Source organism: uncultured Streptococcus sp. (genome assembly GCF_901875575.1).
In the GTDB taxonomy this organism is placed as follows: domain Bacteria; phylum Bacillota; class Bacilli; order Lactobacillales; family Streptococcaceae; genus Streptococcus.
On sequence record NZ_CABFMF010000055.1, the window covers coordinates 1 to 57671 of the forward strand.

The following is a 57671-nucleotide window of genomic DNA, read 5'->3' on the forward strand; positions in this document are numbered from 1 at the left end:
GTGTTTCCATTCTTACCTGGAATCTCTACCTTGGTTCCTGGTGGGTATGTTGACCCATCTGGTTTCTTAGGTGTTACCGTTACATCTCCTGTGTTTGGATCTTGTTCCAGCTCAACTGTTGGTGTCTTACGCGCTGGCGTTGTTACAACTGATACTTCTTCAGTTGGTTTGCCTGGCTCTGTAATCTTAGCTACCCCTGGTACTTTACCATCTGGCAATTCACTATTTGGTACTTTACCTTTGCCATCTTCTCCAATGATTACAGTGATGGTGTTTCCATTCTTACCTGGAATCTCTACCTTGGTTCCTGGTGGGTATGTTGACCCATCTGGTTTCTTAGGTGTTACGGTTACATCTCCAGTCTTAGGATCTTGTTCCAATTCAACTGTTGGAGTCTTACGGGCTGGCGTTGTTACCACTGGTACTTCTTCAGTTGGTTTGCCTGGTTCTGTAATCTTAGCTACTCCCGGTACTTTACCATCTGGTAAGTCATTGTTTGGTACTTTACCTTTGCCGTCTTCTCCAATGATTACAGTGATGGTATTTCCATTCTTACCTGGAATTTCTACCTTGGTTCCTGGTGGGTATGTTGACCCATCTGGTTTCTTAGGTGTTACTGTTACATCTCCTGTGTTTGGATCTTGTTCTAACTCAACTGTTGGTGTCTTACGCGCTGGCGTTGTCACATCAACTGGTTTAGATGGTCTCTTATTCGGTTCTGTTACTGTTCCTTTTCCTGGTAAATCACCTTTTGGAAGTCTTTCGTTTGGTACTTCACCTGATCCATTATCTCCGATAGTAACCTCAATTGGAGTATTATGATCACCTGGGATAACGACCTTCGTTCCTGGTGGATATGTTGTTCCATCTGGTTTCTTAGGTGTTACTACAGCGTCGCCATTTGGTTTTCTTGTAATTTCAATTTCACCTGGTTGTTCTGTTCGAGGTGCATTTGGATCTAATTTCTTAGGTGTTTTCACGTTTACTTCAACAGAAGGTTTTCCTGGTTCTGTAATCTTACCTGTTCCTGGAATATCAGCATCTGGTAATTCATTATTTGGTACTTTACCTTTACCGTCTTCTCCAATTGTTACGACGATTGGTGTGCCATTCTTACCTGGAATTTCTACTGTAGTTCCTGGTGGGTATGTTGACCCATCTGGTTTCTTAGGTGTTACTGTTACATCACCTGAATCTGGATCTTGCTCCAATACTACTGTTGGTGTCTTACGCGCTGGCGTTGTTACCACTGGTACTTCTACAGGATCTTTTCCTGGTTCTGTAATCTTAGCATTCCCTGGTACTTCACGGTCTGGTAAATCTTTATTCGGTACTTTTCCTTTGCCGTCTTGTCCGATTATTACGACAATTGGTGTGCCATTCTTACCTGGAATTTCTACCTTAGTGCCTGGTGGGTATGTTGACCCATCTGGTTTCTTAGGTGTTACGGTTACATCACCTGAATCTGGATCTTGTTGTAACTCAACTGTTGGTGTTTTACGTGAAGGTGTTGTTACATTGACATTTTCATCAGGTTTTCCTGATTCTATAATTTTACCTGTTCCTGGAACATCTCCTTCTGGCAAGTCTTTATTTGGTACTTTACCTTTTCCGTCTTGTCCAATTATTACAACAATTGGGGTTCCATTTTTACCTGGAATTTCTACCTTAGTTCCTGGTGGGTATGTTGACCCATCTGGTTTCTTAGGTGTTACTGTTACATCCCCTGTGTTTGGATCTTGTTCTAATTCCACTGTTGGTGTCTTACGCGCTGGCGTTGTTACATCAACTGGTTTAGATGGTCTCTTATTCGGTTCTGTTACGATACCTTTTCCTGGTAAATCTCCTTTTGGAAGTTTATCATTTGGTACTTCACCTGATCCATTATCTCCGATAATCACTTCAATTGGAGTATTATGATCACCTGGGATAACGACCTTCGTTCCTGGTGGATATGTTGTTCCATCTGGTTTCTTAGGTGTTACTACAGCATCTCCATTTGGTTTTCTTGTAATTTCAATTTCACCTGGTTGTTCTGTTTGAGGTGCATTTGGATCTAATTTCTTCGGTGTTTTCACTTCTAATTCAATAGAAGGTTTACCTGGTGGTGTGATCTTACCTGTTCCTGGAATTTCTCCATCTGGTAAGTCTTTATTTGGAATCACTACTGTTCCATCTGGTCCTGTTGTTACTACAATTGGTACTCCATTCTTACCTGGAATTTCTACTGTTGTTCCTGGTGGATATGTTGTTCCATCTGGTTTCTTAGGTGTTACTGTTACGTCACCTGTATTTGGATCTTGATCTAATACTAAGGCTGGTATTAAACGAGCTGGTGTTTCCACAGTAACTTTTTCTGGTGTTTTTCCTGTACCAGGCTCAGTGATTGTTCCTGGACCTGAAATATTACCATCTGGTAAGTCTTTATTTGGTACTTTTCCTTTACCGTTTTGTCCAATTATTACAACAATTGGGGTTCCATTTTTACCTGGAATTTCTACCTTAGTTCCTGGTGGGTATGTTGACCCATCTGGTTTCTTAGGTGTTACGGTTACTTCTCCTGTATCTGGATCTTGTTGTAACTCTACTGTTGGTGTCTTACGGGCTGGCGTTTCCACATTCACATTTTCAACAGGTTTATTCGGTTCTTTTATCTTTGCAGTACCTGGAGTATTTCCGTCTGGTAATTCACTATTTGGAACTGTTCCCTTACCATTTTGTCCAATTTCTACTCTAATTGGGTTGCCATCTTTACCTGGAATTTCCACTGTAGTTCCTGGTGGATATGTTGTTCCATCTGGCTTCTTAGGTGTTACTGTTACATCACCAGTATTTGGATTTTGTTCCAACTCTACTGTTGGTGTCTTACGTGCTGGTGTTGTCACATTTACAGGTTGCGATGGTTTCTTATTCGGTTCTGTTACTGTTCCAGTTCCCGGTTTAGCATCTTTTGGTAAGCTATCATTTGGAACTGTTCCTGAACCATCATTTCCAATCGTTACTTCAATAGTTGTTCCATCTTCTCCTGGAATTTCTACCTTAGTTCCTGTCGGATATGTTCCTCCACCTGGTTTCTTAGGTGTTACAATAGCATCTCCATTTTCCTTACGAGTAATTGCAATCTCCGTTGGAGCGTCTGTTTCTGGTAAAGTTGGATCAATTCGTTTCGGTGTTTCCACTTTAACATCTTCAGGATCTTTACCTTTTTCTATAATTTTACCTGTTCCTGATGTTTTATCTTCCGGTAAATCATTGTTTGAAACTTTTCCTTTACCGCCTTCTTCTATTGTTACAACAATAGGTGTTCCATTCTTACCTGGAATTTCCACAGTTGTTCCCGGTGGATATGTTGTTCCATCTGGTTTCTTAGGTGTTACAGTTACATCTCCTGTTTTTGGATCTTGTTCTAACTCTATAGTCGATGGTTTACGAGCAGGTGTTGTTACATTTACTGGTTTAGATGGTTCTTTATTTGGTTCTTTTACGATTCCTGTTCCTGGTTTATCAGTTTTTGGAAGTTTATCATTTGGAACTGTTCCTGAACCATCATTTCCAATTGTAACTTCAATTGGAGTATTGTCATTTCCTGGAATCGTTACAGTTGTTCCTGGTGGATAAGTCCCTCCACCCGGTTTTGTTGGTGTTACGATTGCATCACCATTTTCTTTACGAGTAATTCCTATAGTTGGAGTTTGAGTCGTAGGAGATTTCGGATCTGTTCCGTTTCTCTTCTCTTCATCATCTGGAATTCCATCGTTATCATCGTCTGTATCTTCTTTATCTGGAATTCCATCTCCATCAGTATCTCTCAGAATCGTTACCGGAACTTCTACCTTAATTTCCTCAGTTTCTTTTCCAGTTTTTCCATCTTTTTCTTTTGTAACTTTAACAGGAATCTTAATTTGACGTTCTTCTTCATCTTTGTCCCAATTATCTACTGTTGGAGTTCCTGTTAACTCACCATTGCCGTTAACTGATAATCCATTTACTGGTGGATTTTCTGTTGTAATGGTAGCACCTGGTTTATTTGTTGTTACAACTGTTACCGGTGGAACTTCAGCTTTTTCTCTCACAGGAGCTGGTGGTGTCACTGTTCCTGTTAGCTTATCTGCTACTTTTGGATTTTTATCTTGATCATCTGGAATACCATCATTATCATCGTCTAAATCATCCTTATCTGGTGTTCCATCTCCATCTGTATCTCTTAATACATTGACTACAACATCTTTTTCAACCGGTGTATCACCTTCATGTGTTACTGTTACTTTTATCGTTACATTACGATTTTCTTCGATTTCTCCCCAGTCTTTAATATCTGGTGTTCCAGTAACTTTACCTTCAGGAGTTACAGTTAATCCATTCTTAGGAGTTGGAGTAATTGTACTATTGTCTTTGTTAGGTGTTACCACTTTATCACTTGTATATGCTTTATTTTCAATCGCATCTACCGGTGTTCCTACTTCAACTGTTAATGGTTTTCCAGCAGTTTCTGTAGATGATTGACTTGTTAAGTCTGTTGTTTTACTTGTCACTTGCGCTGTAACTGGTGAACCATCTTTTACCTTATCAGCAGGAATAGTCACTTTACCATTTGCATCAACAGTAATTTTCGGATCAGAACTTGTCCAAGTTCCATCTCCAGCTTTTGTTACTGTTACTGTTTGTGGCGTGTTATCTTCACCTGTATATGTGATCGTTGTAGTTCCTTCTCCAGTTAATATCGGTGTAATTTCTACAGTTCCGTTTTCTTTTGGTGTAACTGTTGGAGCTTGTGGTTTCACTTTAACAATTACATCAGTTGTTTCTGTTGAACCATCTTCATAAGTAATTGTCACTGGAATTGTATGTTTACTATCCGGAGTTACATTTGGTAATGGTGATGTTTTTTCCACTACACTTGTAATCTTCGCTGCTGTGAAATCTTTCGTTTCAGTTCCATCTACTACTCCAGTAACCCCTGTTTTTCCTGATAAATCAGAATTTGTTAATGGTGAATCTACTTCTTTAATAACATCAACAGTTGTTACTTTATGAGGTGTTGGTGTATATGTTGCATCATCAGAATCTACAGCTGAACCACCTGTACCTTTTGATGCTTTGGCAGTAACACTAGTTCCTACCAATTCTTTAGGAATTTCTAATGAACCATTACGGAATACGACACCTTCTTTCGGTGTTTCAAGTTGCCAATCGTTTCCATTTTTCACTAATGTTACAGTTCCATCTGTTAATGGAATTGTTACTTTATCTCCACCGTTATTTGTTGATGGTGTTACTTTAACATTTCCATTTTGCCATTGTGAAATCGTTGGAGCTGCTGGTTTTTCTTCTTTTACAACTACATGTACAGTTACTTGGTTTCCTGCTTTTCCTTGGCTATCAACTGGTTGAAGCGTTACAGTATATACACCTGCTGTTGGATTTTCTGGTAAACCAGTAATATTAACAGTACCCGTTCCGAAAGGTTTATCCGTAGTACGATCATCTTCAGTATCAGTTACAGTTACTAAGCCTTTTAATAAATCTTCTGTAAGTGTTGTTCCTGCAGTAAAGACTTTAGGATTTTCTTGTGTTCCTACTGTTGCATCTTTCAACGTTACTACTGGAGCATCATTAGTTACTGTAATTACTTTCCAATTACCTGCTGGGGTTGCAGTTTGTCCAGCTTCAGGTTTGTAATCTACTCGTAATCCTAATCCGCTAGTATAGTTATCTGTATTATCTCCAGAAGCAACCTCTTCTTTGATAAGAAGTTTCTTATTATTGTCTGTTTCTTTTAAGGTAATACTTACTTTATTTTCAGCTTTATTTGTATCATTCACACTATTTGTAATAGCTTGTACGAAGTTATTTACATTTGTAACTCCAGCTGGTGCCGTAGAAGGATCTACTTGCCAATTTCCACCATTTTCATCACGAACAAGGACAATACTGTTTGGCGTATTATCAGTGTCAGTGCTGTTATGGAATCGTAACTCGATTCGTTTTGCATCATGTGGCACTGTTACATCGATATGCTTGCTACCAGCAATCGTAGCAGAAGGTGAGTAATCTCCCATTGTAACTACTTTAGGATCACTCGTTTTAGAAACATCTGTATCTCCAACTTTATTCACTACTGTAATCGCTGATGGTTGTGTAGTTTCTCCGTTTTTATTTTCACTTTGACGAAGTTTCACATTATCTGGTAATGTCGCTGTCCAAGTATCTCCATTAATAGTTACTTGTCCATTTTTGCTTGATAATACTGTATTGTCTTTATCATTTAAGTGTACTTCTACAACTCTATCATCTGATGTGAATCCACCTAATGTACCACTGATTGTACGTGTTGTTGATGATACTGCATCCTGATTAAACGTTGGTTTTGGAGGTGCTACATGGAATGTAACCTCTTTTTCAATGCTAGCAGGTGTATAAATTTTAACAGTTTTACCATCGATACTCTTTGTATAGAATCCTGCACCAGATGAGAATTTCACTAATGCTTTGTAATCCGTTACTACACCTGGTTTATTAAACTCAGTAGTAGTTGTTATTTCAGCATTATTCGTACTCCATTTGAAGTTCATTCCCGCTGGATAATATTTATCATCACCATTATTATTTTGACCATCGACTACTTTCACATAATTATGAGAGTCTTTACCATTACCTGAATTTGCTGCATCAACTAGTTTAGTTCCTAACTCAACTGTTTCTGGACTATTTCTAACTTCAACATCTACTACTTTATATTTGAACTTGTATGTTCCAGTATTATTTGTAGAATCTGTAACTTCTACAGTTCCTTCATGTTCTCCTAAAGTAGAAGTATCTGTTGTAATATGGTTAACTCCAGTCACTTGAACTGTTGATCCACTAGTCCAATTCCCTGTTTGTTCAAACGTGCTTCCATTTGGAAGTCCTGTTACTTTTAGTTTTGTGATGTTGTTTCTGTCATCTCTTACATTGAATGTTGGGTTGAATGTTGAACCTTTGAACACCACGAAGTTTGCAGTAGTATTCACATCATTCGTTAACAACATACCATCCATTGTAGCTGAAGGAACATTTGCATCAGCTTTTACAACAGGGATTTGGATTTCATCTCTTGAATGGTCTGGATATTCGATAGTTGCACCCACATAGTGAGAACCATCTGCATTTTGCTTAATAGCTCCTTCTTCCTTCATAGAAATCTTCAATCCACTAGTTGTATTATCAATCTTTACAGATCCACGTGTAGACGTGAATGTTAGATTTGATTTCATTGAATCAAAATCTGACTGACTAATCTTCGCATTTGTAGCCGCAACATCCACATTCACTGGTTGAGCTGAAATTTGTGGTTCATATTTTGTTGCTTGAGTTAGAACTTTGAATTTAACTCTAGTAGGATTCGTTCCATCTGATATATTTCTTAGCTCATTTGTAGAAGCATCTTTTGCAATTACATAACGTGTATAATCGTCACTATCATTCCATGGTGTTGTTCCTGTTTTATACTCATTTACTTTCCCTGTAATATTGACATCTCTTGGTGCTTCTACTTCAGTATTATCTCTACGAATTAATTCATTATAAGATAATCCTGGGAATCCTAAACCATTACTTATGTCCCCATTTTTTTCCATCATTCTAGATTCTAATAGCTTACGAGAATTATCCGTCACTCTACCAATTGTTAGATTTGTATCCTCTGTTGGCGTTACATAAACTACTTGGTTACCATCAGCATCAACTATTTTTTCTTTTCCATCTGGATCAAATGTAAATACTGGTGGTTCTTTATCCCCGGCTTTAGAATTCCCTGTTGTTGGATCACTTTCTACACTGTCTGTTGTCACAGATTTAGCTGTTATTTCAGTTGCATCCTTAATAGCACGGTCTTTAATCGTTACAACACCCGTATCTGGATTAATCGTTACACCATCTTGAGGAGTATTTGGCGATAGCGACCATATATTGCCATTTTTTGTAGCTGTTATTCTAAAAGTAGAATTATTTGGATGAACATAAGTAAAGTCTAATCTATTAACATTTTCTTCATTTACCGGCGTTACTGTTACATCCCCTTTTTCTAAAGGCGTAATTGTTGGAGCTGTTGGTTTAACACGAAATACTTGATCTTTCACAATGGTAGCAGGTGTGTAAACTTTAACTTCCTTACCATCGATTGTTTTTGTATAGAAACCAGCTCCAGATTTAAATTTCACTTCTGGTTTATACTCAGAAACGATTCCTGGTCTGCTCAATCTAGTTTCATTAGCAACCTCTGCAGTTCCCTTCTTCCATTTAAACGACATACCGTCTGGATAGTATTTATCATCCCCATCATTATTTGTTCCATCTACTACTTTTACATAATTATGAGAATCTCCTAATTGTGTATTTAATGGAACAGTTTTTGGTGTTTCTCTAATTGCAACATCTACAACTTTATATTTAAATTTATAAGTTTTCTCATTGTTTAGTGCATCTTTTACAACAATACTTGCTTCATGTTCTCCTAATGTAGCAGTATTTGTTGCTGTAATAGTATCTCCTGTTACTTGAACATCTGCACCAGTTTTAGCCCAGTTTCCTGTTGCTGAGAAATCATTTCCACTTGGTAAGCCTGATACACTTACGCTTTTCACGCTATTTTTATCATCACTAACTCTTAGGGTTGGGTTGAATGTCGATCCTTTAAATACTACAAATGAGTAATCTGTAGCCGTTTCTGATAATTCTTTACCATTTATTGTTACTCTTGGTGCTGTTGTATCAGACTTCGTAACCGGAATTCTAATATCTTCTGTTGAATGGTCTGGATATTCAATTCTAGCATTTACATAGTATGAACCATTTGCTGGATCTTTCTGAATTGCACCATTGTCTTTCATCGTGATATTTAAACCAGTAGTTCTATTGTTAGCACCATTACTGATTTTTACATCACCACGATTTGAAGTGAAGGTGATATTTGATTTAATAGCATCAAATTCTGCTTGAGTAACCGTTGCCCCTGGTGCAGTAATATCCTTATCAATTACTTGATTTCCAATATGTGGATCATATTTCGTTGCTTGAGTTAAAACTTTAAAGGTAACAGCTATAGGATGTTCGCGCGTATTAGATATTGAATTGTTTGAAGCATCTGTTGCATTCACATTACGAGTATATAGTTCATCATCAACCCATCGTGTTGTACCAGTTTTATACTCACTTACTTTCCCTGTTACTATGATATCTCTTGGTGCGGCTATTTCGACATTATTAGCACGAAGTACTCCATTATGTGTTAACCCTGGTAAACCTAAGCCACTAGCGTTACCATCTGTTCCTTTAAATATAGCTTCCACTAATTTATTTGAATTATCCGTTACAGCCCCAATATTAAGATTTGTATCTTCCGTTGGAGTTACATAAACAACTTGTTTTCCAGTAGCATCCACTATTTTTTCTTTTCCATTAGGAGTAAACGTAAATACTGGTGGTATTTTATCACCAACATTTGAATTAGCTCTTGCAGGATCACTTTCTACGTTGTCAGTTGTTTTAGATATTGCTGTAACTGGATCAGAATCTTTGATAGCTCTATCTTTGATTGTTACTTTACCTGTAGTTTGATCAATCGTCACACCATCAGCAGGAGCATTTGTTAATGTCCATCCATTTCCAGTCTTAGTAGCTGTAACAGTTTTTGGTGTGTTATTCGGATCATTATAAGTAAAATTAAATGTATTAACATTTTCTTCAGTCACTGGCGTTACTGTAACATCCCCATTTGTTTCTGGCGTTACCGTTGGCGCAGTAGGTTTAATTTGAACTTCAATATTTTTCGTTAAATACGCTCTATTTGTAATTTCAGAAACATTATCACCTGTAACTCCAGTACGAGGAACTGTTTGAATTCCATTCGTTCCTGCATAATTCTCAGGGAAGTAAGCTGCTGCTTTTACAACATGTTTACCTGGCGTATTAAAAGTAACATTATTCTTAACAGTATTATCTGGTTGAATAAATCTAAATTTCATTCCTCCTGGGAAGAAACTGTCATTGTGAGTTGTTCCATCAGTAGTTCTTAAATACTCATTAGCATCATTTAGTGAAGTACCTTTATTTCCTTTGATAACTAAAGTACCATCTTGTCTAACTTCGCCTTTACCATCTTCAAACTCTAAATCAACGACTTCGGTTCTAAATTTCACCGTAGACATATTACCTTTATCAACATTACCACTTTGGTCATCTGACACTTTAAAAGTAGCCGTATGTTTTCCTAATGGTGCATCAGCAGCAACTTTTCCAGTAACAGTTGTTGTTCCAGGATTATTTTCTACTGCTCCTGTTTTTGTAAGAGTTGTTCCATTGTTAAAATTAACACCTTTAGGTAATCCACTTTCATATTTTAAGTTTACTTTTCCTTTAGGATCATTATCAAACATTGATAATGGAACATTTAAAGTTGCCCCTCTATAAATACGAGTAACTGGAGATGTTGACTCATTGTTTGTTAATATAGTTGATTTGTTTCCGTCTGTCGGATTTGTCATTTTAACCGTTGGTGGCATATCGTCACGTCTAGTTACAGTAAATGTAAATCTCACTGGTGTCGCACTATGATTAGCATCATCCGTAGCATTAAAAGTGATTGTATTGATCTTACCAACATCTTCTGCCGTTGTTGTAATCGTAATAGTCCTTATTTTTTCAGTATCAGTATTTCTTACGTTAGTTGCACTAGCTTTTGAATTAACCAATCTACTACCATATTTTGTCATAAAATCTGAAGTATCAAGATTAACAATTTTATTATCTCTTGCTGTTACTGTAAAGGTTACATTTTGTCCTTCAACTACTGTTTGATTAGTAGGTGTAATAGCTAATGTTGGAGCTTCTGTATCTGGTGCTTCTGTTGGTGTAACTCCATCACTTCGTTCAGAAGTTACAACTCCATTATTATTTACTGTTGTAATGGCTGTAATCGGTGTTCCAGGTAATGCACCCGCAACTGTAATTGTTGCTGTAGTTCCATTTGTTGTTCCTGTTCCGATAACATTGTTATTTCCATCATATAAAGTAACTGTAGATCCTGTTTTAACCCCTGTACCAACATTTACTGTAATTCGTTGATTTGTTAATCCTTTTTTATGTTGCACATCACTTGCTGTGATTACAGGTTTTTTAGGGTTAACCGTAAAGTAAACTTTTCCATCTGATCCTGAATTTGCGTCTTCTGAAGTTGAATTATCTTGATATCTTGCAATTGCAGTATAAGTAAACTTCCCAGCATTTGCTGTACTTGGAGCAGTCTTATCTTTCCAACTCCAGCTCATTCCAGCAGGGAAATCTCCACTACCCTTACGCGTAATATAGTTATCCGCTACAGGATTCCCTGTGTTTGGAATGGCATCTCCTACAACTTTTGTATGAGTGCTACCTTGGATAGGATATAGTTTTGCTTGTTTTTCTCTTAAGGTTGGTTGTACTGGTTGGTCTGGATAATCTGTATATATCGGTTCATTTGCATCTCGTCCTGAAATGAATGTATATGCTTGGTTTGTAGTTGCTCCATATGTACCCGCAACTGCTAATGCAAATGCATCTCTTACCTGGTCATCTGTCACTCCAGCTTTCAACTTAGCTTTCACTTGCATATGTACTGCAGCTGTTTTATCCTCTGTTTTAACCCCAAAACCATAAGAGTATTGATTATATTTACTTTCCGTTCTTGTTACCGCATGGATTAAAAGCGGATCATTACTATTTCCTTTAAATGTATCACGCATATCTTGGTTATAACTATTTCCGTGTCTGATATCTAAACCATAGAAATATGTTAATTTTTTCCAAGCTGGACCATAATCCGTAGAATCCCTCAAGAAGTTAACATCATAAGAACCCGTTCTAGTAAATCTTTCCGGATTTTGAGAAAGAGTTCCAGAGTTACCATTTCTTGTATAAGTTTCAAATTTCAAATCTCTTAAAGTATTACCTTTATAAGTACCATCGCTATTTAAATCTAAAATTTGAGGTGGTAAAATTAATCGATAGATTTGATATCTACTTAAGTTCGCCATTGCTGTACCATCATTGTTGAAGAAGACATCATAAACTACATAACGTTCCCCACCAATTGTTGTCGTTTTAGCGAACATATCTACTTTATTTTCAGTATATTCTCTTAATCCATTTCTAACGACTCTGCTTCCATCACTCGCACGGTGACGTTGATAAATCAATAAGTTGTCACTTGAATCCCATGTTGAAGAAATTGAAGCCGCTCTAACATTAGAACCTTCTTCAATTTTATTTCCATTACGTGGGTCATTCTTACCTGAAGTTAGACGTAAAGTCGCTATCTTGACAGAATTAAACGTTCTTTTTACACGCTGATTCAAATCCTCAAGTTCATTAGATGTTACCCTAGTATTTGTCAACAATCCTTGAGCAAGTGAGAGAACTTCGTTGGCTTTTTTCAACACTTCTTTAGTTGTTTCATGATCAGGTAATTCAAGAAGTGCAGCTTGTAATTGATCAGTAGATAATTTTAAAGATTCTTTTTTCTCTGTTGTGTTTTTATCAGCTTCCTTGTTTTGAGAAGTAGATTTTTCAGCTTCACCTAGTTCAGAAGTAATTTTATTATCTTTGATTTCAGTCTTATTCTCAACTACGTTTTCTTGAACCTTGCTTGATTCTTTAGTAGCATTTGATAAAACAGTCAAATCATTTTCTAAAAGGGAAAGTAGGTCATTTACATCCTTCTGTGTTGCAGTTTCACTATCTAGTAAGGCTTGCCCTTTTTGAACTCTGTCCTTAATCGGAGAAAGAACTGAGTTTTCAAGATCTGATTTTGATGCAAGAGTAGTCTTTAACTCTTCAACTACTTTTTTTAATTTTGTTTTATCAATCGTTTTGACAGTAGTTTCAACATTAGTTGTCATCTCCTTTTCTGAAGGATTCTGTGCAACTTCTACTTTATTATCATTGTCGGTAGGTTGTTGAATCTCTGCAAGTGATTTATCCTTGTCTTTCTGATTCACCACATCTGTGATTGGTTGTGAATTAGTTTCAATCACACTATCCGCACTAGCAACGCGCGCACCCAAAAACATCAGTGCTGCAACAGCTACTGAAGCCGCACCAAAGCTATATTTACGAATAGAAAAGCGTAGAACCTTTTCACGTTGGTGACGCTTTACTCTATTTAGCGAATTCGATTTGTTTCCCATTTTTCCTCCTTATGTCAAGACATAAAATCAAATTAAAAAGTAATTTTTTATAGCTAAACCCAGGTAGGAATATAACCATAAAAAATCACTATGATGAGTATTTTACACATCATAGCTATTACAGCTATTACAGCTATTACAGCTATTACAGCTATTACAGCTATTACAGCTCAATTATACCATTTTTAACATATTTACACAACAAAAAACAGGCTTCTTCCGTCAATAAAAGTTGGAAATTTTTAATTGCTTATAAAATATCAATATGTTATGTTGTTTTAAATAAAAAAGAGAGGTTTCCCTCTCTCTCAAATCTAGATTTTTTCTTCTTTGATATCAATCACAATCTCTTCTGATTCATCAAGAGTTTCGGCCTTTTCTTGCCATTGCTTCTTGAGATTATTGAATTGATTAGTTGATGCTTCAGTCGCTTGAAAAGCATATGATTTAGCCTGATTTAAAACACTGTCAACAGTAATTTCTCCAGCTTCTACTTGCTCTTTTGTTTTCAAAACAAAGTCTGTCGCCTGTTCCTTGACCTGAGTCAATTTTTCACAAACTTGTTCTTTAGCATATTCAGGATCTTCTCTCAAATCATCCAGAAAATCTTGAGCTTGACTACGAACTTTCTTACCCTTATCACTAGTTAAAAACAAGGCAAGGGCTGCACCTGAAACAGTGCCCAAAAAGATTGAAGATAGTTTTCCCATATGATTTCTCCTTTTTATTTTTTAAATAGTTTACTTGCAAAGCGTAGAGCTGATAAACTTGCTCCTGTCTTGATCGTTTTTGTACCAGCTGATGTTGCTTTCTTGCTCAATACCCGTGCCTGATCATTAAGGTCTGAAACAGAGATTGACAAATCTGCTACAGCACTAAAGAGTGGATCGATTGTAGCTACTTTTACATTGATATCATCAACTAAAACATTAACCTTAGCTAACAATTCATTTGTATGATGTAAGGTCACATCCACATCTGAAGTCAAGGTTTTAATCGTCTTCTCTGTTTCATCAATAACACGACCAACCTTTTGAACTGTGATAATCAGATAGACTAGAAAAACAATTAAAACAAGGGCAACAAGAATATAGGCTACTTCTAACATTTACTTTTTCTCCTCTGTAATATAGAAAGGGGCTTTCTTTCGATTTTGATAAATAACAATCACTATTCCGAGACCAATAAGAACAGCTGATAACCATTGGGAGACACGAAGTCCAAAGAACATGAGACTATCTGTCCTTAATCCTTCAATAACCATACGACCGAAACCATACCAAATCAAGTAAAAAGCCGTGATATGACCTCGTCTAAGACTCTTCCATTTTCGTCTTAAAATCAGAATCAAAATAAAGCCAAGTAGATTCCAAAGCGACTCATAAAGGAAGGTCGGCTGGCGGTAGCTTCCATCAATATACATCTGGTCACGAATGAAGGCAGGCAGGTAATTTAAACTATCGACTGCAGCACCATAGGCTTCTTGGTTAAAGAAATTTCCCCAACGGCCCAAACTTTGAGCAATCATCACACTTGGAGCTACGATATCTAGGAAATCCCAAGTATTGATGAGTTTTCGATCAGTAAAGATATAAAGAACAATAGCCCCTGTAATCAAGCCACCATAAATGGCTAAACCACCATTCCAAATGGCAAAAATTTCTCCCAGATTCTGACTGTAATAGTCTAAACGAAAGACTACATAGTAGATGCGGGCACCTAAAATGGCAAGTGGAAAAGCCAGCAAGATAAAATCTAAAATATCATCTGACAGAACATTTTTTCTCGGAGCCTCTTTCATAGTTAGGTAAACGGCTAAAATTAAACCCGATACGATACACAAGGCATACCAACGAATGGCAAGTGGTCCTAGATGAATGGCAATTGGATCAAGCATCATGCACCTCATTTCGAGCTATCAGATTTGTCAAACGTTCTTCAAATAAACGAGTCGCATCAAAGCCCATTTCCTTGGCCCGGTAGTTCATAGCTGCTGCCTCGATCACGACAGAGATGTTACGACCTGTTTTCACTGGGATACGGATACGAGGAATCGATACACCAGAAATCTCCAACTCCTCAGCATTATTACCCAAACGATCAAAAGTTTTATGGGTATCATAATTTTCCAAGTAAACAGCCAGCTGAACTTGAGAAGAATCTTTAACAGCACTAGCACCGTAAAGGCTCATAATATCAATGATACCAACCCCACGAATTTCTATCAAGTGCTTCAAGATTTCAGCAGGTTCGCCCCACAAAGTCATTTCATCCTTGGCAAAGATATCAACCCTATCATCTGCAACTAAACGGTGTCCTCGTTTGACAAGCTCTAGACCCGTCTCACTCTTACCAATGCCACTATCTCCTTGAATTAAAACACCCATTCCATAGATATCCATCAAGACTCCATGAACACTGGTACGTTCAGCCAAACGAGAGTCCAGGTAGCTAGACAGTTCTCCTGATAAACGACTGGTCGGTGTCCGACTGGTTAAAATTGAAATCTTACATTCTCTAGCAGCCTTTAGCATTTCCTCAGGAACCACTAAACCACGAGCAACGATAACCGCTGGTGTTTCAGGCTGAAACATTTTTTTCAAGACTTCATAACGATTATGAGAAGCCATGGAAACTAAATAAGACCATTCCTTCATCCCTAAAAGTTGAATCCGCTCTGGAGTATAGTAATCAAAATAGCCTGTCATTTCAAGACCAGGTCTCGTAATATCGGAAGTATGGATTTCCTTTTCAAGTAAATCCGCTTCACCATAAACAATATCCAATCTAAGTTTTTCAATCACTTCTTTTACTAAAACCGACATCATTTCCTCCTTCAAATGAGTTTTCACTTCTATTATATCAGATTGTATAAGGAAGTTTCAGTTTTTTGCAGGATTTACACTACTTTATTTAAAATGAAAAAGACTAGATTTCTCTAGCCTTTCATTTTAATTAGAATTTTTTACGTTTACGAGCTGCTTCTGATTTACGTTTACGTTTTACAGAAGGTTTTTCATAGAATTCACGTTTGCGTGTTTCTTGAAGAGTACCAGCTTTAGTAACCGCACGTTTGAAACGACGAAGAGCGTCGTCAAGAGATTCATTCTTACGTACTACTGTTTTAGACATTTTTTTCACTCCCTTCAAGTTCAATATCTATTCTATTCTACACATAAAAGGTATAAATGTCAAGAAAAAATCAAACACAAATTTAATTATTTCTTGCATTTATAAAATAGTTAATATTTACTATACAAATAAGTTACAAGGTTTCTATATTCCCTTGTTTTCTATTTTTCCAATAAACTGAGTGCTTCAGCATCAGCAATGATGGTCACATCAGGGTGATTTTGTAGGCTACTTGCTGGCAAACTCTCAGTCACTGGACCAGACACTGTTCCGGCAATAGCTTCTGCTTTTGATTCACCGTAAGCAAAGAGAAGGATAGACTTGGCATCCAAGATATTTTTAATCCCCATTGAAATGGCTTGGGTTGGTACATCTTCAATCTTATCAAAGAAGCGCGCATTGGCTTCGATGGTAGATTGGTCAAGTTCTACCAAATGAGTTTGACTATCAAATGGAGTTCCTGGCTCATTAAATCCAATGTGTCCATTACGTCCGATACCTAAAATTTGTAGGTCGACTGGATGGTCAGCCAAAATTTGGTTGTAGCGTTCTACTTCAGCTTCAGCATTGTCCTTAACCCCACGAGGCAAGAAACTTTCTTTAAATGGTTTTTGGTTAAACAAGTTTTCTTGCATGAAGTAACGATAAGACTGTGGGTTGTCCCCATCAAGGCCTACATACTCATCAAGGTTCACACTAGTTAGATTTGAAAAATCAAGGTCGCTAGCTACGATTTCTTGGTAAAACTCAAGTGGGCTACTACCAGTTGCAAGCCCTAGAGTTTGTGCTCCATTTGCTAATTTTTCTTGTAAAATCTCAAAAGCAACTTTACCGCCTTCGATTGGGTTTTCAACTTTAATGACTTTCATCTTTTTGTCCTCCATTATTTCTAAATTTATTATATGGTATAGACCAATTTTTGTCAAGTGAAAACGGTTTAATTTCTAAAAAAGAGCACCCAAACCTGAAACATGTTATAATGGATAAGATTAGAATTAGAAAGAATAAAAAAGATATGAATACTGCTGATTTTGATTTCCATTTACCAGAGGAATTGATTGCCCAAACACCACTTGAAAAACGTGATGCTTCAAAACTCCTGATTGTTAATCGTAAGACTGGAGAGTTTCAGGATCGTCACTTCCATTCCATTATTGATATGCTAGAGGTAGGAGATGCCCTTGTCATGAACGACACCCGCGTTCTCCCTGCCCGCCTCTATGGTCAAAAGGAGGAAACAGGAGGTCATGTGGAACTGCTCCTCCTTAAAAACACTAGTGGAGACGAGTGGGAAGTTCTGGCTAAACCTGCCAAACGCCTCAAGGTTGGCACTCGCGTCAGCTTTGGAGACGGTCGACTCTCTGCTCTTGTGACCGAGGAGTTGAGCCATGGAGGTCGTATTGTTCGTTTTGACTACCAAGGAATTTTCCTAGAAGTCTTGGAAAGTCTGGGAGAAATGCCTCTACCTCCTTATATCCACGAAAAATTGGATGACCGTGAACGTTATCAAACCGTCTACGCCAAGGAAAGTGGTTCTGCTGCTGCACCGACTGCTGGATTGCACTTCACCAAAGAACTGCTGGCAGAAATCCAAGCTAAGGGTGTTCATCTAGTCTATCTGACGCTTCATGTCGGGCTTGGAACCTTTAGACCTGTTTCTGTGGATAATCTTGACGAACATGAGATGCATTCTGAATTCTACCAACTTTCTGAAGAAGCTGCTGCAACACTTCGTTCTGTGAAAGAAAATGGTGGACGTGTCATCGCTGTTGGAACAACCTCTATCCGGACTCTAGAAACCATTGGATCTAAGTTTGATGGACAAATCCAAGCAGACTCTGGCTGGACCAATATCTTTATCAAACCAGGTTATGATTGGAAGGTTGTAGATGCATTTTCAACCAACTTCCATTTGCCAAAATCTACTCTGGTCATGCTGGTTTCTGCCTTTGCAGGTCGCGAATTAGTATTAGATGCCTACCACCATGCCATCCAAGAACACTACCGCTTCTTTAGTTTTGGCGATGCCATGTTTATCTATTAATTTTCATAATCAAAAAACGCATATTATCAGGCAAAATCCTTTAGCTCTCTAAGCTTTTCTAATGATAGACAGACAGGTCGCAAAAAAGTCTGAAAAACTCTCAGAATCGTCGTCTCAGCACCGAAAATGCGTGATTTTTGTATGAAAAAACTAAAAAATGGGCTTTGTATACAAAAAAACGACGATTTAAATCGTCGTTTTACTTTGATAAATATGTAATCTTTTTTTGAAAATACGTCTATTTATTTTTTATTTTTTTTATGGTTTTTTATTGTAAAGTAGACCCAACCGAATGAACATAGGTTGTCGAAAGCAAATGAAAAAACTGCAAGGATGATAGCTCCTGTATCTAAATAACCTCTTTCAAGACCGTTTTTCAACAACAACAAGCCTGTAGTTTCGACAAAGATCAAAAATAAAAATATATATAAAATTTTCACATTAAGCATACTGTTACCGCTTTCTTTTTATTTGGTTTTATTGTATAACAAAAGTTGAAAAAAATCAAAAATACAAAGGAGTTTCCGTTATGTCTAAGATGTTTAAATGCATGTGTTTGCTAGTTATGTCTGTTTTCTGTATGTCTAGCATTTCCCCATCGCTTGTTGTTTTTGCTGATGATAGCTTATCGGCAAACTCTAAAGTTGTATCTGGTGAGGCTCAGTTTGAGAATGGCTCATCAGTGCGGTTCGGAGATACGCAAGTAAATATTTTAAGTGATGAAGTTCTTGAGGTGGTCACTCCAAATGGAAGTGTAGACACTATTGAACGACGTACTGATGGCGTCTATATCAATGGGTCATTTTATATGGCTTATCAAAAGAATGAACTCGACCTAAATATATCTTTTAGATCATACGATCCTAATGTTTGGAATTACGTCAACACAATACATGGGAATAAACAAGCCAACACATTCGCTCACTTCATGATTGATTCTGGAATAACCGCGATGTTTGGCTTTATAGGTTCTATAGGGCCATGGAGTGGCATAATTGGTGGAGCATATTTTGGTATGCAAGCTTATGAGAGTTACTTGGATTCACAAAGCCCATATCCATACTACATAACAAGTACTTATATCCATCTTTCTCAAAGAAAATGGAAGTTTATCACTGAATACTATAGAAACTCAGACTATACTGGGTATGTAAAAACCGAAACAACCTACGTGAATTTCTAAAATATAAACCCTGCCTTTATATCTAGGCAGGGTTTATATTTTAGTTAATTGCTCAAGTAATTTGTAAGCATAATACTTGCGAAACTCTATTTGTTCAAGCGGTTCAAAAGCTCTTGTTTTTTATCCTCAAGCTCAGCTCTCCTTTGCTCGATTTCTTCACGTTTTTGGACGATTTCTGCTTGCGCCTCGGGAGTTTCCAAAGTGCCTTGTGACTTGTGAAATTCTACTAGCATATCAACGATTTTTGGGTCTAATTCGTTGACATAATCAGGATTTGACCATTTCGGCATGTTGCTTGCAGGTGCTTGCTTTTTACCGCCTTTTTTGGGCGTTTTGGCTTGTTGTTCAGCTTTCTGACTATAGTTGACCTCGTGGAATTTTCATATTATGCGTTTTATAATGAATTAAAAATTCGTTAGTCTTTTCTAAAATTCAGATCTTTCAAACTCTGCACACTAGCATTGATCACTGCACCGATAATCAATATCTTGGCCAGTAAAATAAACCAAAACATGGTCACTACAAAAATAATAGAACTTACAAAACGAACCTCTACGAGATTATTGATATAATGATTAACAGAAGCTGAAAAGATATTTAGAATCAATACTAGAGTCAACAAGACAAAAATACTCCCCGGTAAAACATAACGTATTCGTCGGACCTTAACATTGGGCAGAAAATAGTAAAACATGACTAAGATCGCAAAAATTAAGGTGAAAACTAAAGGCCCCGTAAGGTCTTCTAGATAAACGAATATTGGATTATCAGATTGCCAATAATTTTTCAGAAAATCTAGTAAAATACGACCAAATACGCTCAAAAACAAGGCACAAGCAAAAAGAATTTGCAAGCCAAAACTGACTAGTAAACTCATCAATTGCTGGTAAATTAAACCTCTACTCTTGGCTACTCCATAAGCCTTATTAAAAGCTTTTTGGAGATAGTTCATAGATTTTGAAAAAGTCCATAAAGCTGATAAGACCGCAAAACTCAGTAAACCTGTTGAAGGTTGGGTTAGCACTTCTGTGATAATCTTTGCCACCACATCATACATGGTATCCGGCAAGAATTCATTGACAACCTTTAAAAAATTAGAAACTGGAATCTGAAAATAAGGGAGGATATTGATCACCACCAAAAGCAGGGGGAAAATCGAAATCAACCAATAGTAGGCTACTGCGACACTGGTCAACTCACTATCTGATGCTTGATAATAATGCAAAAAAGCTTTTAATAAAGGCTTGTCTATCAGCTCTTTCCACCACTTTTTCATGTCACACTCCTTCACTTATAATCTTGATTAATTTCTTCTTACCAATTCCATCATGTCATAAGGCAAAGTATTGGCTGTTTCCTTCAAGGAATAATTTTCTAAATTATTGACATTTTGTCGCAATTTCTTGGCATATTTTGTGGTAATCAATCTTTTTTCTTCATACTCAAAGATTAGCTTTCTTTCTAGATAATACCCTCGTAACATCTCATCAATATTAGTCGGTTTCACACGAGTAATAACCCGTTCGACAAAGGCTCCACTTGTAATAATCGATGCTTCACGAAGACGAGACTCTTGCATAAAGCTAATCAGAGAACTCTTATAAACCCCTTTAAGGTTTTCCAAACTTTCGATGATCAACTCAGTATTTTCCAAATACAATTCAGATATCTGATCATAATCAAGAGCTCTAAGACGACCATGCTCCTTATCATTCCATGAACGAAAGGTCTTACCCAAGGTAAAAATTTCATGAAGAATAAAACGCAAAATCCGTAGAGATACCAAGATATAATAGGTCAACTTAGAAGCTAGTTTACGATTGATACTTTCTTCCATATTTTTCAAATAACGCTGATAAACTCGATAAGCACGTTCGCTTATTCTCTCTTCTTCATAGGCCTGTTCCAAAGAATCGTTTTCAATACTAAGAATCAAGAGTTTCAAGGCTTCCCAGTCTTCTTGAGCATCCTTTTTTTCTTGACTCAAAATGAGGTTTTCAATTCTACCGTGGTAATTGTCGATTGCTGCATAGAGGGGGAGTTTATTTCTAGTGCTCTCCAAATCTTTTTCCAGTTCTAAAGTTACCTCATTTAAAATAGCAATATGCATGAGATAATCCTTGTTTTCTTCCTGTTCATCAGAAAGATGAGGAAGAACTAACAAACCTGTTAAGAAACTTAGTAATGTTACACCTGCTACTAAAAAAAGTAAGAGAGGATATTCTTGTTCAAGATTGCTAGGTATTAAAAGAATGGTCGCAATAGATACAGTTCCCTTAACACCTGAAAAAGTCAAAAGGAGCATATCCTTCATGTACTTATTCATGCTTTTCTTGAGTCGCCTCGTTCTGACTACATAATATCCATATATCATCAAAAAGCGGATTGCAAAGAGTAAAAAGGTTAGTAGAACAATTGATACCAGTAATAAAAGGGGATTATAGATTGGATTGGTCAAGATAGGCTCTGCTATCATTTCTAATTCCATTCCCAAAATCACAAAGACAGAACCGTTAAGCATAAAGGTCACCGTGTGCCAGACAGTTTCTGTGACGGTGTCCACCTGAGCCTCAAGTAAGGTGATTCTCTTAAAACGACTTGCCTTTAAAATCCCTGCTACGACAACTGCGATAATACCTGAAACATGAATTTCTTCAGCTAGAAAAAAGGTCACTAAGGGTAAACTCAGTTCTAACAAAAGTTCACTAGCGATATCTGTCGCTCTTAAACTCAATAAAAGTGTATGAAGGAAGCGATTAATCATAGCGGTCACAAAACCAACAGCAAAACCACCTAGGATAGAAAAGATGAGAGAGCTACCAGCCTGACTAAGCGAAAAAGTTCCAGTAGTCCAAGCAGCTAGGGCTACCTGAAAGGCTACCAAACCGGAAGCATCATTCAAAAGCCCCTCGCCCTTTAAAATATTAGACACACGTTTTGGAAAACGAAAGCGCTCAGAAAGAGAAGCAAAGGCCACTAAATCTGTCGGTCCTAGAGCCGCTCCAACAGCTAAACAAGCCGCCAGAGGAAGGCCAATCCAAAGAAAGTGAGCCAGTCCACCCAAACTCAAGGTTGAAATGAAAATGACTGGAAAAATCAAATACACAATGATGCGCCAGTGTTTTAAGATGGATGTAATATCTGCCTCTTGAGCTTCTCGAAAAAGAAGGGGGCCAATAACTATAGCCAAAAACAACTCCGTATTGAGATGGAAATCTGTATTGGGTAAAAAGAGACCAATCACGATTCCCAAAAGAATCTGCACTAGTGGCATTGGTAAAAAGGGCAGAAGTTTATTGGTCGTGCTAGAGACAATTAAGACTAGCAAAAATAGAATGAGGTAAATCAGTAATTCCACGCACTTCCTCCTTAATCTTTTTTACAACAGGATTCAAATATCTCCTTCTGCTCTTTGATTTTTTGGTCAATCTTGGAACAATCCTTGTGCTCAATTTTTTTCTGGCACCTCTCCATTTCAAGAGCGACCAACTTTTTCTTAATTTTAAGCATTTTTTTACTCATGTGTTCTTCATCCAACACCCCAACTTGTCGCTCATGCTGAGTTGACTCGACAAAATTTTGGCGCATAGATTCTAGCTTTTCTCGTAAATACTGTTTATCCATGGTTATATCTTTCTAACTTCTCAATCATTACTAAAAAGGGCGGGTTGTTGATTTGATTCAGGGTTCGGTAAATGGCAGCTGTGTACTCTTGTTGGTTCAACTGGCTAACAAAATTCAAGACAGCATCCTTCTCGAGCTCTCCTCCTTCATGCCCATAGTAGATCATAATGGCAATCCGTCCACCTTTAACCAAGAGGTTACAGAGCTTTGTTAGTGCTTCTATAGTTGTGTGTGGTTTAGTAATAAGACATTTATCCGCAGAAGGTAGGTATCCAAGGTTGAAAATTCCTGCCTTGGCTTCTGTCACAAATTGATCTAGTGTCTCATGACCCTGTAATATTAACTGGGCGTTGTCCAATCCAGCCTGAGCCAACCGTTCCTGAGTTTTCAGTAAGGCTTGTTCTTGAATATCAAAGGCATAGACTTGCTTGGCTATCTTGGCTAGAAAAAGAGTATCATGACCATTTCCCATGGTCGTATCTACTACCACATCCTCTTTTGTCACTACCTCTGCTAAAAAATCATGTGCCATCTCAAGTGGTCTTTTCATATCAATACTCCTGTTTTACAGCCTTGCATCCTTGAACGCTTCCACGACGCCGCATCTCTGTTTCAATCGCATTTAGAACCTCCCATTTATTGAGGCTCCACATAGGCCCAATCAGCATATCTCTCGGTGCGTCCCCAGTGATTCGATGAATAACAATATGCTTGGGAATAATTTCCAATTGGTCACAGATGACCTTAACATACTCTTCTTGACTCATGAGTTGCAGGCGCCCTTCATGATAATCTCTTTGCATACGCGTATTGGTCATAAGATGAAGCAAGTGCAGCTTGATTCCTTGAATATCGTTATCCCTGACACAGCGACGGACATTTTCAAGCATCATCTCATGGGTTTCACCAGGCAAGCCATTGATTAAATGAGAAACAATCTCAATCTTGGGATACTTCCTCAAACGCTTGACCGTTTCCACGTACAATTCATAAGTGTGAGCACGGTTTATCAAATCAGAAGTTGCTTCATAGGTTGTCTGCAAACCCAATTCAACCGTCACATGCATGCGTTCTGATAATTCAGCCAAGTATACAATGGTTTCGTCTGGTAAACAGTCTGGGCGCGTTCCGATATTGATTCCTACTACACCTGGCTCGTTGATAGCCTGTTCATAGCGCTCCCGAATGACTTCCACCTTTTCATGGGTGTTGGTGAAATTTTGAAAATAAACCAGATACTTTTGAACATCTGGCCATTTTCTGTGCATAAAGTCGATTTCTTTATAAAATTGCTCACGGATAGGCGCATCCGGTGCTACGATAGCATCTCCAGAACCTGAAACCGTACAAAAAGTACAACCCCCATGAGCTACAGTTCCATCACGATTGGGACAATCAAACCCTGCATCAATTGGGACTTTAAAGGTCTTTTCTCCAAAAAGTTTTCGATAATAATCATTCAAGGTATTATAAGATTTCATAACCTTCATTATAACAAAAAACACTGACAATCTCAAAAGCCCGACTTTCCTCTAAATTCCTCTCTTTCTCATTTCCATTAGAGATTTTTTATGATACAATATGGATATGATTTTAATGAAAATAGCATCTATTTTATTATTAGTATTGACTTTAATAGTCTCTATTATCCTAACCAAACTTTTTAAATTAAAAAAACTAGGTTTCAATTTTGCAGACTTGGCTTTTCCTATTTTAGTATTTGAGTACTATCTCATCACAGCCAAAACCTTTACACATAACTTTTTACCAAGACTAGGTCTTGCTCTTTCTCTCCTAGCTATTATTCTGGTATTTTTCTTTCTTACAAAAAAAAGAAGCTTTTACTATCCTAAATTCATCAAGTTCTTTTGGAGAGCAGGATTTTTATTAACCTTTGTCATGTATATAGAAATGGTTCTTGAATTATTTACACAGTAAATTTTAAAAAGGATTTAAACCTAAATAAGAAGGTCTAAATCCTTTTTTCTATACTGACAAAATTATCTATCTCATTTGAACTTTTTTAACCTATCTCCTTTTTAGCTTAATCTGCTCAACTATGCTATACTTAATTTAGAATATTCTTTGAGATTGGAGCTAATATGAAAATCCACAAAACTGTAAATCCTGTTGCTTATGAAAATACCTATTATTTAGAAGGAGACCAACATATCATTTTGGTAGATCCTGGTAGTGACTGGGGAATCATTCGTCAAACAATCGAGAACATCAACAAACCTATCTGTGCCATTCTCTTGACCCACGCCCATTATGACCATATCATGAGCCTGGACTTGGTTCGCGAGACTTTTGGTAATCCTCCTGTCTATATTGCAGAGAGCGAAGCTAACTGGCTCTATACTCCTGTCGATAATCTATCTGGGCTTCCTCGCCACGATGATATGGCAGATGTGGTCGCAAAACCTGCAGAACACACTTTTATCTTTCATGAGGAATATCAACTGGAAGAATTTCGTTTCACTGTCTTGCCAACACCAGGTCACTCTATCGGCGGCGTTTCTATCGTCTTTCCTGATACTCACCTAGTCTTGACAGGAGATGCCCTATTCCGTGAAACAATCGGACGGACCGACCTTCCGACTGGTAGCATGGAGCAACTCCTCCATAGTATCAAAACCCAACTCTTCACCCTACCAAACTATGATGTCTATCCAGGGCATGGTCCTGCTACTACTATTGCTCACGAAAAGACCTTCAATCCTTTTTTCTAGCAAGATGATGATGTATATCGCAATTTAAAGTAAAATATCTAATAAATCTTTCCATTATAAAAGGCATCCAATCAAGTTTCTCACACCTGATTGGATGCCTTTTTCTAATTACTTGCCTCTTTGCATTACCAAATAATCACGCGCTCTTCTGGTGAACGCCACATACCGTCACCTTCTTTGACATCATAGGTTGTAAAGAAATCATCGAAGTTTGGTACTTGCACATTGACACGGAGTTTAGCTGGCGCGTGCACATCAACGCTAGCTAAAAGTTTCATAAATTCTGGGCGACCTTTCATGCGCCAAATACGGCCAAAGTTATGGAAAAATTCTTCTGCTGAGAAGTCTGGCTCTCTCTTGGCTGCTTCAAGTGCTGCAGCGATTCCTCCCAAGTCAGCCACATTTTCTGATACAGTTAATTTACCGTTGATGGTTGCTCCATAAGAATCCTGTCCATCAAACTGGTCAATAACTTTTTGTGTTTTCTCCTTGAAGGCAGCATAGTCACTCTCTGTCCACCAATCCTTGAGGCTACCATTTTCATCAAAGGAAGCTCCGTTGGTATCAAAGGCGTGGGAAATTTCATGGGCAATAACTGCCCCAATACCACCGTAGTTAGCAGATGATGACTGATGCAAGTCATAGAAAGGAGCCTGTAAAATGGCCGCTGGGAAGACAATCAAATTCTTCTGTGGATTGTAGTAGGCGTTAACCATATGAGCAGGCATGCCCCATTCCTTGTAGTCTACAGGCTGGTTCCACTTGCTCCAACTGTGCTTGATTTCCACACGCGCAAAGGCTAGAGCATTGTCAAAAAGGCTAGCATTTTCATCCACTACCTTGTCCTTATAACGAGCTGGTAATTCTTCTGGGTAACCAATATAAGGCTTGATGACATTAAGTTTAACAATAGCCTTTTCACGAGTTTCTGGAGTTAGCCAGTCATTTTTAGCCAAGCGTTCCTTATAGACATCAATCATAGTTGCCACTTTTTTCTCCACATCTGCTTTAGCTTCTGGAGAGAATTTTTCATGGGCATACCAGAGACCCAAGGCTTGTTTGAATGGGCCTTGTGCTAGCTGGTAGGCTGCCTTGACCTTGTCTTTGGCCTCTGGAACACCTGAAAGCGTACGGCTATAGGCACCTGACAAGACACGGATTTCTTCTGTTAAATAGCTGGTTGAGAGATTAACAACACTTAAAATTAAGGTTGCCTTGAGGAGAGGCCATGCCTCTTCACTATAGAATTGGTCTGCTGCTTGCCAGAAACGTTCCTCGTCTACGATAACCTTATCTGGTACTTGTCCAAGAACGACTTGGAAGAAGTCATCCAAAGGTAGGGCAGGCGCAAATTTCTTGAAATCTTCGTAAGAATACGGATGGTAGAGTTTAGCATATTCTGAACTTTCTTCATTAGAAAGCACCACTGCCGCAACTCGGCGGTCTAGTTCTAATCTCTTCTCTAACAAGTCTTCAATTTCTGCATCAGAGAAATCATAAGCCTTGAGAAGATTTGCACTGGTTTCTTTCCAAAGAGCCAAGAGCTCTTCGCGCTGAGGATGGTCTTCAGCATAGTAGGTTGTATCTGGCAGGATCGTGCTTGGAGCGCTGGCCCATAGAACATTGATTCTGGCATCTATAAAGTCTGGTGATACACCAAAAGGAAGAAAGTTTGGTTTTCCTGCAAGTTCAAACTCTGCTAGTTTAGCTGTAAAATCCTCAAAAGTCTCCAATTCTTGGAATTCTTTAAGAAGAGATAAAACAGGTGTGATACCGTCAGCTTCTCTCTTGTCAAAATCACGAACTAGGCGGTGGTATTTGACAAAATTTGCCAAGATAGCATCCTCTGGAACATCTTGACCTGCCAACCACTTATCTGTAGTCGTAAGCATCAGTTCTTCAATTTCCTCATCTAGATCGATAAAACCACCTGTTTGAGACTTATCTGCAGGAATTTCAGCAGTCTTCTGCCATTCTCCATTAATCGCATCATAAAAATCATCTTGATAACGTGTCATCATGTTCTCACTTTCATTTTTTCAGTTACTGCTAGCTTAACAAAAATTACTTTGGAAAGCAATTAAAATACAAGATTCAAAACTTTAATATTTTACTGTTAATATTTTAATTTTTTAAAAAATTAACTTGACTTAATTTTTTTTTTAATGTATATTAAGAGTCAGGAGGAATACAAGTTTATGATACGTATCGAAAACCTCAGTGTCTCCTACAAAGAAACGTTGGCACTTAAGGATATTTCACTAGTGCTCCAAGGACCAACAATTACCGGAATCATTGGTCCAAACGGTGCTGGAAAATCAACACTACTGAAAGGGATGTTGAACATTATCCCCCATCAAGGTCAGGCATTTCTCGATGACAAGGAAGTTAAAAAATCCTTACATCGAATTGCCTATGTCGAACAAAAAATCAATATCGACTATAACTTTCCCATCAAGGTCAAGGAATGTGTCTCACTAGGACTATTTCCCTCTATTCCTCTCTTTCGCAGTTTAAATGCTAAACATTGGAAAAAAGTAGAGGAAGCCCTTGAAATCGTCGGCCTAGCTGACTACGCTGAACGTCAAATCAGTCAACTGTCTGGAGGTCAATTCCAGCGGGTCTTGATTGCCAGATGTTTGGTGCAGGAAGCCGATTATATCCTCTTGGATGAACCCTTTGTTGGGATTGACTCTGTCAGTGAGGAAATCATCATGAATACGCTGAGAGATTTGAAAAAAGCTGGTAAGACGGTTCTCATCGTTCACCACGACCTCAGCAAGGTTTCCCACTACTTCGATCAAGTCTTACTTGTCAATCGAGAAGTGATTGCCTTTGGTCCAACCAAAGAAACCTTTACCGAAGCCAATCTCAAAGAAGCTTACGGTAATCGACTTTTTTTCAATGGAGGTGACCTATGATTGCAGAATTTATCGATGGATTGCAAAAATTCCATTTCCTACAAAATGCCTTGATAACAGCTATTGTCGTCGGGGTCGTAGCTGGAGCTGTAGGATGTTTCATCATTCTACGCGGGATGTCACTCATGGGAGATGCCATTTCACATGCTGTCTTACCAGGTGTAGCCCTCTCCTTTATCTTGGGAGTTGACTTCTTTATCGGAGCCATTGTCTTTGGATTACTAGCTGCCATCATTATTACCTACATCAAGGGGAACTCGATTATCAAAAGCGATACCGCCATCGGCATTACCTTTTCTTCTTTCTTAGCCCTCGGTATCATCTTGATTAGTGTCGCTAAAAGTTCAACTGACCTTTTCCATATCCTTTTTGGTAATATCCTTGCCGTCCAAGATACGGATATGTTTATTACTATGGGTGTGGGGGCAGCCATTCTCTTGTTAATCTGGATTTTCTTCAAGCAACTCTTGATTACTTCCTTTGATGAACTCTTGGCCAAAGCCATGGGAATGCCTGTCAATTTCTATCACTACCTTCTCATGGTACTCCTGACTCTCGTGTCTGTGACAGCCATGCAAAGTGTCGGAACTATCCTGATTGTAGCCATGCTGATTACCCCAGCCGCAACTGCTTATCTGTATGCTAATAGCCTGAAAAGTATGATTTTCCTTTCCTCAACCTTTGGAGCTACAGCTTCAGTTTTGGGACTCTTTATCGGCTATAGCTTTAACGTTGCGGCAGGTTCTAGTATCGTGCTTACAGCTGCTAGTTTCTTTCTCATTAGCTTCTTTATCGCTCCAAAACAACGATATTTGAAACTGAAAAATAAACATTTGTTAAAATAAGGGGAAAAACCCCAATAAATTGGAGGATCTAATGAAAAAATTAGGTACATTGTTAGTTCTCTTTCTTTCTGTCATTGCTCTTGTAGCATGTGCTAGCGGAAAAAAAGATGCAGCTTCTGGTCAAAAACTAAAAGTTGTTGCTACAAACTCAATCATCGCTGATATTACTAAAAATATTGCTGGTGACAAGATTGATCTTCACAGTATCGTTCCTGTTGGTCAAGACCCACACGAATACGAACCACTCCCTGAAGATGTTAAGAAAACTTCTCAAGCTGATTTGATTTTCTATAACGGTATCAATCTTGAAACTGGTGGCAATGCTTGGTTTACAAAATTGGTAGAAAATGCCAAAAAAACTGAAAACAAAGACTACTTTGCAGTCAGCGAAGGCGTTGATGTTATCTACCTTGAAGGTCAAAATGAAAAAGGCAAAGAAGACCCACACGCTTGGCTTAACCTTGAGAACGGTATGATTTTTGCTAAAAACATCGCAAAACAATTGAGTGCTAAAGACCCTAGCAACAAGGAATTTTACGAAAAAAATCTCAAAGAATATACTGATAAGTTAGACAAACTTGACAAGGAAGCTAAAGCTAAATTCGACAATATCCCTGCTGAGAAGAAATTAATCGTAACCAGCGAAGGATGCTTCAAATACTTCTCTAAAGCCTATGGTGTACCAAGTGCTTACATCTGGGAAATCAACACTGAAGAAGAAGGAACACCTGATCAAATCAAGACCTTGGTTGAAAAACTTCGCCAAACAAAAACTCCTTCACTCTTTGTAGAATCAAGTGTAGATGACCGTCCAATGAAGACTGTCTCACAAGATACAAATATCCCAATCTACGCACAAATCTTTACTGACTCTATCGCAGAACAAGGTAAAGAAGGCGACAGCTACTACAACATGATGAAATACAACCTTGACAAGATTGCTGAAGGATTGGCAAAATAATCCTCTGAAAAACGTCATTCTCACATGAGCTGGCGTTTTTTCTATGCCCATATTTTCAGTCAAATCATTGGAAAATTCTGACTGTTTCAGCTACAATGGAAGAAAAAAGATTGGAGTATCTTATGGTAACTTTTCTCGGAAATCCTGTGAGCTTCACAGGTAAACAACTACAAGTCGGCGACAAGGCGCTTGATTTTTCTCTCACTACAACAGATCTTTCTAAAAAATCTCTGGCTGATTTTGATGGTAAGAAAAAAGTCTTGAGCGTTGTACCTTCTATCGATACAGGTATCTGCTCAACTCAAACGCGTCGCTTTAATGAAGAACTGGCTGGACTGGACAACACGGTCGTATTGACTGTTTCTATGGACCTACCATTTGCCCAAAAACGTTGGTGTGGTGCTGAGGGAATTGAAAATGCCATCATGCTCTCAGACTATTTCGACCATTCCTTTGGACGTGATTACGCCCTCTTAATCAATGAGTGGCACCTATTGGCACGCGCGGTCTTTGTCCTTGATACTGACAATACTATTCGCTACGTTGAATACGTGGACAATATCAATTCTGAACCCAACTTCGAAGCTGCAATTACAGCTGCTAAAGCCCTATAGAAAAAATCCTCTGTCACAAAGAGTTCCCTGCTCTTTGAAACGGAGGATTTTTTATTAGGATAAAAACAAATTTTCCTAATCTATAGATTTCAAGGCTTCTAACATATCGACTTTTCTTAGATGATGATTGACAAAAAATCCAAGTAGGATCAATATCACTAGCACTGCACCAATTGGTAGAGCATAGACCTCCCAAGCAACCTGTGGATAAAAGAGAATGGTTGCAGGTGAAATCATTTGAATCAAAAACCGATGTAAATAAAAACCAGATACTAATCCTAGAATAATCCCTACAAGAGAAAGAACCATGGTCTCACGGTAAATATAGAAAGTCACTTCTTTATTGTGAAAACCAAGAACCTTGATGGTAGATAGTTCACGAATACGCTCGTTAACATTAATATTGGTTAAATTATAAAGAATGACAATGGCTAAAAGAACGGACACAAGGACCAAGATTGTCATAGTTTGGTTTAAAGAACTTGCAACAGAATCAAAAAGGCGACTAGCAGATGCATTCTGGAAAACACTTGCTACTGCAGCTTGATTCATGACTAATCCTGCTTGCTTTTCAACACTAGTCTGACTAGGATCCTGTAAGCTAACAAGATAGGTGTTTCTTTCGGGTAGTTGACCATAAATCTTTTGATAGCTCCTCTGATTCATGTAAATAAAATGCCCAACATAATTCTCAGTAATTGCTGCAACCTCTATCTTCTTACCTTCAAGCTCTAGTGACTGACCAATTTTGATTCCAGCTAATTGGGCTAATTTTGCTGTAATGACTGCTCCATCTTTTAATTGTAATTCCTTTTGTCCTTCTTGGAGGTGGATGAAAGGAGTCAGATCATCCTTATCAGTCATCATAAGAGTAATGGTTTGAAGACCAACTCTACCCTTAAAATCTTTGTCTACATTCTTGGAATAGATTTTCTGATAGGCTTTTATATCTGGTCCTTTTAACATTTCTTCTAGACTTGCCTTTTCTTGCTTGGTCGCACTAGAATTCTCAGCTAGCAGCAACTGATACTGCTGGATTTGTTCAAATTGTCTGCTTGGTACTCCTGCAACTGAAGACTGAATGCCCAAGCCTGCAAAAAGAAGGGCTACAGAACCTGCCACACCAAAAATGGTCATCAGCATCCTCTGCTTGTAACGAAAGATATTTCGAGCAGTTACCTTGTGGGTAAAACTCATGCGACGCCAAATAAATCCCACCTTCTCTAGTAAAATTTTTGAACCCTTAACAGGTGGTTTGGGAAGTAACAAATGAGCCGCCTCATCATGGAGATCTCTACCAGCCACCAAATAGGCAGGTAGTACACTAGCCAGCCAGGTCAAGATGAGGGCTAGTAAACTATAGGACCAATAAAAATGAATGGGAGTAGATCCAACTACCATGTCCTTGGTAATAACATTTGCGATAACTGTAGCTAGTACATAATGCCCCAGTATGCTTCCTATAATACTGCCTATAGTTCCTGCTACCATACCATAGACAAGAAACTTAGCAATAATATCTTTACTGCTATAGCCCAAGGCTTTGAAAAGCCCAGCATTTGTCCTTTCTTCATCCACAAAACGAGCCATAGTTGTAAAGGTTACCATGGCTGCCACAGCATAAAGCACTACAGGAAAGATATTACCTACTGCCCGGATACTACTTGTGGCATTGCTATACATGAGATATCCTTGACCACCTGGTATCGTTTGTCTATTGTAGACCTGATAAGTTGGTTCCGGCAAATTATCCAAGTTTTTCTGACTTTTCTCTAGTTTTTCCACTTGCTGAGATATAGATTTTTCGGCCTCTGCTAGTTTTTCCTTTTCCTTGGTTAATTCTTCTCTGGCTTTAACTAGCTGACTAGCCACCTGTTCTCGCTGGGTTTGAGGAAGCAGGGCAAGCTGGCTTTCCTGTAGCTGTAGTCGACCTTCAGCACTGCTTAAACGATTCTTACCCTCCTGCAAGTTTTCTTGCGCTTTGCGAATTCTTTCTTGACCTTTATCTAGGGAAACTTGCCCTTCTTTTTTTACTAGCTCTAAACGTGCCTTGCCATTGTCTGAAAGAAGCTTTTCTAGCTCTTCTTGATCTTGCTTGACTGTTTCTTCATAGTCCGTTGAAAAAGAATTTAAACCTTCTAAGTTCTTATATTTCAAGCGTGCAATACTATAGACCTTTTCATCAAACTGACTGGGCATAACCAGACCATAGGCTGTCAGAGTCCCACTTCCACTCCCTGCATAGCCCAAATCTCGTTGAGATAATATTTCAGCTGAATGGACAAAGCCTGTAATGGTAAAAGTCTGTTCTTTCAAGGTAGAGGAACTAGCCTCTTTTTCCTTAAAAGTAATGGTCTGCCCTAAACTATACTTGTCATGCAAATGAGCTGCTAAAGCAATCTCTTTATCTTCTTGAGGAAGACGGCCTTCTGTAACTTGAAAGTTTGAGATCTTCTCTGGCTTAGAAAAAAGTCGAATGGCATCCTGCCCATTATCCATAGTCACATCTGTCAAATATCCAAACTCAACCTCTGCCCCCTCTATCTGTTCTAGTTCTTCTTGATCAGCTTGATCCAAACCATAGTTGGACATAAGAGCCAAATCAAAGGTTTTAGCAGTGCTTAGATAAGCATTGGCACTTGCCTCAATATTAGGACTGGTCACTTTAAGACCTACTAAAGCGAGCGAACCCAACATCATCAAGGTCAAAATTGATAAAAAGCGTCCCTTGGACCTGGTAAAGGACTGAAGCAAGTCCTTCCAATAAACCTTTCTCTTGACCATGCTAATACTCCAAATTATCTATATCCAGAGGATGAGGATTGATTAGTACATCCTTGACACTAGCATCATGCATATGAATCACTCTATCAGCAATTGGTGCTAAGGCTCCATTGTGAGTTACGATGATAACTGTTGCTCCCTTTTGACGGGACATATCTTGAAGAATTTTCAAAACCTGTTTTCCTGTCTTATAGTCCAAGGCTCCTGTCGGCTCATCACAAAGGAGAATTTTAGGATTTTTCGCCACTGCCCGTGCAATGGAAACCCGTTGCTGTTCTCCTCCAGAAAGCTGAGCTGGAAAGTTATCCATCCGATGAGCAAGCCCCACATCTGTCAAGACCTGCTCAGGATCCAAGGCATCCGTCACGATTTCTGAGGCCAACTCCACATTTTCCCTAGCTGTCAGATTGGAAACCAGATTATAAAATTGAAAAACAAAGCCCACATCATTTCTACGATAATCAGTTCTCTGGTGGGAACTATAGTCTGCAATATTGACACCATCAATCCAGATTTGCCCTTCGTCATTGGTATCCATTCCACCCAAGAGATTTAGAACGGTTGACTTACCTGCCCCAGAAGCTCCTAAAATGATGACTAACTCACCCTCTTCAATCTCAAAATTGACATCTCGATTGGCTACAATCTCAGTATCTCCAACTTGATAGCGCTTGCAACAGTGTTTCATCTCAATAAAAGCCATCATCAACCTCACTTTCTTTAACTACTTCTTAATATCATTATAACGCTTTTTCAAAGAGTTGGATACTAGAATAAACAGAAAAACCTAGGTATTCCTAGGTTTTCTTTTTACAAATTATTTTCCAAGGTAGTATTCAGAAACGACGTTCAATTTTTCATCAAATTCGAATACCAATGGTGGGAAGTTAGGGATTTCCACGTCCATGATTTCATCATCTGACAAACCTTTGATGTGTTTTACAAGGGCACGGATTGAGTTACCGTGAGCTCCTACAAATACATTTTTACCACCTTTAAGTGCTGGAGCGATTTTGTCTTCCCAGAATGGAAGGGCACGTTCCAAAGTTACTTTCAAGTTTTCAGCATCTGGAATTACTGAGTCGTCAAGTGAAGCGTAACGACGGTCTGTGTGAGCTGAGTGCTCATCATCACGATCCATGTTTGGAGGCAATACATCGTATGAACGACGCCAGATGTGAACTTGCTCATCACCAAATTGTTCAGCAGCTTCAGCCTTGTTTTTACCAGTCAAACCACCATAGTGACGTTCGTTCAAACGCCATGATTTTTCAACTGGAATCCACAATTGGTCAGCAGCTTCAAGAGCCAAGTTAGTAGTTTTGATAGCACGTTTCAATACTGAAGTATAAGCTTGGTCAAATTCGATACCAGCTTCTTTGATCAATTTACCAGCGTCAATCGCTTGTTGTGTACCTTTTTCAGACAAATCAACATCAGCCCAACCAGTGAAAAGGTTAGCTTTGTTCCATTCAGACTCACCGTGGCGAGCAAAAACCAATTTTACCATTAGATGGATTCTCCTTTAAATTTTCCGAGGTTTCCCCTCGTTTATCTATTCTATTTTACACAATTTTTCACAAAAAAGCTAGTTAAAACCAAAAAGGAAAGGACTGTTTGGCAATCCTTTTCCTTCTTAGTATCATACAACAACCTTATTTCTCTTCAAATCCTTCTTCAACTGCGTCTGCAAAGTTTTCTTCTACGATGCTTGCACAGTGGTCACAGATGACTGCCTGGTAGCTGCGTTCTGCTGTTGTTGGGTCGATACGACGGCAACGGTCACATACTTCACCTGCAGCGCGTTCTACTGTGAAGGCTACATCTTCGAAGCTAACGGCAGCTTCTGGAGCTGGTCCTTCTGCGATGGTCAAGTCTGACACGATTAAAAGTTGAGCAACATTGCTGTTTACTGCTTCGAGTAGAGTTTTCACAACTTTATTTGGATAAACTGTCAAGTGTGCTTCAAGTGATTTACCGATAACTTTTGCATTACGAGCTTCTTCCAAGGCTTTTTGAGCTTGTCCACGGAAGTCCATGAAAGCAGCCCATGTATCCAAGATTTCTTCTTGGTTAGCAAAAGTTTCTGCTTCTGGCAATTCTGACAATTGAACGAAGTCTTCGGCTTCAAACTCTAGATATGACCAGATTTCTTCCGCAGTGTGAGGAAGGATTGGTGTCAAGAGTTTCGTGATTTTGACAAGAATGTCATAGAAGACAGTCTGCATTTGACGGCGTTCCAATGATTTGGCACCTTCGATGTAAACAACATCTTTGGCAAAATCAAGGTAGAATGCTGACAAGTCAACGTTGATAAAGTTCACCAAGGCCTTGTAGATTGTCAAGAATTCAAAGTTTGCATAAGCGTCACGAATGGTCTTGACAAGCTGGTTAAAGCGAATCGTCATGTACTTATCAACTGAACGAAGTTCATCGTAAGCTACTGAATCTTGAGCTGGGTTAAAGTCAGATGTATTGGCAATCAAGAAACGAAGGGTATTACGGATCTTACGGTAAGTTTCAGAGACTTGGCTCAAGATATCCATAGAGATACGCACATCGTTGCTTGAGTCAACACTTGTTACCCAGAGACGCAAGATTTCTGCACCAAATTGTTTTTCAACATCGCTTGGAGCAATGGTATTTCCAAGAGATTTAGACATCTTCTCACCTTTACCATCAAGGGTAAAACCTTGTGACAAGATTTGTTTGTAAGGTGCTACGCCATGGTTGGCAACAGATGTAATGAGTGATGAGTTGAACCAACCACGGTATTGGTCAGAACCTTCAAGGTAAAGGTCAGCTGGATAAGTCAGATTTGGACGATTTACCAAAACACCATTCCATGATGAACCTGAGTCAAACCAAACGTCCATGATATCAGTTTCTTTTTTGAACTCGCCATTTGGTGAACCTGGATGAGTAAATCCTTCTGGCAAGAGGTCTTTGGCATCACGTTCCCACCAAATGCTTGAACCATGTACTTCAAAGAGTTGAGCCACATGTTCAATAGTCTCAGCTGTCATGATAGCTGTACCGTCTTCTGCATAGAAGATTGGAAGTGGAACACCCCAAGCACGTTGACGAGAGATAACCCAGTCACCACGGTCACGGATCATATTGTAAAGACGTACTTTACCCCATTCTGTATGGAATTTAACTTTATCAATAGCATCCAAGATTTCTTGGCGGAATTTTGAAACAGAGGCGAACCACTGTGGCACTGCACGCCAGATAATTGGTTTCTTGGTACGCCAGTCAAATGGGTATGAGTGAGAGATTTCTTCTTGAGCAAGAAGGAGGTTACCAAGTTTTTCAATAACAGTTGGAACTACCTTTTCATAGAATTGACCTTCAAACTCAGGACCAGCATTCTTCGTCATGATACCACGTTCGTCAACAGTCACTGCGACTTCAAGACCATTAGCAATACCAACATTGTAGTCGTCCTCACCAAAACCAGGGGCTGTATGGACAATACCAGTACCAGAATCAGTCGTAACGTGGTCACCAAGGATAACCAACTCATCTACAGCTGTATCCCAAGGATGTTCTGTCACGATATGGTTTAATTCTTGACCACGATAAGTTGCTAAAACTTGAACATCAACCCAGCCAAACTTCTCAGACAAGCTAGTCAACAATTCTGAAGCAACGACAAACTTACGAGCTTCATCAGCAGGTTGAACCAAAACATAATCAATATCTGCACCAACCGTCAAACCACGAGAAGCTGTGATAGTAAATGGAGTAGTGGTCCAAACAACGATATAAGTATCTGTGTCTAGAACACCTTTGCCATCTTTAACTTTATTGGCATAGTAAAGGGAAGTTGAAATCAAATCATGGTATTCAATTTCTGCTTCTGCAAGGGCTGACTCAGATGACCAAGACCAGTAAACTGGCTTGGCACCACGGTAGATATAGCCTTTATTAGCCATCTCACCAAATACACGGATTTGGGCTGCTTCATAGTCTGGAGTTAAAGTCACATATAAATTTTCCCAGTCACCTGACATCCCCAAGCGCTTGAAATCATCACGTTGTTTATAAACTTGAGAAAGAGCATACTCACGGCAAAGTTTCAAGTATTCAACCAATTCCATTTCTTTACGCTTAACACCTTGTTTGGCCAAAACTTGCTCAATTGGTAAACCATGAGTATCCCAACCAGGGATAAATGGCGCGTAGAAACCTGACATAGATTTTGAACGAACAATGATATCTTTTGAAATCTTGTTCATAGCATGCCCTACGTGGATATTCCCATTAGCATATGGAGGCCCATCATGCAAGGTAAAATGTGGTTTCCCTTGGTTCAATTCTTGACGACGTTGATATAGCTTTGCATCATCCCATTCCTTTTGCCAAACTGGCTCTTTAGTAGGAAGACCTGCACGCATTGGGAATTCAGTTTTCCCAAGATTAAGGGTATCTTTAAGTTTCATAGTATCTCCTTTAATAAAAATTACAAATTAAAAACCACGACTTCAGCAAAGGACGAAGATCGTGGTACCACCTTTATTCGAAAAAAGACTATGCTTTTTTCCTCTTAACCCGTAACGTGGGAAACGTCAAATCTTACTAGCTTCAGACTTGAGTTTTTGAGAGGATAATCTTATCAATAGGGATTACAGGACTCACACCATCTCCTGCTCGCTGGAAATATAAGGATAAGATATTGTTCTCAGAATATTTCTTATAAAATTGTAACAGATTCTTTTTGAGTAACATAGTCTGAATCTGAATGAACAGGTTCATCGTCTACTTCTGCATAATATCTGGAAGCTCCTAGTGAATCTTCAGACATTTGAGAATCTGAATAAGATTGAGTTTCATTAGCTGATGAAGACAATTGATCTTGCTCAGCCTTTTTCTCTGCTTCAGCAAGTTCCTTATTGGCTGCTTCGATACGCGCTTGTAACTCTGCCATCTCTTCTGGAGAAAACTGACGAGTAATATCAATCGGCTCTTCTTCATGATAAGATGAAACTGAAACTCCAAGTACCTCACTAACAACTTCTTTAAAAGCCTCATCACTTGTTTGAAGATAAGTAGCTGTTGGACGAAGAATATCTTCCCAATCAGAAGATTCAACAATAGCCAATTGACTCTCAATTGTTGATTTCAAACGTTGATGGAAGACACGACTCTTGTTCTTTAATTCTTCTGTTTCAACGGCAACTTTTTTTGCGTTATCTGCTGCTTGGCGAAGAATTTCATTTGCTTTATATTTAGCTTCTTCTAACAAGCGTTGAGCACTTTGTTCTGCCTGCTGAATAATATTATTTGAACGTTCATTTGCAGCTTGTTTCACTCTTTCAGCCGTATCTTGCGCAATCAAAACAGATTGACTTAATGAATCTTTCATTTCATCAAAATAAGACAAGCGTTCTTCTAAACTTTTAATATGTAAATCCTTATCATGATTAGATCGAACTAAATCTTCATAGTCACGAACTACAATATCTAAAAATTCATCTACTTCTTCTGGATCAAAACCTCTGAATCTTGTTCCAAAGGTTTTATCTTTAATTTCTAACGATGTAATTGGCATATTCTTCCTCACTTACTTACTAACAATTGGACCGTTAATTTCTTTTTGTCTTTTTTTGTTTGCCCATTGTCTCTAACAAGTTTCAATCGACCATATTTTCTTACACTTATCAAATCACCAATCTGGAGTAAATAATCCAATTTTTCAACTAGGTGATAATTGACCTGTACTGCTTGCTTTACAATTAATTGATTCGCCTGATTTCTGGATAACTTGAAGACACCTGCAATAAGAACATCTAATCTACAACTAGATATACAAATCTCTATTTCTTGATAATTCTCAACTTTTTCTAGTTTCTCACTAAAATCTCGTTCCTCAAGATTAACAGGTAAACGTGCGATTTTCTTAATTCCATCTTGGAAAAGAGATAGAAATTGACGATTAATAATAATCTGTGCTCTCTCTTCTTTGATCAATATATCACCAAACAATTTTCTATCAATCCCTAACTGATTTAAAACAGTACCTAGAATTTTTGAATGCGTTAATTTTTCAAATTTATTAGGATAAATTATTTCTTGCAAAGACAATTCAAAATCAGAAAATTCTGGTTCAAAGTAATCAGGATACAAGAGAACTCTTACATACTCAGTTTCAATAAACTGTCGACTACTCAAGTAAGAGACATTATTTGTAGAAGCTAAGACTTTTAAAATTTTTTCTTGGTGAGGATTTACAAAAGGCGTTACAAAAGGTGAATATGTGCTATCTACCTTTTTTATCCATTCTAACCCCTTATCAATAAAAGAGGAATCGCTCTTAGAAAAATGTTGATAAATCATTTTACTCATAGAAAGAAAAATAGTATTCGAATAAGCTGCTCCCCTAGAAAACGAACTAGCAATACAGCAATCCAAACAGATAAATCAAGACCTGCGAACTGAAGTGGTAAACGTTGCAAAGGTGTCAAGATTGGCTTCACTAAACTAATAATCAAACGTCCTAAACTAGATTTATAGGCATTTGGAAACCAAGACATCAGAGCAAAGATTACTAAAATTAGAGAATAAATATCTACAGCATTTTGAACAAAACGAATGAGAAAAAGCATTATTTCACTCTCGAACGTTTCATATCAAAACCAAACTCACCATTTTGTGATTCATCTGGAATTTTGATATCTTCAATATTGACAACAACATCAACTGGAGTTAAAAGATACATAGTCGATGCTACTTTCTTCATATTACCAGCTAAAACGTGACGCGCACCATCCAAATAATCTAGACAACGACGTGCTTGAACTTCAGTCATATATTGAAAATCAATCAAAACACTTTCATTACCTGCTAACAAATCTACAATTTCCGTTGCGTCTTCATAGTTTCTAGGATAACGCACATCAATAGTGACCTTATCTGTAGAGCGTTTACTTTGCATCGCCAACTCTTGTTGACGAGCATGAAGACGAGTGATATTTTTATCTTTAGAAGGAGTAGTTGTAATTTCTTGAGGTAACTCTTTTATAGGAGCTATTGAGGGGGCAGCACTCTCTTCAGCTACAGGCTGATAAACGTTGCTGACTCCTTCTCCATCTTCTGTAAAATAATCTATAAATCTATCAAATCTATCTTTTAAAGACATAATTCTTTCCTACTTAAAAAATGCTGTACCAATTCGGACAAATGTAGAACCATGGTTAATCGCTTCTTTATAATCACGACTCATACCCATACTTAAATCCATCATCGGCATATTGGGAATTTGTTTTTCTCTAATCTCTAATTGCAAATCTTGTGTAGCTTTAAAAATTTTATTCAGTTCTTCAGAACTAGCTTCAAAGGGAGCCATAGTCATTAGACCTACATACTCGATATTGTCTAATGAAGCTAATGCTGGCAAGGAATCTAATAGTTCTTCCTTTGAAAAGCCATGTTTACTCTCTTCCTGAGAAATATTCACTTGTATGAAACACTTAACTATTCGATTACTTCTTTTTTGGATTTCTTCAGCTAACTTCAACGAATCCAAAGCGTGGAAATAATCTACATAATTAATCACATCCTTAACTTTTCGTCTTTGTAAGGTTCCGATTAAATGCCATGTTAAATTATAATCTTTTAAAGCACTATACTTCTCTAAAAACTTATCTACACGATTTTCACCAATATGATGGACACCTAGCGGAAGCAAAGCTTCCGCGATTGATATCTCTACATATTTTGTAACAGCAATGACAGAAACAGAATCATTATCTCTTCCCACTCGCTGACTTGCATCTTTTATTTGTTGAAAAACTCGTTCAGTATTTTCTCTCAAATTCATTTAATTAACGATTTTTGAAAAATGGAGGTGTGTCCAGCTCATCTTCATCTTGAAAAGATGGTGCTTCGAAACGTTCAACTGGTGAAACAACAGAATCCGTTGCACGAACAATTGTTTCACGACGTAAGTCCCAATCACCAAATGCAGAAGCTTGAGAAGTTTCCATTCGACGATGTGTTGGACTTGGCATCTCTACTGATTCAGCCATATCAAAGTTACGATCGTAGTTACGTACATGACTTGGGCTAGTTTGCTCACGACGAACGGGTTGATTTGGAGCATGAGCTACTACCTTCTCTACGCGATCTTGACGAACACCTGTCGCAACGACTGTTACACGAATTTCATCACGCATACTTTCATCGATTGATGTACCCAGCCAGATATTCACTCCCTGTCCAGCTGCTTGGTTAACAATTTCTGATGCTTCCTCAGCTTCAATCAAAGTTAAGTCAAGACCACCTGTCACGTTAACAATAACATCTTCTGCTCCATCAATAGTTGTTTCAAGAAGTGGCGAGTAGATAGCTTTCCTAGCTGCCTCAACAACTCGTTCTTCTCCACTACCAATTCCAATACCCATAAGAGCATTTCCTTTGTTGGCCATTACCGTTTTTACATCAGCAAAATCTAGGTTAATTAAACCAGGATTTGTAATCAAGTCAGTAATTCCTTGAACACCCTGACGTAGAACATTATCTGCTTCACTGAGTGCTTCTAGTAATGGGGTCTTTTTGTCAACAATTTCAAGCAGGTTATTGTTTGAAATAATCAATAATGTATCAACGTGCTCACGAAGTTGGTTGATCCCTTCAACAGCGAACTGTCCACGTTTGCTTCCTTCAAAGCCAAAAGGACGCGTCACAACACCAACTGTAAGAGCACCTAAATCTTTAGCAATACGGGCAATAACTGGAGCAGCTCCTGTACCAGAACCTCCTCCCATACCAGCAGTGATAAAGACCATATCTGCTCCGCTAATAGCAGCTGCCAATGTTTCTTCGCTTTCTTCTGCAGCTTTACGACCAACTTCAGGTTGACCTCCTGCACCCAAACCACGGGTTAGCTTAGGACCTAACTGAATAACAGTCTCAGCTTTTGTACTACTTAATGCTTGTACATCAGTGTTTGCTGCGATAAACTCCACGCCTGCAACACCTTCATCAACCATGCGATTAATGGCATTACCGCCACCTCCACCTACACCGATTACCTTAATAACGGCACCTTGAGCTGCTGCTGTATCAAATGAAAATGTCATAGTTTCTATTTCCTCTTTTATTCATCAAACATACTTCCGATTAAGCCTCGGAAACGATCTGCGATTTTTTGTTTATTTTGAGAAGACGGTTTTTCTTCTCCAGAACTTGCTCCATTAGTAGAAGGCAAAGGCTCTATTTCTGTATTTGAAATCGGTTGAACAGAAGCTGATTGAGCGACCTGTGTAACCCGTTGAATCATACCCCCAAAATTAATTGGTTGATGACGTAAAGCATCCTCTCCCTTTACTGCTCGCTGTGCCAAAAGATTAACTTCTGTTAACTGACCAGCAAATTCGGATAAGCTAATCACATGAGCAAATGCTGGATTTCGGATTCCTACTTGATTTGGAACAAAAAGTTTTACACGAACCCCAAACACTTCCTGTGCAAGTTCAACCACACCTGGTAAAATAGCATTACCACCAATCAAAACAATTCCACCAGGAAGTTCTAATAGACGTCTTCTTTCTAATTCTTGTTTGATTTGCTCAAAAATATGCTTAATACGAGCAGAAATGATTTCTGCTAAATATTTTTCAGTGACTTCAACAGGATCAACTTCCCCAATCACTTCAACTTGGAATGTTTCATTGCTTGCAAGCGAAGGATAAGCTTCACCATAATTTAATTTCAAACCTTCAGCTAACTTTTGAGAAGTTTTCAAGACCTTTGATATATCTTTTGTAACATATTCTCCACCTTCTTGAAGGATATTTGTAAACTGAAGTTCTTGATTACGGATTGTAGCAACACTTGTTTGTCCTGCACCCATATCAATAACTGTAGCACCAAATTCACGTTCACCTTCATTTAAAACTGATTGGACAATTGCTAAGGGAGAGATAATAATATTATCAAGTTGAATTCCTACGCGTTCAACTGTTTTACGAAGATTATGTAAGATTGTACGAGGACCTGTATAGAGCAGACCACGCATTTCAAGTCTAACACCCATCATCCCACGTGGATCTCGAATTCCTTGGAAACCGTCCACAATAAATTCTTCAGGAATAAAGGTAATAACTTCACGATCAGGTGTCATACTCTTTGTCAATGCTGACTTGACAACATTTTCTACATCTTGATCTGTAATTTCCTTTGTATCAGATGTAACCGGAATCATTCCTTGAGTTGGTTCTACCTGTAAGAGATTCCCTGGCAAACCAACATTCACTGACTTAATAGAAATACCTGCCTTCTCTTCTGCTTGAGAAATAGCTGACTTGATAGTAGCTGCTGCCGCATCAATATCAACGATAATTCCATCCTTTACACCTTTACTTTTGGCATTACTTACACCAATTACATTTAGTTCACCATTCCTAAGTTCGGCAACTAATACCTTAATCGAATTAGTTCCGATGTCTAATCCAGTAAAAAAACCATCTCTAGCCATTGCATCGCTTCCTCTCTATCTTCCAAGTTTCTATGTTCTATTTAATAACTAAAATAGGGCACAGCTATTCACAGAATATTATAACACAAAAAATCCAATAGTGGTCAGTTTTTCCTCAATTTACTTGCTATTTTTTCAATTTCTATCTTCTTTATGACTAAATTCTACGAAAGAATAAAATTTATGAAAAAGAAAGCTCAAAATTAAGCTTTCTTTGTAAGTATTTTTTCTGCTTCTTGTACTAAAAATAGTTCCAAGATTTTCTTTGTTAACGTAATCGCTGCTGATAAGGCTAGGGAAACGATTAAATAATTAGCTACTAAGCCATGATCCCCAACCAATGGTGGTTTTGTTAGGAATCCGTAATCTCCACCTGTTACTAAATTGACCACAAAAATTAAGGCATTTAGGGCAAAGGTCATGAGAAAAATTCTTTTTACATCTAGCATTCTCGCATCGTACTGTCTCAATAGATAAACTAATGAGTTCCCCAAGAGAGCTAAGTGCCCAAAAATAAAGGACAAAATCGCAATATGTGGGAAAGGGTAGGCATCTGGCACTGGATAAACAAAGGCTGCTAATGTCCCAAATGTTCCCAACAATGCAAAATACTGCCGATATTTGGACTTGCCAGGAAGCAAAAGTACCACAAACATGGCCATACGGCAATGGTAAAAGGGTAAGCTTTCTGATAGTGGCATATGATTGACCCAATACCAGCCATAAAGTAGGATCAACTGAACAGCTTGCAAGATTTGGAAAAATCGTTGGTAAACCTTCTTTTCACGATAGCGATAGGCTGTATAAAAGGTTAAGGCTAAAAGCGTAAATAGGCTAACATACCAAAAAAGATCAAACTTGGGTGGCTCTGTTGCCTGAGTCGTAAAGAAAATATCCCATAAATTCATCTAGTCTTCCTCATAATTCAAAATTTTCCTGCATATTATTATACCATGCTATTTGTCAAAAACGGATTTAGAAATACGATAATCATCTTCTTAGTCAAAATATTGCTCCCTCTTACCTTGATAAACCTGCCAAAGAATCTCTATTTGCTCTTTGGTAATGCGTTTTTCAGATAAGTTCGGCAGTTGGTCAATGGCAAAAAATTGAAGGTCAGCAATTTCTTGATTTTCTTGGAATTGTCCATCAAGAAGCTTACATTCAAAGACAAATTTTGTATAGTGTTTGCTCTGTAGTTGGAAACGATTGGTATCAAAAACTGCAAGTAACCTTTCAGCTTTTGCTGTAAAACCTGTTTCTTCTTCAATTTCCTTGAGAATATTTTCAGTTGGAGAATAGCCAACCTCACCAAAGCCACCTGGTAAAGCCCAACTATCCTCTCCTTGTCCCAGAACCAGACAAATTTTTTCATCCTCAACTATCCAAGCACGGACGTCCATTAAAGGAGTCGCATAAGCAGACGTTGGTTTCAAGACTTCTGCTACTTCTTCTGCATCAAGGTCTGATGCTTGATTCAACATTTCTCCTAACAGACTTCGCAAGTCTTCGTAGCGCTCACGGTCAAAAGAATCTTTTGTAAAGGTTAATCCAGTATCTGTAATGGCAATCATTCTTTGCAAATACTTGACAAAATCACTTGTCTTCATTTTCTAAACTTTCTACCAGCTTGGCTAGATTCATAGAGTTAGAGCCTTTGAGCAGGATTTGGTCATTAGCTCCAAGGCTTTCTTTAACCTGCTTAACGAAGTCTTCAAATTGATCTTGGTCTTCTGTTTTCTTGAAGTAGTAAACATGGCCGATTGGGAACATTTGACTGGCAAGTTGGGCTAATCCTGCAATATCTTCTCCATAGAAAATAACGGTATCAAGCACATCGGGAGAAAGGCTCAAAATCATTTGATTATGGAGTTGAACAGACTGGTCACCGAGTTCCTTCATATCCGCCAACACTGCGATTTTCTTACCACCTTCATTGGCTGGAATGGCAGAGAAAGTCTCTAAAATCAGCTTCATAGCTGTGGGATTGGCATTGTATACGTCAGACAGAATATCTGCTCCATTGGCTGCTTTCTTCCACTCAGTACGGTTACGTGTTAATTCAAGATGTTGGAAGGCCTGACGAATTTGCTCCTCTGAAACTCCTTCTTGCAGGGCAACATAAGATGCAATCATAGCATTGGTGGCATTGTACTTACCTGTAACAGGCAAATCAAGAGGTTGAACTAAGAAATTAGTCTTAAATGTTAAATTGTCCTTACGCTCTATCAAGTCGGTAATTTCCAGCTCTGCTCCCTGACCAAAACGAATCACCTTTTTATCAGTAGGCAAGTAGTCCTCTACAATAGGATCAGCTGGCGCCAAAAGCAACGAACCTGAAGCCATACCATCTGCAATTTGCATTTTTCCTTTAGCAATCTCTGAACGGTCTTTGAAAAAGGCCAAATGAGCCTCTCCAACCAGGGTCACGATGGCTGTTTTTGGATGAGCCAATTCTGACAAGAGATGAATATCGCCTAAGTGATCCTGTCCCATCTCTAATACCAACTTTTCTGTCCCCTCAGCCATGTGAAGAACCGTGTAGGGGAGGCCAATTTCGTTATTGTAGTTCCCTTGTGTTTTGTAGGTCTTGTATCTTGTTGATAGCAAGTGCGCCAACATATCCTTAGTCGTCGTCTTGCCATTCGAACCTGTAACAGCAAAGACATCAACAGCCGTTTTCTCAAGATAGTAGGCAGCTAGGGTTTGAAATGCAGTCAATACGTCATCTACTAGAATGTAGGGATGATTTGTAACCTCTTTCTCAGACAAGGTTACTGCTGCACCATTTTCAAAGGCTGTTTCGATAAAGTCGTGACCATCACGCGCACCTTTGAGTGGCACAAATAAGTCCCCTGCCCCAATCAAACGACTGTCAAACTCAGGCTTTTCTAACTGGGCGTTCGCAAAGAGACTGACATCATTTTTAGCCCCAACAGCTTGGGCAACTTCATGGATTGTTAATTTCATTTTTACTCCTTTAAAAAGGGTTGAAGTCCGAGAACTCTAGTCACCTTGCAGTGATGGTTCTGGCTTCTACCCTCTCTTTCAGTTTATAGCAAGTGCGCTTCGCGCTTGTCAAAACTTTCTTTAGCAAGATTAACTAAACGCTCAATTAGTTCTGGATAAGTGATTCCCATATTATCCCAAAGCAATGGATACATAGACCATTTGGTAAAGCCGGGCATAGTATTGAGTTCGTTGAGGAAAATCTCTCCCTTATCTGTGTAGAAGAAATCACAACGAGACAAGCCTAAACCACCTATTGCGCGGAAGGCAGCTTCTGCATTTTGGCGCATAACAGCTACTACATCATCACTGACCTTAGCTGGAATATCCATGGTAATCTTGTTATCGATATACTTAGCATCATAATCATAGAAGGCAACATCCTTGACCACTTCTCCTGGCAAGGTACTCTGGACATCGTAGTTCCCTAATAGACCAACTTCAATTTCACGAGCATTTACCCCTTGTTCAACCAAGACTCGGCTGTCATATTTGAAAGCCAACTCTAATGCTTTACGGAGTTCTTCTTGATTTTCAGATTTAGAAATACCGACGCTAGAACCCATGTTTGAGGGTTTAGTAAATACAGGATAAGTTAATTTAGATTCAACTTCTGAAATTTTTAAATCTAAATTATCCCCCTCAACAATTGCTACATAAGGAACCTGGGCGATACCAATGGATTCCAAAACTCGCTTGGTTGTAATTTTATCCATGGCTAGACTTGATGACAAGATATTACAGCCAACATAAGGCATCTTAAGAACTTCTAGAAAACCTTGAACAGAGCCATCTTCTCCCATAGGCCCATGAAGAACCGGAAAAACAACTGCTCCTTCTTCATAGATTGCACTTGGAGCAATTTTCTTTTCCAAGTCAATGGTTACATTGGTCATAAGGCGTTCATCTTGATTCGGAGTTTGACTAAATTCCTGAGTTTTAATAAAATCACCAGACTGACTAATAAAGAAGGTCTTGACACAAAAATAATCGTAGTTTACTGCACGCATAATACTTTCAGCTGAGAGTATCGAAACTTCTCTTTCTGCACTACGTCCACCATATAAAAGAATAATTGTCTGTTTCATATTAAAGTCCTAATTCTACTATAATTCTTGCTCTTTAGTATACCATATTTGCTTGTTTTTTTGAAACTTGAACTTAATCCTAATATTTAAGATAGATAAAAAGCGCTCTAAAAGCGCTATAGGGAAATTGATAGTTAATAATATTTTTACTATAACTGAACATTCTATTTCTAAAAGCTAACATTGGTGATCAAGAAATAGATCCTTAACAACATTGCTTAAATAACAACTATTACAGAGAGATACAGGTAGATTGTATTTTAGTACAATGTTAAAAACAATATACTACTGGATGAATATCTTCCTTCTTTTGTGTGTAAAATCAGGTTACAACAAATACTAGAAGTCGTTTCATAAAACAATTCCTCTATTTAGAAGAATGCAGAGCTTATTCTTGGTGAATAAATTCCTACTCGTATACGATAACAATGAGGATAAGTCTTAAGATTTTCTTCTATAAAGAACTTCTTCCATTTTATTGCATTAGAAAATCCGATCGCTTTTTGTACTTTTATTAAACATTCAATATTAAAAATCGGACTACTTACAGCATTCTAGTATAAAAGGGACTATAAATACTGTAGTTTAGTGTGAGAGGCAAAACTTACTAAACACAAAGTAAATACCAGTCTTAGCGCCTCAATAATTTCTTAATTAAACTAATCGCTTTAAATTTCAGAGGTTTCGGATAATAGCGGAAAGTACCTGCTTTACGTACAATATAGCCATTAAAATTTTGTTTAAAGCGTAAAACGCCATCACTTCCATCAAAAACACCTTCAATACCTAGAAAGTTGTATTTTTGTATGCCACGTTTAATGCTTTCTAACATCACATATTTCTGAAGTACAGCTGGTGCGTAAAACTTATTAAACTCAGTGTAGGATCCACTGAAGAGATAAGTTGTTTCTTGAGGCATGTACACAAATAAGCTCCCTGCCAATACAACATCTTCATCTCCATATTTTTTAATCAAGTCACGTGCTTCTACTTTTCGAACTTCAAAAGTTTCAAATTGACTAGAGTATTCTCTTAATTGATTTTGTTTTTTTTCAGAATGAGGATTTTTGCTCAAATCTAGTCGCAACTTATCCAGTATTCCTTCTAGTTTAGCCTGTTCACTTTCTAATTTACTCAAATACTCTGAAAAATTCAGTGTAGTAATAAGAAATTCAGCTTGATCTCCAAATGCATCATAAAATTTTTCATAGTATTCTAGACTTTTATCACTATATTCTCTACGTTCAGAGGTTGATCTTGTTATATCTTTAAAAATAGATAGCTCTTCACGTTTTAACTTTTTCAACTGAATGCCAAACGTTTCAGCTTTTTTTACTAGAGGCTTGCCTTTTTTACTAAAACTGTTTAGTAAGTTTTTTTCGGTTAAATCAGTCAAATCTTTATAGTATAGCCAATCTGGTTCTCCATTAGGATAACCTGTTGTCAAACCTTCAAATTGATAGCCTAGATCAGTCAAAGTAGTAATAATACCTTTTTCTTCATCACTTATCGCATTACCGTCACTATCAAAAGTTTGGTAAGTTTCATAAGGTTTTACAAGTAGCTCTAATGCACCATTCTGCTTAGCATATTCTTTTAATTCCGCATAAAAAACTGGAAGAGCATCTTGTTGGGTATAAATCGGCCCCGAATTGAGTTCCATATGCAGACCACCTAGCATGGGCAAGCTATAAACCAGAGCTGCAACTTGAGTTTTTCCTTCTTGTTTCAAAGCAAGATAAACAATTTGAGCCCCTCTTTTTTCTAACAAATCCCCCATCTGGACAGATTGCATAAAGGAACGACAAGAAACCTGATTAGAATAAGTCTGAAACTCTTCTTTTGTGAGTGTTGTTAGTGCCATATACTTACTTTCTATGTTTTTTTCTTAATGTTTTACGGAAATCAAGAGCAAGTCTTAACAGAGGATAGAGAGGATGGGTAGGCATTGTAAATTCACCCAAGTATTCTTCAATCGTTGGATTAAAATTAGCTTTAAAACGATAGAGTCCACCATCTAAAGTGTTTTCGATTCCTCCTAGATTTTGCCACAAGATTCCACGTTCAAAAGCATAGCGTGCTGTTTCATACCATGTTAAAATTGGGGCATTATAACGCCTAAAATCATCATCCATACCGGCATACAAATTGACAGAAGAATGACCAAATTCAACAACTAATGTTGCAGACAAGGGTGCTTTTGTATAACCTCTATCGATATAGTCCTGTAAGAAAGTTAGTTCCTCTTCTATGCGTTCCTTCTCTTTCAAATGCTCCTGCACTTTAGAAGGCTTAGTTGAATCTGTAAACCTTTCTAGCTTAGATTTATTTTTTTCTAATTGCAGAGCCAATTCTTGTGAGCGTTTCGAAAGATCTAGTGTCGCAAGTGTAATATAAGAATGATTTTTAAAGCTATCTAATAATTTTTTATAGTAATCTTGATTTCTCAAATGGATCTCTTTTCTCTGCTCCGTTTTTTTCATCAAAGCTGAAAAAGAATCCAACAACTCTAGTCCACCAACTTGGATTTCAATTCCCTTATTTCGAGCTGTTCGAATCGCTTGTTTTGTTGATTTTGAAAGGGCATCCTCTCCAAAATAATCCTTATAAATCTTTGCTTGAACCCTAGGTTGAATGGTATCTCCCATATCATTAGTAAGTCCTGACCATTTTACTCCCAAGTTTTTAAGACTGTCAATGATAGCAAGATTCTCTGGATATTCAATCTTTTCTTGACCTATTAAACTTTGAGAGATACATATACTTGGGTCAAACATAACAAATACAGCTCGTTTACTATGCGCATATGATTTTATAGACTGAAGAACAAATTCAAGTAGATTTGTATCTTTATAATCTAAAATAGGTCCTCTAGAAATGTAAAACATTTTATAACCTAATGGAAGAGATTTTATTAGAATGCTAGCAACAGCTACTAGTGTTTCTTCCTTATAAACGCCTAACCTTTCATGTTGCCAATCAGATTTAACCCCTTGCCAAGCACTAGTCTGTAATATATTAATTAAGGTGTTTTGTTTAACAAAATCATCATGTTCAGATGCCGGTATGCCAATTTTATAGTGATACATAGTCTACTCTCTTTACAATAGGATTCCATACTATTTTACTACTTTCACTTGAAAAGTCTAGTGAAAACAAATTTTCATTTTTATTTTTTCAATACTGTGAAGATCCTAATTCTGTTTCTTGGACTAACTTAATCTCTCCTCCAAGATGAAATCAATTGATAAGGTTGCTAAAAATCGCTCCAATTGTTTTTCCCAGTAATACCACTCATGAGTTCCTGAGCTATGGCTATAGCTTATATCAAATCCTAGTTTTTTTAGATTTTTGACTGCTAGATTATTAGCAGCATACAAGAAATCTTCCTCTCCACACCAGGCCCAAAGTTTGGTTTTTTTATCTGATTTTTTCGAAATACTTTCAAGAGAATAGGAGCTCTTTTCCCAATCTGTAATCTTTCCAAAAATACCTCTCCAATAGGCAGGAGTCCCTAAATTTTGACTTTCTGGAGAAAAATCTTGAAAACTGAGAGCACCTGAAAAACTTGCCGCATGAGAAAAATGGTTTGTCGCTAGAGCCAATTTAAAAGAACCATAGCCACCCATGGATAGACCAGCAATAAAGGTCTTTTCACGTTTACTAGTCATATTGGGAAAGAAACGCTTCATAACCTGAGGCAATTCTTCTGCTAAAGCTGCGTAGTAGTCAAATCCATACTGGGTATCAGTGTACCAACCGTTACTGGTATTAGGCATAATAACGATAAGGTTAGTTCCTCTGAGTATGCGTTCGACATTGGTCCTCTTTAACCAACTATTATGATTGCCAGACATCCCGTGTAAAAGATACAAAACGGGGATATCTTTACAATCTGGTTCTTCCACTCGATTGGCATCAGGGTAGAGGACATTCACTCCCCACTCCATATCCAAAACTTGTGAGTAGTACTCAATGTTCATAACTGCCATATTTATTCTCCCTTTTTTCTATAAGAAAAAGCCGAAACTCGACTTTCTCTCTACTTATTTTACGATTATTTTGCTTCCATCACGACTGGTAATATTGCCGGGCGACGTTTCGTTTGGTCGAAAAGATATTTAGCCAAACTATCACGAACCTTACCTTTTAAATCTGCCCAGTCGAACTCTTCTCCCTGAAGATAGTTTTCAACTGTTTGATTAATCAATTCTGAACTTTCTCGGAGAATATCACGGCTCTTCTTGAGGTAGACAAATCCACGTGTATGAACACGCGCCTTGGCAACGATTTTCTTCTCGCGACGGTTTACAGTGATGGCTACGATGAAAATCCCATCCTCTGACAAGACCTTACGATCACGGAGAACGACATTTCCAACATCACCAATAGCATTTCCGTCAATTAAGACATCTCCTGCCGATACTGCCCCAGAAGGAACAAAATCTCCATGTTCATAAGCCATGGTTGTACCCTTCTTAGGAATTAGAATGCACTCTGGTAACATACCAACTGCCATAGCAGCCTTGGCATGGGCATCTAACTCACGGTATTCCCCTTGGATAGGGAAGAGATACTTAGGTTGCAAGAGGTTGATCATCAACTGTAAGTCACGCGCATTTCCGTGTCCTGACACGCGCAAGCTTTGAGTAATCAATTTGACAACCCCGCCAGCTTGATAAATCATATTTTCCACACGCGCCATAACCGCTTCTTTAGCGATAGATGGTGTGGTAACGATATAGACCAAGTCTCCATCCTTGATTTCGACATAACGGTGGCGACCGATTGACATCTTACGAAGTCCATTAATCGGCTCACCCATACGGCCTGTTTCAAGAATAATCAGCTCATGGTCTTCAAAACGAGACATATCTTTTGGTTTAATCAACAGGCTCTCATTAGCTAGAGATAATTTTTTAAGGCGAATCGCAGTACGGACAATATTTTCAATATCGAATCCCGTCAATACCACACGACGGCCTGTCGCATCAGCAGCATCAAATACTTGTTGGATACGAGAGAGGTTGCTGGCCACAGCCGCAACGATAATACGTCCTTCCCAATCAGCGATGGTTTGGGTAATTTCATCCCCAACTTCGCTTTCACTAGCCACCTGAATGTTGCTATCCGCATTGGCTGAATCACTGAGAAGAGCTAGGACTCCATCACGACCAATCTCAGCCAAACGACCAAAATCAGTGGCATAAGATTCACTAGCTGTTTGGTCAAATTTGAAATCACCGGTATAGACGATACTTCCATCTGAAGTCTTAAGGACAATCCCTAAACTTTCTGGAATAGAGTGAGTCGTACGGAAGAATGAAACAATGGTTGCACCAAAATCAATCTCTGTATCTTCATCAATAACATGAAAATCATTAAATTTCTTGACTGCGTCATTTCCTTTGACAAAGAGCTTTGCCAACTCGATGGTTAACTCGGAACCAAATACAGGAACCTTGGCTTCTGCCAAGAGATAGGGTAGAGCACCAATAGCATCTGCATGTCCGTGAGTTAAAAATACCCCAGCAATTCGATCTTTATTTTCAAAAAGGTAATCCATATTCGGAATAACCACATCGACTCCTAATTGCTCATTTTCAGGATACTTTAAACCTGCATCCAAAACAAAAATGGACTCTCCGACTTCAGCGACGTACATATTTTTCCCATTTTCGCGTACACCACCTAGTGTTGTTAATCTTATATTATTCATTTTTCCTCCGAAATCTTACATTATCTTGATAATAGGGCAGTTTTGCCCTTTTTTCTAAAAGTTCTAAAACTCTCAGCCGAATCTTGTCTCTCCATTATACCATTTTTTTACTCATTTTCAAAATCTAGAATTATTTTCAAAAAAGAGCTGGTTGCCCAACTCTCTTTACAGTTTCTAGTCTTTCTTCATCAAAAAGTCATAAATTTCTTGCACGGTGCCTAAGGCCATTATTTCTTGATCTTTGACAGTTTGTTTGAGATTTTGGTAAATCTGACTTTCTGATATCTCCCGTTTAGGTGCTTCTTTATTGATCGTCATGACTCCATCTTTGATAACAACAAATCCCAATTCTTCAAACACCTGAATCATTTTAACTAGTAGAATTTGTTGGATATTGAGATAGCCTGCCAAATCTTTAAGCTTATAGCGAATATCAAACTCTGGGAACTGATAGATAGTTTTATAGAGTTTAGCAAATTGCTCTCTTGTTCCATAGCCTGTCAGATAATAAGCCTTGTCGATGTCATTTTTGAAATAAACAGCCGAGAAATTTTTCTCTTGAAAAATGTTCTTTAGTAAAGTAATATCTTCTGGTATATTTTTCACAACCACTGCCGAACTTGGGATCACATCTGTAAATTCTCCAGAGAAATCAAGAACAGGTACTCCTTCAGGTAAAACCGCATTTTTCCCACGAATATTAAAGAGTTGAACCCCTTCCACACGCGCATCTACCATCATCAATTGTAGAGCTGTTTGACCATTCCACTGGTTGACAGACAGTTTAACTGCTAGTTCTAGGTTCTTAGTTTGGGCAAATTCAGTCATCCACCTTCCCTGTCCAAAAGCTACCACTTCAAAACTAGCCTCACCCTTAGAAATTTTCAATTTTAGGTGGGCGTTACCTGCTCCCATGGTACGAGCGCTCTCAACATGAAAATCTCTGATATAAAAGATGGGTTTTTGATTGTCCATCCCAAAAGGTGCCAAGCGTTCAAAATTTTTGAGCATTTCTAAGTTGAGCGTTTCTAAGTCTAGTTCTTCATCTAGATTTAAAGTCTTCTTTCCACTAAGGTCTATACCTGTTTCTAGGATATAGTTTTCTAAAACCTGAGACAAAGCTTCCAAATTCTCCACTTCCAAGGTCATCCCTGCTGCACCCGCATGGCCTCCAAAAGCGATAAAGAGATCTCTATGAGGATCCAAGGCTTCAAAAATATCAACCGCTTCCACACTACGAGCACTTCCCTTGGCACGACCATCTTCGATATTGAGAACAATGACTGTCTGCCCCAACTCTTCCAACAAGCGACCTGCAACAATTCCTAAAACTCCAGGATTCCAATCTTCCTTGGCCAAAACCTGTACCTTCTTCTCAGGATTTACCATGGTCTTTGCTTCCTCATAAATAGACTGAACAATTTCCTTACGTTCTTCATTTTTCTGATGAATCATGAGGGCAATCTCGTGAGCTTCCTCATCATCAAATCCTGTCAGTAAGTCAATAGCGGGATTGGGATCATCTAGACGACCCAAGGCATTTAAACGAGGAGCTATTTGAAAACCAACCGTCTCATCCGTCACTTCATTAGCAGCAATCCCAGCCATGTCCAGCATTTCTTGCAGACCAATGCGCTGAGTATGCCCCAACATTTCCAGACCATATTGCACCAAGATACGATTTTCATCCGTCAGACTAACCATATCTGCAATAGTACCGATCGCAACCAAGTCAAGCAATTCAACTTGAACTTCTTCTAGAAGAGCACAGGCCAGCTTAAAAGCAACCCCACAGCCTGCCAAATGTTTAAAAGGATAATTGGCATCAGGATGCTCTGGATGGATAATGGCATAGGCATCCGGCAAAATTTCAGGCATGGAATGGTGGTCGGTCACAATCACATCCACTCCCATAGACTGAGCCAGCTCAATAGCTTCATGACCTGCAACCCCATTGTCCACCGTCACAATCAAGGAAATCCCTTCTTGCTCGATAAAGTATTTATATACACTGGCATTAGGGCCATAGCCATCAGTGAAACGATTAGGCAGATAAACCCGGCACTCGGCACCAAGCTGTTCCAAACTTTCCTTAACAATCGAAGCCGAAGTCATACCATCCGCATCATAGTCACCATAAATGAGAATATTTTCCCCTTCTTCAATGGCCTGACGAATACGAGCCACTGCCTTATCCATATCATGGAGCAGATAAGGGTCGTGCAAGTCCTCCAAGGAAGGTTCTAAAAACTTCTTCAGACTTTCTTGGTCCTGAATTCCTCTTTCAAACAATAACCGAGCCACCTCAGAACCCAGTCCAGCCTTCTTGGCTATCTTTGTAAAATCCGCATCTTCAACCTGCGGGGCAAACTGCCATTCATAAGTAGGTGTTATCAAAAAGACATCCACTCTTTCTAAGAATTCTATTGCTTCATTATAACATGATTTAGGCTTTTTCTCTATCCTGATTGCTTTCTACAAAAATTTTACTAACTTTTTTCTGATATGATTTGACAAGACAAATCTTTTGGTGTAGAATCATGTTATAAAATCTAACACAAAGGAGATTCCTTATGGCTTTAGTAGAATTTGAACACGTCGAAAAATATTACGGAGACTACCATGCACTCCGCGACATCAATCTCCGTTTTGAAAAAGGACAAGTTGTTGTCCTTCTCGGACCATCTGGTTCTGGGAAATCCACTCTTATCCGTACGATTAATGGTTTGGAGGCTGTTGACAAGGGAAGTCTTCTAGTAAATGGCCACCAAGTTGCTGGTGCTAGCCAGAAAGATTTGGTTCCTCTTCGTAAGGAAGTCGGCATGGTTTTCCAACATTTTAACCTCTACCCGCACAAAACAGTGTTAGAAAACGTAACACTTGCACCCATAAAAGTTCTAGGAATTGATAAAAAAGAAGCTGAAAAAACAGCTCAAAAATATCTGGAATTTGTAAATATGTGGGACAAGAAAGATTCTTATCCAGCTATGCTTTCTGGTGGACAAAAACAACGGATTGCCATCGCACGTGGCCTCGCTATGCATCCTGAACTCCTCCTCTTTGATGAGCCAACATCTGCTCTTGACCCTGAAACCATCGGCGATGTTCTAGCGGTTATGCAAAAATTAGCCCGTGATGGTATGAATATGATTGTCGTTACTCATGAAATGGGCTTTGCCCGTGAAGTTGCTGACCGCATCATCTTTATGGCTGACGGAGAAGTTTTGGTGGACACAACAGATGTCGATGCCTTTTTCGACAATCCAAGTGAACCTCGCGCTCAACAATTCCTCAGCAAGATTATCAACCACGAAAGTGACAAAGTAAAATAAG

43 protein-coding genes are annotated in these 57671 nt (G+C 38.4%); 9 read left to right on the forward strand and 34 right to left on the reverse strand.

Features of this window, described 5'->3' with window-relative positions:
- The 7 genes from QZ114_RS08195 to QZ114_RS08225 form a co-directional block, all read right to left on the reverse strand.
- The coding region (locus QZ114_RS08195) for a YSIRK-type signal peptide-containing protein (RefSeq protein WP_295501860.1) at positions 1 to 13199 on the reverse strand (13199 nt) is incomplete at its 3' end.
- Positions 13200 to 13513: 314 nt separating this feature from the next.
- A complete protein-coding gene (locus QZ114_RS08200) occupies positions 13514 to 13909 on the reverse strand; it encodes a YtxH domain-containing protein (protein ID WP_295501866.1) in 396 nt (131 codons plus the stop codon).
- 14 nt (positions 13910 to 13923) lie between these two features.
- Positions 13924 to 14307 (reverse strand): DUF948 domain-containing protein, encoded by a 384-nt coding sequence (locus tag QZ114_RS08205; RefSeq protein WP_295501872.1) that lies wholly within the window; start codon positions 14305 to 14307, stop codon positions 13924 to 13926.
- Positions 14308 to 15096, reverse strand: a complete 789-nt coding sequence (lgt, locus tag QZ114_RS08210; RefSeq protein WP_295501888.1) for a prolipoprotein diacylglyceryl transferase — start codon at positions 15094 to 15096, stop codon at positions 14308 to 14310.
- Positions 15089 to 16024, reverse strand: a complete 936-nt coding sequence (gene hprK, locus QZ114_RS08215) for an HPr(Ser) kinase/phosphatase (RefSeq protein WP_295501890.1) — start codon at positions 16022 to 16024, stop codon at positions 15089 to 15091. The genes lgt and hprK overlap by 8 nt, the downstream gene beginning before the upstream one ends.
- A 130-nt stretch (positions 16025 to 16154) precedes the next feature.
- Complete coding sequence (gene rpsU / locus QZ114_RS08220; RefSeq protein WP_000048054.1) at positions 16155 to 16331, reverse strand: 30S ribosomal protein S21; 177 nt, start codon at positions 16329 to 16331, stop codon at positions 16155 to 16157.
- A gap of 161 nt (positions 16332 to 16492) precedes the next feature.
- Complete coding sequence (locus QZ114_RS08225; RefSeq protein ID WP_295501892.1) at positions 16493 to 17200, reverse strand: glucosamine-6-phosphate deaminase; 708 nt, start codon at positions 17198 to 17200, stop codon at positions 16493 to 16495.
- A gap of 146 nt (positions 17201 to 17346) precedes the next feature.
- Here QZ114_RS08225 and queA point away from each other — a divergent pair, with 146 nt between their 5' ends.
- Both queA and QZ114_RS08235 read left to right on the forward strand, forming a co-directional pair.
- A complete protein-coding gene (queA, locus tag QZ114_RS08230) occupies positions 17347 to 18375 on the forward strand; it encodes a tRNA preQ1(34) S-adenosylmethionine ribosyltransferase-isomerase QueA (RefSeq protein WP_295502180.1) in 1029 nt (342 codons plus the stop codon).
- A 580-nt stretch (positions 18376 to 18955) separates the two neighbouring features.
- Entirely contained in the window at positions 18956 to 19558 is a 603-nt protein-coding gene (locus tag QZ114_RS08235) for a hypothetical protein (protein ID WP_295502182.1), read from the forward strand.
- Positions 19559 to 19644: 86 nt separating this feature from the next.
- Here QZ114_RS08235 and QZ114_RS08240 read toward each other — a convergent pair whose 3' ends face one another.
- From QZ114_RS08240 to QZ114_RS08265, 6 genes are all read right to left on the reverse strand, one after another.
- Positions 19645 to 19848 carry a hypothetical protein gene (locus QZ114_RS08240; protein WP_295501894.1) on the reverse strand — a complete coding sequence of 68 codons (204 nt, stop codon included), beginning with the start codon at positions 19846 to 19848 and terminating at the stop codon, positions 19645 to 19647.
- Positions 19849 to 19973: 125 nt separating this feature from the next.
- The gene (locus QZ114_RS08245; protein ID WP_295501896.1) at positions 19974 to 20834 is read right to left on the reverse strand and encodes a YihY/virulence factor BrkB family protein; all 861 of its coding nucleotides are present in this window, start codon (positions 20832 to 20834) and stop codon (positions 19974 to 19976) included.
- Positions 20835 to 20861: 27 nt separating this feature from the next.
- Positions 20862 to 22916 (reverse strand): sodium:proton antiporter, encoded by a 2055-nt coding sequence (locus tag QZ114_RS08250; protein WP_295501898.1) that lies wholly within the window; start codon positions 22914 to 22916, stop codon positions 20862 to 20864.
- 11 nt (positions 22917 to 22927) lie between these two features.
- Positions 22928 to 23182 (reverse strand): hypothetical protein, encoded by a 255-nt coding sequence (locus QZ114_RS08255; protein WP_295501900.1) that lies wholly within the window; start codon positions 23180 to 23182, stop codon positions 22928 to 22930.
- Positions 23175 to 23732 (reverse strand): class I SAM-dependent methyltransferase, encoded by a 558-nt coding sequence (locus tag QZ114_RS08260; protein ID WP_295501908.1) that lies wholly within the window; start codon positions 23730 to 23732, stop codon positions 23175 to 23177. Before QZ114_RS08260 ends, QZ114_RS08255 begins: the two co-directional genes overlap by 8 nt.
- Position 23733: 1 nt before the next feature.
- The gene (locus tag QZ114_RS08265) at positions 23734 to 24672 is read right to left on the reverse strand and encodes a TIGR01212 family radical SAM protein (RefSeq protein WP_295502184.1); all 939 of its coding nucleotides are present in this window, start codon (positions 24670 to 24672) and stop codon (positions 23734 to 23736) included.
- 91 nt (positions 24673 to 24763) lie between these two features.
- On the opposite strand from QZ114_RS08265, the gene QZ114_RS08270 reads away from it, so the two are divergent.
- Together QZ114_RS08270 and QZ114_RS08275 are read left to right on the forward strand one after the other, a co-directional pair.
- Positions 24764 to 25120: a DUF3397 family protein gene (locus QZ114_RS08270; RefSeq protein ID WP_295501914.1), complete on the forward strand. Its 357-nt coding sequence runs from the start codon at positions 24764 to 24766 to the stop codon at positions 25118 to 25120.
- A gap of 164 nt (positions 25121 to 25284) precedes the next feature.
- Entirely contained in the window at positions 25285 to 25914 is a 630-nt protein-coding gene (locus tag QZ114_RS08275) for an MBL fold metallo-hydrolase (protein ID WP_295501920.1), read from the forward strand.
- Between the two features lie 125 nt (positions 25915 to 26039).
- Here the strand turns inward: QZ114_RS08275 and pepO are convergent, their stop codons facing one another.
- Positions 26040 to 27932 (reverse strand): endopeptidase PepO, encoded by a 1893-nt coding sequence (gene pepO, locus QZ114_RS08280; protein ID WP_295501926.1) that lies wholly within the window; start codon positions 27930 to 27932, stop codon positions 26040 to 26042.
- A gap of 180 nt (positions 27933 to 28112) precedes the next feature.
- Here pepO and QZ114_RS08285 point away from each other — a divergent pair, with 180 nt between their 5' ends.
- The 4 genes from QZ114_RS08285 (at position 28113) to tpx (ending at position 31255) form a co-directional block, all read left to right on the forward strand.
- Entirely contained in the window at positions 28113 to 28835 is a 723-nt protein-coding gene (locus QZ114_RS08285; protein WP_000619167.1) for a metal ABC transporter ATP-binding protein, read from the forward strand.
- The gene (locus tag QZ114_RS08290) at positions 28832 to 29680 is read left to right on the forward strand and encodes a metal ABC transporter permease (RefSeq protein WP_000559790.1); all 849 of its coding nucleotides are present in this window, start codon (positions 28832 to 28834) and stop codon (positions 29678 to 29680) included. The genes QZ114_RS08285 and QZ114_RS08290 overlap by 4 nt, the downstream gene beginning before the upstream one ends.
- 31 nt (positions 29681 to 29711) lie before the next feature.
- Positions 29712 to 30641 (forward strand): metal ABC transporter substrate-binding lipoprotein/adhesin PsaA, encoded by a 930-nt coding sequence (gene psaA, locus QZ114_RS08295; RefSeq protein WP_042900561.1) that lies wholly within the window; start codon positions 29712 to 29714, stop codon positions 30639 to 30641.
- A 122-nt stretch (positions 30642 to 30763) separates the two neighbouring features.
- Positions 30764 to 31255: a thiol peroxidase gene (tpx, locus tag QZ114_RS08300; protein WP_055387665.1), complete on the forward strand. Its 492-nt coding sequence runs from the start codon at positions 30764 to 30766 to the stop codon at positions 31253 to 31255.
- 75 nt (positions 31256 to 31330) lie between these two features.
- Here tpx and QZ114_RS08305 read toward each other — a convergent pair whose 3' ends face one another.
- The 20 genes from QZ114_RS08305 to recJ form a co-directional block, all read right to left on the reverse strand.
- Positions 31331 to 34039, reverse strand: a complete 2709-nt coding sequence (locus QZ114_RS08305; RefSeq protein WP_295501943.1) for an ABC transporter permease — start codon at positions 34037 to 34039, stop codon at positions 31331 to 31333.
- 1 nt (position 34040) lies between these two features.
- A complete protein-coding gene (locus tag QZ114_RS08310) occupies positions 34041 to 34742 on the reverse strand; it encodes an ABC transporter ATP-binding protein (protein ID WP_295501953.1) in 702 nt (233 codons plus the stop codon).
- Between the two features lie 114 nt (positions 34743 to 34856).
- Complete coding sequence (locus QZ114_RS08315) at positions 34857 to 35549, reverse strand: phosphoglycerate mutase (protein WP_295501961.1); 693 nt, start codon at positions 35547 to 35549, stop codon at positions 34857 to 34859.
- A 145-nt stretch (positions 35550 to 35694) separates the two neighbouring features.
- The gene (ileS, locus tag QZ114_RS08320) at positions 35695 to 38487 is read right to left on the reverse strand and encodes an isoleucine--tRNA ligase (RefSeq protein ID WP_295501968.1); all 2793 of its coding nucleotides are present in this window, start codon (positions 38485 to 38487) and stop codon (positions 35695 to 35697) included.
- A gap of 251 nt (positions 38488 to 38738) precedes the next feature.
- Entirely contained in the window at positions 38739 to 39596 is an 858-nt protein-coding gene (locus QZ114_RS08325) for a DivIVA domain-containing protein (protein ID WP_295501975.1), read from the reverse strand.
- A gap of 8 nt (positions 39597 to 39604) precedes the next feature.
- Positions 39605 to 40390 carry an RNA-binding protein gene (locus QZ114_RS08330; RefSeq protein WP_295501982.1) on the reverse strand — a complete coding sequence of 262 codons (786 nt, stop codon included), beginning with the start codon at positions 40388 to 40390 and terminating at the stop codon, positions 39605 to 39607.
- Positions 40387 to 40650: a YggT family protein gene (locus QZ114_RS08335; protein ID WP_295501988.1), complete on the reverse strand. Its 264-nt coding sequence runs from the start codon at positions 40648 to 40650 to the stop codon at positions 40387 to 40389. Before QZ114_RS08335 ends, QZ114_RS08330 begins: the two co-directional genes overlap by 4 nt.
- Complete coding sequence (locus QZ114_RS08340) at positions 40650 to 41183, reverse strand: cell division protein SepF (RefSeq protein WP_295501995.1); 534 nt, start codon at positions 41181 to 41183, stop codon at positions 40650 to 40652. Before QZ114_RS08340 ends, QZ114_RS08335 begins: the two co-directional genes overlap by 1 nt.
- A gap of 9 nt (positions 41184 to 41192) precedes the next feature.
- Positions 41193 to 41864 (reverse strand): YggS family pyridoxal phosphate-dependent enzyme, encoded by a 672-nt coding sequence (locus QZ114_RS08345; protein WP_295502002.1) that lies wholly within the window; start codon positions 41862 to 41864, stop codon positions 41193 to 41195.
- Positions 41865 to 41868: 4 nt separating this feature from the next.
- Positions 41869 to 43125, reverse strand: coding sequence for a cell division protein FtsZ (ftsZ, locus tag QZ114_RS08350; RefSeq protein ID WP_295502006.1), 1257 nt, complete (start codon positions 43123 to 43125; stop codon positions 41869 to 41871).
- 17 nt (positions 43126 to 43142) lie between these two features.
- Entirely contained in the window at positions 43143 to 44522 is a 1380-nt protein-coding gene (ftsA, locus tag QZ114_RS08355; RefSeq protein ID WP_295502008.1) for a cell division protein FtsA, read from the reverse strand.
- A gap of 203 nt (positions 44523 to 44725) precedes the next feature.
- Positions 44726 to 45430 carry a TIGR02206 family membrane protein gene (locus tag QZ114_RS08360; protein ID WP_295502010.1) on the reverse strand — a complete coding sequence of 235 codons (705 nt, stop codon included), beginning with the start codon at positions 45428 to 45430 and terminating at the stop codon, positions 44726 to 44728.
- A 90-nt stretch (positions 45431 to 45520) separates the two neighbouring features.
- Positions 45521 to 46132, reverse strand: coding sequence for an NUDIX hydrolase (locus QZ114_RS08365; protein WP_295502012.1), 612 nt, complete (start codon positions 46130 to 46132; stop codon positions 45521 to 45523).
- Positions 46119 to 47492, reverse strand: a complete 1374-nt coding sequence (murF, locus tag QZ114_RS08370; protein WP_295502014.1) for a UDP-N-acetylmuramoyl-tripeptide--D-alanyl-D-alanine ligase — start codon at positions 47490 to 47492, stop codon at positions 46119 to 46121. The genes QZ114_RS08365 and murF overlap by 14 nt, the downstream gene beginning before the upstream one ends.
- An 83-nt stretch (positions 47493 to 47575) precedes the next feature.
- Positions 47576 to 48619 carry a D-alanine--D-alanine ligase gene (locus QZ114_RS08375; RefSeq protein WP_295502017.1) on the reverse strand — a complete coding sequence of 348 codons (1044 nt, stop codon included), beginning with the start codon at positions 48617 to 48619 and terminating at the stop codon, positions 47576 to 47578.
- A 631-nt stretch (positions 48620 to 49250) separates the two neighbouring features.
- Positions 49251 to 50483, reverse strand: a complete 1233-nt coding sequence (locus tag QZ114_RS08380; protein ID WP_295502019.1) for an aminoacyltransferase — start codon at positions 50481 to 50483, stop codon at positions 49251 to 49253.
- Positions 50484 to 50487: 4 nt separating this feature from the next.
- On the reverse strand, positions 50488 to 51708 hold the full coding sequence (locus QZ114_RS08385; protein WP_295502021.1) for an aminoacyltransferase: 1221 nt from the start codon (positions 51706 to 51708) through the stop codon (positions 50488 to 50490).
- A gap of 123 nt (positions 51709 to 51831) precedes the next feature.
- Positions 51832 to 52611: an alpha/beta hydrolase family protein gene (locus tag QZ114_RS08390; protein ID WP_295502023.1), complete on the reverse strand. Its 780-nt coding sequence runs from the start codon at positions 52609 to 52611 to the stop codon at positions 51832 to 51834.
- A gap of 65 nt (positions 52612 to 52676) precedes the next feature.
- Positions 52677 to 54338 carry a ribonuclease J gene (locus QZ114_RS08395; protein WP_295502025.1) on the reverse strand — a complete coding sequence of 554 codons (1662 nt, stop codon included), beginning with the start codon at positions 54336 to 54338 and terminating at the stop codon, positions 52677 to 52679.
- A 174-nt stretch (positions 54339 to 54512) separates the two neighbouring features.
- A complete protein-coding gene (gene recJ / locus QZ114_RS08400; protein ID WP_295502026.1) occupies positions 54513 to 56735 on the reverse strand; it encodes a single-stranded-DNA-specific exonuclease RecJ in 2223 nt (740 codons plus the stop codon).
- Positions 56736 to 56911: 176 nt separating this feature from the next.
- Here recJ and QZ114_RS08405 point away from each other — a divergent pair, with 176 nt between their 5' ends.
- Positions 56912 to 57670: an amino acid ABC transporter ATP-binding protein gene (locus QZ114_RS08405; RefSeq protein ID WP_295502038.1), complete on the forward strand. Its 759-nt coding sequence runs from the start codon at positions 56912 to 56914 to the stop codon at positions 57668 to 57670.
- Position 57671: the final 1 nt, after the last annotated feature.

Excerpts from the sequence above, each read along its gene's own strand:
- psaA (WP_042900561.1), top strand. The coding sequence starts at position 29,712 with ATGAAAAAATTAGGTACATTGTTAGTTCTCTTTCTTTCTGTCATTGCT.
- ftsZ (WP_295502006.1), bottom strand. The coding sequence starts at position 43,125 with ATGACATTTTCATTTGATACAGCAGCAGCTCAAGGTGCCGTTATTAAG.
- hprK (WP_295501890.1), bottom strand. The coding sequence starts at position 16,024 with ATGTCGGTTTTAGTAAAAGAAGTGATTGAAAAACTTAGATTGGATATT.
- QZ114_RS08405 (WP_295502038.1), top strand. The coding sequence starts at position 56,912 with ATGGCTTTAGTAGAATTTGAACACGTCGAAAAATATTACGGAGACTAC.
- QZ114_RS08365 (WP_295502012.1), bottom strand. The coding sequence starts at position 46,132 with ATGAAGACAAGTGATTTTGTCAAGTATTTGCAAAGAATGATTGCCATT.
- QZ114_RS08270 (WP_295501914.1), top strand. The coding sequence starts at position 24,764 with ATGGATATGATTTTAATGAAAATAGCATCTATTTTATTATTAGTATTG.
- QZ114_RS08360 (WP_295502010.1), bottom strand. The coding sequence starts at position 45,430 with ATGAATTTATGGGATATTTTCTTTACGACTCAGGCAACAGAGCCACCC.
- QZ114_RS08345 (WP_295502002.1), bottom strand. The coding sequence starts at position 41,864 with ATGAATTTGAGAGAAAATACTGAACGAGTTTTTCAACAAATAAAAGAT.
- QZ114_RS08265 (WP_295502184.1), bottom strand. The coding sequence starts at position 24,672 with ATGAAGGTTATGAAATCTTATAATACCTTGAATGATTATTATCGAAAA.
- pepO (WP_295501926.1), bottom strand. The coding sequence starts at position 27,932 with ATGACACGTTATCAAGATGATTTTTATGATGCGATTAATGGAGAATGG.
- QZ114_RS08335 (WP_295501988.1), bottom strand. The coding sequence starts at position 40,650 with ATGCTTTTTCTCATTCGTTTTGTTCAAAATGCTGTAGATATTTATTCT.
- QZ114_RS08395 (WP_295502025.1), bottom strand. The coding sequence starts at position 54,338 with ATGAATAATATAAGATTAACAACACTAGGTGGTGTACGCGAAAATGGG.
- QZ114_RS08225 (WP_295501892.1), bottom strand. The coding sequence starts at position 17,200 with ATGAAAGTCATTAAAGTTGAAAACCCAATCGAAGGCGGTAAAGTTGCT.
- QZ114_RS08275 (WP_295501920.1), top strand. The coding sequence starts at position 25,285 with ATGAAAATCCACAAAACTGTAAATCCTGTTGCTTATGAAAATACCTAT.
- QZ114_RS08285 (WP_000619167.1), top strand. The coding sequence starts at position 28,113 with ATGATACGTATCGAAAACCTCAGTGTCTCCTACAAAGAAACGTTGGCA.
- queA (WP_295502180.1), top strand. The coding sequence starts at position 17,347 with ATGAATACTGCTGATTTTGATTTCCATTTACCAGAGGAATTGATTGCC.
- QZ114_RS08200 (WP_295501866.1), bottom strand. The coding sequence starts at position 13,909 with ATGGGAAAACTATCTTCAATCTTTTTGGGCACTGTTTCAGGTGCAGCC.
- lgt (WP_295501888.1), bottom strand. The coding sequence starts at position 15,096 with ATGCTTGATCCAATTGCCATTCATCTAGGACCACTTGCCATTCGTTGG.
- QZ114_RS08310 (WP_295501953.1), bottom strand. The coding sequence starts at position 34,742 with ATGGCTTTTATTGAGATGAAACACTGTTGCAAGCGCTATCAAGTTGGA.
- QZ114_RS08325 (WP_295501975.1), bottom strand. The coding sequence starts at position 39,596 with ATGCCAATTACATCGTTAGAAATTAAAGATAAAACCTTTGGAACAAGA.
- QZ114_RS08305 (WP_295501943.1), bottom strand. The coding sequence starts at position 34,039 with ATGGTCAAGAGAAAGGTTTATTGGAAGGACTTGCTTCAGTCCTTTACC.
- QZ114_RS08380 (WP_295502019.1), bottom strand. The coding sequence starts at position 50,483 with ATGGCACTAACAACACTCACAAAAGAAGAGTTTCAGACTTATTCTAAT.
- QZ114_RS08245 (WP_295501896.1), bottom strand. The coding sequence starts at position 20,834 with ATGAAAAAGTGGTGGAAAGAGCTGATAGACAAGCCTTTATTAAAAGCT.
- QZ114_RS08375 (WP_295502017.1), bottom strand. The coding sequence starts at position 48,619 with ATGAAACAGACAATTATTCTTTTATATGGTGGACGTAGTGCAGAAAGA.
- QZ114_RS08235 (WP_295502182.1), top strand. The coding sequence starts at position 18,956 with ATGTCTAGCATTTCCCCATCGCTTGTTGTTTTTGCTGATGATAGCTTA.
- QZ114_RS08385 (WP_295502021.1), bottom strand. The coding sequence starts at position 51,708 with ATGTATCACTATAAAATTGGCATACCGGCATCTGAACATGATGATTTT.
- QZ114_RS08290 (WP_000559790.1), top strand. The coding sequence starts at position 28,832 with ATGATTGCAGAATTTATCGATGGATTGCAAAAATTCCATTTCCTACAA.
- QZ114_RS08240 (WP_295501894.1), bottom strand. The coding sequence starts at position 19,848 with ATGCCGAAATGGTCAAATCCTGATTATGTCAACGAATTAGACCCAAAA.
- QZ114_RS08205 (WP_295501872.1), bottom strand. The coding sequence starts at position 14,307 with ATGTTAGAAGTAGCCTATATTCTTGTTGCCCTTGTTTTAATTGTTTTT.
- rpsU (WP_000048054.1), bottom strand. The coding sequence starts at position 16,331 with ATGTCTAAAACAGTAGTACGTAAGAATGAATCTCTTGACGACGCTCTT.
- QZ114_RS08330 (WP_295501982.1), bottom strand. The coding sequence starts at position 40,390 with ATGAGTAAAATGATTTATCAACATTTTTCTAAGAGCGATTCCTCTTTT.
- QZ114_RS08340 (WP_295501995.1), bottom strand. The coding sequence starts at position 41,183 with ATGTCTTTAAAAGATAGATTTGATAGATTTATAGATTATTTTACAGAA.
- ftsA (WP_295502008.1), bottom strand. The coding sequence starts at position 44,522 with ATGGCTAGAGATGGTTTTTTTACTGGATTAGACATCGGAACTAATTCG.
- tpx (WP_055387665.1), top strand. The coding sequence starts at position 30,764 with ATGGTAACTTTTCTCGGAAATCCTGTGAGCTTCACAGGTAAACAACTA.
- ileS (WP_295501968.1), bottom strand. The coding sequence starts at position 38,487 with ATGAAACTTAAAGATACCCTTAATCTTGGGAAAACTGAATTCCCAATG.
- QZ114_RS08260 (WP_295501908.1), bottom strand. The coding sequence starts at position 23,732 with ATGAAAAGACCACTTGAGATGGCACATGATTTTTTAGCAGAGGTAGTG.
- QZ114_RS08315 (WP_295501961.1), bottom strand. The coding sequence starts at position 35,549 with ATGGTAAAATTGGTTTTTGCTCGCCACGGTGAGTCTGAATGGAACAAA.
- QZ114_RS08255 (WP_295501900.1), bottom strand. The coding sequence starts at position 23,182 with ATGGATAAACAGTATTTACGAGAAAAGCTAGAATCTATGCGCCAAAAT.
- QZ114_RS08390 (WP_295502023.1), bottom strand. The coding sequence starts at position 52,611 with ATGGCAGTTATGAACATTGAGTACTACTCACAAGTTTTGGATATGGAG.
- murF (WP_295502014.1), bottom strand. The coding sequence starts at position 47,492 with ATGAAATTAACAATCCATGAAGTTGCCCAAGCTGTTGGGGCTAAAAAT.